The organism is Edaphobacter aggregans DSM 19364 (genome assembly GCF_000745965.1).
Taxonomy (GTDB): Bacteria; Acidobacteriota; Terriglobia; order Terriglobales; family Acidobacteriaceae; genus Edaphobacter; species Edaphobacter aggregans.
Genome location: NZ_JQKI01000055.1, coordinates 1 through 40,422, shown reverse-complemented (window position 1 = coordinate 40,422; position 40,422 = coordinate 1). Strand labels below are relative to the sequence as shown.

General features: G+C 55.2%; 39 protein-coding genes and 1 pseudogene. 25 read left to right on the top strand and 15 right to left on the bottom strand.

Features of this window, described 5'->3' with window-relative positions; translation table 11 throughout:
* On the bottom strand, positions 1-183 hold a 183-nt coding region (locus Q363_RS19435), incomplete at its 3' end, for a helix-turn-helix domain-containing protein (RefSeq protein WP_035353641.1).
* A 1,013-nt stretch (positions 184-1,196) separates the two neighbouring features.
* On the opposite strand from Q363_RS19435, the pseudogene Q363_RS38575 reads away from it, so the two are divergent.
* From Q363_RS38575 to Q363_RS19425, 3 genes and pseudogenes are all read left to right on the top strand, one after another.
* A pseudogene (locus Q363_RS38575) lies at positions 1,197-1,697 on the top strand (tyrosine-type recombinase/integrase); the annotation flags it as partial.
* 254 nt (positions 1,698-1,951) lie between these two features.
* Positions 1,952-4,408 (top strand): TOTE conflict system archaeo-eukaryotic primase domain-containing protein, encoded by a 2,457-nt coding sequence (locus Q363_RS19430; RefSeq protein WP_035353639.1) that lies wholly within the window; start codon positions 1,952-1,954, stop codon positions 4,406-4,408.
* Between the two features lie 44 nt (positions 4,409-4,452).
* A complete protein-coding gene (locus Q363_RS19425) occupies positions 4,453-4,875 on the top strand; it encodes a calcium-binding protein (protein ID WP_211256257.1) in 423 nt (140 codons plus the stop codon).
* A 108-nt stretch (positions 4,876-4,983) separates the two neighbouring features.
* Here the strand turns inward: Q363_RS19425 and Q363_RS19420 are convergent, their stop codons facing one another.
* Both Q363_RS19420 and Q363_RS19415 read right to left on the bottom strand, forming a co-directional pair.
* Positions 4,984-6,630, bottom strand: coding sequence for a Fic family protein (locus Q363_RS19420; protein ID WP_211256256.1), 1,647 nt, complete (start codon positions 6,628-6,630; stop codon positions 4,984-4,986).
* A gap of 284 nt (positions 6,631-6,914) precedes the next feature.
* The gene (locus Q363_RS19415) at positions 6,915-7,334 is read right to left on the bottom strand and encodes a hypothetical protein (protein WP_157467189.1); all 420 of its coding nucleotides are present in this window, start codon (positions 7,332-7,334) and stop codon (positions 6,915-6,917) included.
* Positions 7,335-7,602: 268 nt separating this feature from the next.
* On the opposite strand from Q363_RS19415, the gene Q363_RS36365 reads away from it, so the two are divergent.
* Positions 7,603-8,250 (top strand): hypothetical protein, encoded by a 648-nt coding sequence (locus Q363_RS36365; protein WP_051979015.1) that lies wholly within the window; start codon positions 7,603-7,605, stop codon positions 8,248-8,250.
* Positions 8,251-8,422: 172 nt separating this feature from the next.
* Here Q363_RS36365 and Q363_RS19405 read toward each other — a convergent pair whose 3' ends face one another.
* From Q363_RS19405 to Q363_RS40790, 10 genes are all read right to left on the bottom strand, one after another.
* Entirely contained in the window at positions 8,423-8,782 is a 360-nt protein-coding gene (locus Q363_RS19405) for a hypothetical protein (protein WP_035353634.1), read from the bottom strand.
* 344 nt (positions 8,783-9,126) lie between these two features.
* Positions 9,127-9,681 carry a ubiquitin-conjugating enzyme E2 gene (locus tag Q363_RS19400; RefSeq protein ID WP_035353631.1) on the bottom strand — a complete coding sequence of 185 codons (555 nt, stop codon included), beginning with the start codon at positions 9,679-9,681 and terminating at the stop codon, positions 9,127-9,129.
* An 11-nt stretch (positions 9,682-9,692) separates the two neighbouring features.
* Positions 9,693-10,340 carry a DUF4339 domain-containing protein gene (locus tag Q363_RS19395; protein WP_035353628.1) on the bottom strand — a complete coding sequence of 216 codons (648 nt, stop codon included), beginning with the start codon at positions 10,338-10,340 and terminating at the stop codon, positions 9,693-9,695.
* Between the two features lie 26 nt (positions 10,341-10,366).
* Positions 10,367-10,963 (bottom strand): NINE protein, encoded by a 597-nt coding sequence (locus Q363_RS38570; RefSeq protein WP_051979014.1) that lies wholly within the window; start codon positions 10,961-10,963, stop codon positions 10,367-10,369.
* A complete protein-coding gene (locus Q363_RS19385; RefSeq protein WP_035353625.1) occupies positions 10,960-12,012 on the bottom strand; it encodes an FHA domain-containing protein in 1,053 nt (350 codons plus the stop codon). The genes Q363_RS38570 and Q363_RS19385 overlap by 4 nt, the downstream gene beginning before the upstream one ends.
* The gene (locus Q363_RS19380) at positions 12,009-12,917 is read right to left on the bottom strand and encodes a Mov34/MPN/PAD-1 family protein (protein ID WP_035353622.1); all 909 of its coding nucleotides are present in this window, start codon (positions 12,915-12,917) and stop codon (positions 12,009-12,011) included. Before Q363_RS19380 ends, Q363_RS19385 begins: the two co-directional genes overlap by 4 nt.
* Positions 12,914-14,143, bottom strand: coding sequence for a HesA/MoeB/ThiF family protein (locus Q363_RS19375; RefSeq protein ID WP_051979013.1), 1,230 nt, complete (start codon positions 14,141-14,143; stop codon positions 12,914-12,916). The genes Q363_RS19380 and Q363_RS19375 overlap by 4 nt, the downstream gene beginning before the upstream one ends.
* A 5-nt stretch (positions 14,144-14,148) precedes the next feature.
* A complete protein-coding gene (locus tag Q363_RS19370; RefSeq protein ID WP_035353619.1) occupies positions 14,149-14,418 on the bottom strand; it encodes an EsaB/YukD family protein in 270 nt (89 codons plus the stop codon).
* A 19-nt stretch (positions 14,419-14,437) separates the two neighbouring features.
* Entirely contained in the window at positions 14,438-15,415 is a 978-nt protein-coding gene (locus Q363_RS19365) for a S1C family serine protease (protein ID WP_169747045.1), read from the bottom strand.
* A 525-nt stretch (positions 15,416-15,940) separates the two neighbouring features.
* Complete coding sequence (locus Q363_RS40790; protein ID WP_157467186.1) at positions 15,941-16,210, bottom strand: hypothetical protein; 270 nt, start codon at positions 16,208-16,210, stop codon at positions 15,941-15,943.
* A 101-nt stretch (positions 16,211-16,311) separates the two neighbouring features.
* On the opposite strand from Q363_RS40790, the gene Q363_RS19360 reads away from it, so the two are divergent.
* From Q363_RS19360 to Q363_RS40785, 11 genes are all read left to right on the top strand, one after another.
* Positions 16,312-16,956 (top strand): DUF6962 family protein, encoded by a 645-nt coding sequence (locus Q363_RS19360; protein ID WP_035353614.1) that lies wholly within the window; start codon positions 16,312-16,314, stop codon positions 16,954-16,956.
* An 86-nt stretch (positions 16,957-17,042) separates the two neighbouring features.
* Positions 17,043-18,431 (top strand): FAD-binding oxidoreductase, encoded by a 1,389-nt coding sequence (locus tag Q363_RS19355; RefSeq protein WP_157467183.1) that lies wholly within the window; start codon positions 17,043-17,045, stop codon positions 18,429-18,431.
* A 518-nt stretch (positions 18,432-18,949) separates the two neighbouring features.
* A complete protein-coding gene (locus Q363_RS19350) occupies positions 18,950-20,698 on the top strand; it encodes a CocE/NonD family hydrolase (protein WP_169747044.1) in 1,749 nt (582 codons plus the stop codon).
* A gap of 311 nt (positions 20,699-21,009) precedes the next feature.
* Complete coding sequence (locus Q363_RS45895) at positions 21,010-21,258, top strand: helix-turn-helix domain-containing protein (RefSeq protein ID WP_084080548.1); 249 nt, start codon at positions 21,010-21,012, stop codon at positions 21,256-21,258.
* Complete coding sequence (xerC, locus tag Q363_RS19340; RefSeq protein ID WP_211256255.1) at positions 21,255-22,727, top strand: site-specific tyrosine recombinase XerC; 1,473 nt, start codon at positions 21,255-21,257, stop codon at positions 22,725-22,727. The genes Q363_RS45895 and xerC overlap by 4 nt, the downstream gene beginning before the upstream one ends.
* 62 nt (positions 22,728-22,789) lie before the next feature.
* On the top strand, positions 22,790-23,068 hold the full coding sequence (locus Q363_RS19335; protein ID WP_157467177.1) for a hypothetical protein: 279 nt from the start codon (positions 22,790-22,792) through the stop codon (positions 23,066-23,068).
* A complete protein-coding gene (locus Q363_RS36355) occupies positions 23,059-23,481 on the top strand; it encodes a PIN domain-containing protein (RefSeq protein ID WP_051979012.1) in 423 nt (140 codons plus the stop codon). The genes Q363_RS19335 and Q363_RS36355 overlap by 10 nt, the downstream gene beginning before the upstream one ends.
* A 663-nt stretch (positions 23,482-24,144) precedes the next feature.
* Positions 24,145-24,636 carry a tetratricopeptide repeat protein gene (locus Q363_RS19325; protein ID WP_035353604.1) on the top strand — a complete coding sequence of 164 codons (492 nt, stop codon included), beginning with the start codon at positions 24,145-24,147 and terminating at the stop codon, positions 24,634-24,636.
* Positions 24,637-25,411: 775 nt separating this feature from the next.
* A complete protein-coding gene (locus Q363_RS19320) occupies positions 25,412-25,741 on the top strand; it encodes a tyrosine-type recombinase/integrase (protein WP_035353603.1) in 330 nt (109 codons plus the stop codon).
* Between the two features lie 190 nt (positions 25,742-25,931).
* The gene (locus Q363_RS19315; RefSeq protein ID WP_035353600.1) at positions 25,932-26,642 is read left to right on the top strand and encodes a hypothetical protein; all 711 of its coding nucleotides are present in this window, start codon (positions 25,932-25,934) and stop codon (positions 26,640-26,642) included.
* Between the two features lie 823 nt (positions 26,643-27,465).
* Positions 27,466-27,690, top strand: a complete 225-nt coding sequence (locus Q363_RS40785; RefSeq protein ID WP_157467174.1) for a hypothetical protein — start codon at positions 27,466-27,468, stop codon at positions 27,688-27,690.
* Positions 27,691-28,234: 544 nt separating this feature from the next.
* On the opposite strand, the gene Q363_RS46500 is transcribed toward Q363_RS40785, so the two are convergent.
* Positions 28,235-28,510, bottom strand: a complete 276-nt coding sequence (locus Q363_RS46500) for a CGNR zinc finger domain-containing protein (RefSeq protein ID WP_425387716.1) — start codon at positions 28,508-28,510, stop codon at positions 28,235-28,237.
* Positions 28,511-28,998: 488 nt separating this feature from the next.
* On the opposite strand from Q363_RS46500, the gene Q363_RS36350 reads away from it, so the two are divergent.
* From Q363_RS36350 to tnpC, 10 genes are all read left to right on the top strand, one after another.
* Positions 28,999-29,877 (top strand): DUF6851 domain-containing protein, encoded by an 879-nt coding sequence (locus tag Q363_RS36350; protein WP_157467171.1) that lies wholly within the window; start codon positions 28,999-29,001, stop codon positions 29,875-29,877.
* Positions 29,856-30,458: a vanadium-dependent haloperoxidase gene (locus Q363_RS46495; RefSeq protein ID WP_051979010.1), complete on the top strand. Its 603-nt coding sequence runs from the start codon at positions 29,856-29,858 to the stop codon at positions 30,456-30,458. The genes Q363_RS36350 and Q363_RS46495 overlap by 22 nt, the downstream gene beginning before the upstream one ends.
* 277 nt (positions 30,459-30,735) lie before the next feature.
* Entirely contained in the window at positions 30,736-32,079 is a 1,344-nt protein-coding gene (locus Q363_RS38560) for an IPT/TIG domain-containing protein (RefSeq protein ID WP_169747043.1), read from the top strand.
* 56 nt (positions 32,080-32,135) lie between these two features.
* A complete protein-coding gene (locus tag Q363_RS19295; protein ID WP_051979009.1) occupies positions 32,136-36,314 on the top strand; it encodes an RHS repeat-associated core domain-containing protein in 4,179 nt (1,392 codons plus the stop codon).
* Positions 36,299-36,754, top strand: coding sequence for a hypothetical protein (locus Q363_RS19290; RefSeq protein ID WP_035353593.1), 456 nt, complete (start codon positions 36,299-36,301; stop codon positions 36,752-36,754). The genes Q363_RS19295 and Q363_RS19290 overlap by 16 nt, the downstream gene beginning before the upstream one ends.
* Before the next feature lie 494 nt (positions 36,755-37,248).
* On the top strand, positions 37,249-37,644 hold the full coding sequence (locus Q363_RS19280; RefSeq protein WP_157467168.1) for a hypothetical protein: 396 nt from the start codon (positions 37,249-37,251) through the stop codon (positions 37,642-37,644).
* A 176-nt stretch (positions 37,645-37,820) separates the two neighbouring features.
* Positions 37,821-38,255, top strand: a complete 435-nt coding sequence (gene tnpA / locus Q363_RS46490; protein WP_425387712.1) for an IS66 family insertion sequence element accessory protein TnpA — start codon at positions 37,821-37,823, stop codon at positions 38,253-38,255.
* Between the two features lies 1 nt (position 38,256).
* Positions 38,257-38,643: an IS66 family insertion sequence element accessory protein TnpB gene (gene tnpB / locus Q363_RS19270; RefSeq protein ID WP_035353587.1), complete on the top strand. Its 387-nt coding sequence runs from the start codon at positions 38,257-38,259 to the stop codon at positions 38,641-38,643.
* Between the two features lie 55 nt (positions 38,644-38,698).
* Positions 38,699-39,169 carry an IS66 family transposase gene (locus tag Q363_RS19265; protein ID WP_035353585.1) on the top strand — a complete coding sequence of 157 codons (471 nt, stop codon included), beginning with the start codon at positions 38,699-38,701 and terminating at the stop codon, positions 39,167-39,169.
* Positions 39,121-40,146 (top strand): IS66 family transposase, encoded by a 1,026-nt coding sequence (tnpC, locus tag Q363_RS19260; protein WP_035353581.1) that lies wholly within the window; start codon positions 39,121-39,123, stop codon positions 40,144-40,146. The genes Q363_RS19265 and tnpC overlap by 49 nt, the downstream gene beginning before the upstream one ends.
* Here the strand turns inward: tnpC and Q363_RS46485 are convergent.
* Positions 40,102-40,326, bottom strand: coding sequence for a MerR family transcriptional regulator (locus Q363_RS46485; RefSeq protein WP_425387715.1), 225 nt, complete (start codon positions 40,324-40,326; stop codon positions 40,102-40,104). The genes tnpC and Q363_RS46485 overlap by 45 nt on opposite strands.
* Positions 40,327-40,422 lie beyond the last annotated feature (96 nt).

The window sequence follows — 40,422 nt, the reverse complement described above, 5'->3', positions numbered from 1 at the left end:
AGCCTTGCCTGGACGGGCAGCATCGAACAACGCCCGCTCCAGCCCGCCATCAAGATACCGCTTGCCGATCTGCCATACCGCCTTGGCGGAAAGCCCCAGGTTGGCTCCCACCGCAGGCGTGGACTGTCCCTGATCCAATTGACGCAAGGCCAAGGCGCGCAATGTCGTGCGTACCGACTGCAACCCGCCTCCTAACAACTGATCGATCTGCTGTCGATCTCGCTGCTTGAGTTCAATCTGAAGTCGTATGCCTCTGCTCACTCCCCAGATATACAGCCAGCACCAGAACCCAACAAGCGCCTACATTGGTTACCTATACATGTGGCCACAGTACTAGTAGTCCTACACAGAGCAGACGAGACCACAATATCTTCGACGTTTCTGAGTTCTGTCGGAGGCTAGTACCTCGTTTCGTTCAAACATATCGAAACCAATCAACTACAGAGTGGGTACGCAAAGGAAATATCGTATGAACAGATTTCAACAAGGAAGTCTCTTCAAGTTGGAACGTAAAAGTAGTCCTGACGTTTGGGTTTTCAGGTGGTATGACAACCTCGCGGGGAAGCGAACATATAAAAAGCAAATCATCGGGACTGTAGCTAAACTGCGGAACCGCCGAGAAGCGGAGAAGGCCGTCATCGGCCTTCGTAGTTCTATTAATGCAGAGATCGGAACGCCCAAAAGCGTATGCGAATCTTGCGGCTCATTATCGACTGCATGAACTCACTCGGGAGCGAAAGGCATTTACCACAATCGAAAGCCATCGAACGTTATTCAAGCGCCATATCGAACCTCGCTGGGGACAGCTTCAACTCAGTGCAGTTCGAACAATACAGGTCGAGGAATGGCTGTACTCTCTTGCATTGGCTCCTAGTTCGAAAGCAAAACTGAAAAGCATCTTATCTTCGCTGTACAACCATGCCATTCGATATGAATGGCTCACCTTCAATCCGATCAGTCGGGTAAGGTCGTCGCAGAAGCGTCTCCGCGACAAAGATGTTCTCACGCCCGTAGAGTTCCAGAATTTAGTGCAACAACTGTCGCTCAGGAATTGCCGCGGCACGCGAGCAGCCGGACAACACTCGACATCTACACTCGCGCTGTGTCCCAACAGAAGCGGGATGCGAACTTGAAAGTTGTTGAGATGATGCTGCCGATGGAAATGAAGAAATTTCAGCACCCTTCAGCTTTCTGTACGCGACCGGGCGATGGTACTGCTTATCGGCAGTACTGGCCTCCGTCGATCAGAGATGATCGCTCTAACCTGGTCGGATCTGGATATCAGAACCATGGAGATCCATGTCCTGCGTTCCTGTGTGCGCAACCGGTTCGGGAAAACAAAGACAGAAGCTTCTTGCCGCCCTGTGCCTCTCCATCCGATCGTCCTTAACGCCCTCCTGAGCTGGAGGGCGGAGTCGCTTTACCCCACGGAAACGGATTTCCTTTTTCCTTCAATTCGTCTCAAAGGCAACAAACCTCTTAGCCCGGATAGCCTGTTGGAGAAAAGTATCCGGCCCGCTCTAATACGGGCAGGCATTGTGGGCAAACAAATCGGCTGGCACAGCTTCCGTCATTCACTTGCGACAAATCTGCGAGCACTGGGCATCGACATCAAGGCAAAATCTACTGTGAACCGCAGGTGTTCACTTTACCCATCGGCGGATTTTGAGTCTCTCAAGAATGCCGTAAGTTATTGATAAATCGCGAAATCTAGCGTAGCGATGGATTTCCACAAGTGACGGTCTGTCAATAATTTAGCTCACTTTTCCGTAATCAAGCCAAACTGATGTCTGTACCCGAACTTGTACCCGAAAATAGAGACAATTTCACGTTCCAAACGGTTGCGTGCCGAAGGACTGACGGCAGTGATAATGATGAAGAGCATTCTAACGCTCAGACGTCTCCTGGCAACGTGCGATCATTTTGGGTGTCAATACCCAAGGATATGTGGATGGATCGCAGCGCGAGCACAGTCGATCAAGAACTCTCGACTTCAGGTGTTTCTGAGGTGCAAGTCCGTCGGCTGTTAGAAGAGAACGCACGTTTGCGAAGCCTGTTGATCGCGCATAGCATACCAATTCCAGAGGCCGCACAACCAACTTTGCATCCTCCTCAAGCCTTGAATGCTGCGCCTGAGGTCAGGAAGCCTGGAGTAGCCACGGCGGAGCAGCGAATCGCTTTGTTTCGCAGCCTCTTCCGTGGCCGTGAAGATGTCTATGCCATTCGTTGGGAGAATAATGACGGGCGATCTGGATACATGCCCAAAGCGGATCGCGACTGGAAATCCTATCTGAGTGCGAAAGATGAAGACCGCAAGAAGGTCGATCGCCTGACGCGAACATATAGACCGCTCACTGATGATGTTATTCACGGGCATCTTGTCGGTGAACAGACGGTTGGGATCTATCCGCTCCTGCAGGATGAGACATGCTGGCTGCTAGCGGTTGATTTCGACAAGAAGGCCTGGCAGGAAGACACCGTTGCGTTTCTAGCCGCCTGCAGCGAACTGAGCGTGCCGGCGGCATTGGAACGCTCACGATCAGGGAAGGGTGGCCATGTTTGGATATTCTTTGAACGAGCAATCCCCGCTTCAACCGCGAGAAAACTTGGCTGCGTAATCCTCACTCGAACCATGGAATCTCGCCACCAGTTGGGGCTAGATTCGTATGATCGCTTGTTTCCCAACCAGGACACCATGCCCAAAGGTGGGTTTGGCAACCTGATAGCTCTTCCTCTGCAAAAGATTCCACGAGCAAACAAGAACAGCGTTTTTGTTGATGCAGAGTTCCGACCATATCCAGATCAATGGGAGTTTTTGGCGAGCGTCAAGAGAATGTCTGCCGACGCCGTCGAGGCTGTGGTTCTGGAAGCGCAAAAGCGCGGAGACCTCCTCGGTGTCAGAATCAACAATGCGGAAGATGAGGATGTTGATCCTTGGGCGTTGCCGCCGTCAAAGGCGAGGGCGGAACGTGAAATTCTTGGACCTTTCCCAGCGCAGGTGCAAATTGTCCGGTCGAATCTTGTATATATAGAGAAAAATGGGCTACCTTCCGCGATGTTGAATAGGCTGCTACGCCTGGCGGCTTTTCAGAATCCTGAATTCTACAAAGCCCAGGCTATGCGGCTTCCAACATTCAATAAGCCACGAGTCATCGCATGTGGCGAAGATATTGCCAAGCACGTCGCGTTGCCGCGCGGCTGTATTGCCGAGGTCAAGCAGCTATTTGAAGCACACCACATCAAACCACTGATCCGTGATGAGCGGTTCACTGGCCGTCCTATAGACGTGCAGTTCTCCGGACAGCTGCGCCCGGCGCAACTCGATGCTGCCGCCGCGATCGCCGAATACGAAGATGGGATTCTCTGCGCTCCTACTGCTTTTGGAAAGACCGCTTTGGCAGCTTGGATGATTGCACAACGGAAAGTGAACACTCTCGTGCTGATCCATCGCCAGCAATTGCTCGATCAATGGCAGGCACGATTAGCGATGTTCCTCAACCTCCCGGCAACATCAATAGGCCAAATTGGCGGCGGCAAGAATGATCCGAGTGGATGCGTAGACGTTGCCATCATCCAGAGCAGTCACGACAAAGCAGGGGTGAAAGACTTCGTCGCTGAGTACGGTCAGGTCATCGTCGATGAGTGCCACCATCTGTCCGCCTTCACCTTTGAGCAGGTGATGAAACAGGTCAAGGCGAAGTATGTTCTTGGCCTAACTGCAACTCCTGAGCGCAAGGACGGGCACCATCCTATCATCTATATGCAGTGCGGCCCGATACGATACAAGCTCAGCGCCCGTTCAATGACCGCTTCCTCACCATTCGAGCACGAGGTAATCCCACGCCTGACAGAGTTTTGTGTGCCCCCCGAACAGGCTGACACGACGATTCAGGAATTGTACGCTGGTCTTGTAGATGACAGAGCCCGTAATGAACTGATCGTCAGCGACCTGCTGCGCGCCGTACAAGATGGATGCTCACCGCTGCTGCTGACCGCTAGAACCGAGCACCTGAAGTATTTTGAGACGGCTCTCGCGAGTAAGGTTGAAAACGTATTTGTTCTGAAAGGCGGCATGGGAAAGAAACAACGGCGGTCGATTGCGGAAGCAATTGCAGCCGTACCAGAGGGCGATCCAAGAGTCATCCTGGCAACGGGAAGTTACATAGGAGAGGGCTTCGACGATGCTCGCCTTGATTCCCTGTTTCTGGCAATGCCTATTTCGTGGAAGGGTACGTTGCAGCAGTACGTTGGACGCCTTCATCGGCTTCACGATGCGAAGCGTGTTGTCCGGGTTTACGACTATGTCGATTCCAATGTCCTGATGCTGGCAAGGATGTATGCGCGTCGACTAAAGGGTTACAATGCCATCGGCTACCGGATTTGTAATACTCCCTATCAAGTACATTGAACATGATCCTCGGTGATCAGGTCTAATCTGCATGGATGATCCAAATGTGGATGCTGTTGAAGAAGGTAGAGGGATATGGCGCAGGAGAAGAGCAAGCTTGGAAGCCCAATACGGGGATTCGGAAGCTAAAGCAAGAATCGAAAGCCAATTTTCCGTCGCTCAGCAAAGCTAAGTTGGAAGCTCTGGTTGAGGCAGCCGTGGTCGATGCTTACGGTGACGAGGAACAGACCGTTGGCTTCTTCACCATGATTGAAGAGCATCTTGCGCTGCCTTTCTCAGTATGGATCCTGGGCGTTGAGGCAGTTGTGGAAAAGGTGGACCTGACGCGCGATTGTCGAATTGTTGCGGTCTGCAAGCGAGACGGAGTCAAGCAGAGGATTGAAATCCTCGATCTGCCGCTGCCCAAGCCAATACCGGCAGGCGCGGAATGGATTGCGGCATACAGCCACTGGCGCAGAGGTTTCTAAGTTAGCGAATACCAGTATTACGACTTCAAAGCAATTGATTGTGCGCTGGCTAAGACTGAGATGGCCGCCCCTCGTGCTATCTCCACGTGCGCCGTAATTACCACGACGCTAGCTTTTGAAGCCTTCGAAGGCTTCGCGGACGATGGCCTCGATGGAGGCCACTTCATCGTCGGTCAGCTTCTCAAATTCGCCTTCGCGCCGCTTGCGGCCTAGCTTGCCTTCGTTCACGCGGATGAACCTAATGAGATTTTCCGCCATTCTGTCCGGCATCTCGACCGTGTTCATGATGCGGCGCATCGCCTCGTCATTGCGGCGCAGGAAGTCGATTTCCTGAGGCAGGTCCTTATCGATGGCGCGCGCAACGCAGGCGTAGAGAAACTCCGCCGCCTCGGTGCAGTCGAAATATCGGTACAGGTCGGCCGTATCGTTAAGGACCTCGACGTTTCTCTCGGGCGTCGGCCGCCATTCGATGAAGTTCATCAGGGGACCCGAATGCGCGCGCAGCGTGTCGCGGTAAGTGTCGATCCGGTCGAGCATGACCGGGGAGACCGGGAATACCATGCCGGGCGGTGCGAATTTTCTCTTCGCCAGAACGTGATGGATCAGGCAGCGGTGGAGACGCCCGTTGCCGTCCTGGAACGGATGGATGTAGACGAAACCGAACGCCGTCGCCGCCGCCTGGAGCACGGAGTCGAGCGCTCCTTCGCGCATGCGCTCGTTCGCGGCGATCAGCCCCTGCATCAGGGGCTGCAGGTCCTGCGGGCGGGCGCCGATGAACTCCGGCAGCGGATCGCCCTCGTGATCCCGCTCGCCCAGAAAAACGCCGTCCGGCCGCAGACCGACCCGCGTGAAGCGCGTGTCCTCGATCAGTACAGTATGCAGGCGCAGGATTTCGTCAATCGTCAGCGGGTTCTTTCCGGCCTGCAGCACCGCGCGGCTCCACCGCTCCAGCCGGCCGCGCGGCGGTTTTTCGCCTTCGATCTCGAAACTGGCGCGGCTGTCCGCCAGCAAAAGGAAACTGGCCGCGCGCGTGACCACGTTCGCACCGGTACGTCCAATGACCTCGTTCGCCTTGGTTCCGAGCGAGCGAGCGCCGAACTCTATGAGCGCCTGCGTCCTGCGAATGACAGGGCAGAAGGCCGGCGTGCCGAGCAGGTTATCGCGTACCTTGTGACGACGGGAGAGCCGCGGCGCAGCTGTGAAATAAAGGCGGTCGTCCAACAGATCGGTGAAACTCGCCTCCTCTGCATCGGGAATGTCCAGCGTCCGACCGGTGAGGAATTCATAGAGGAACCAGGCGCGCCGGTTGGGTGCGCCGGTCGGGGCACTGCGCACGAATGCGGTGACGGTATCATGCGGTGCGGCTTCGAAGAGCCGTTTCAGGACGAGCAGGTCGAGGTCTTCATGGCGCAGCGCGAATCCCAACTGGTCGCCGAAGGACTCGCCGGGCCAGTACCGCTTGTCGAAGACGTTCCAGCCCCTCTCCTCCCGGCGGCTCGCCTTGACGTGCTGTCCGGATACGGCGCTCGGGCGGCGGACGGGGGCCTGAACGCCGAATGTCTGGACGAGGGCCGCCCAGCCCACCAGCCTTGTGCCAGTTGGCACCGTCTTCTCCTGGAAGGTTCTTGCGTGATCATCATTGCGGGGATGATTCTCAGCGGCCACGGTCGAAAACCCCTCTTTTTGGTCGAAAATAACCGATAATTGCGCTTGTTGGTCGAGAACCAATATACATGCCTTCAGGTCGAAAACCAATTTTTTCGGTCGAAAATAGGCTAGATTTTACAATCAATGTCGAAACTAACCATTTATTGATGATGTCAGGCTTGGCTTCTTGCCGGATTCTTTGGCAACCAGATTGCTGAGTTGAACGACAGTTTCCGTATGCGGTTCGACATTGCGAGCGCACCCAGAAGACTTTTCTGGAAGAAATTTTTCAACAACTTACAAGACCCCGGTGGCTCCCTAAGTCCTTGTAAGCTGGTACCCCGTCAAGAACCGACGTATCGCAAAACGTATGCGTTTTGGCGGATGATTTTTCAGGTCGGCAAGAAGCCGCGCCTTGCTCGGAGTTCCAAACGCAGCTCCTCGCGAAGAGATTTGCTTTTCCTCAGCCGCTTGAAAAACTCCTCCAGGACGCTCACCATAATCGCATTCACGCTCACACCCTCCTCTTCTGCCCAGGCTCGGATCACGGATCGTGCCTCTGCTCCAACATGCAAAAGCTGAGGTTTGGATAGCGTAAGTCCGGCCTTGCGAGTCTGCGTGATCACTACATCCTTCCGCTCGACATTGCGTAGTGCGAATAGGACCACCCTCGAAAGATCGCCGGCCACCCGCGCCTCTTCCGTAACCGCCTCCCTGAGGTCAATCGGGAGGCGCAGAGTCATCCCCGCCCGGTCTTCCGTCCACCGCTGTCCTTCGCGGTTCACATTTCTTGCTGTTTTCTTTGTTGCCAACGAATCTCTCTTCTCGGTATCAGTTCATCGATGCGGTTGAAGAATAGCGATCCCCAATTCGAAATCACGCCGTCTCCATCTTGTCCGATCCTATTGAAATGAAACTTTCAACAGAAGAGTCGATTCTACGGTAAAGGAACACAGCTTCGCCCGCTACCCTGTGCTATCAGAACGCTGTCGTGCCTCCCTCCCCGGGACGTTTCATCCGTGCCGCGCCGCTCGAAGAATCAGTTCTGGACTGTGGATTCTCTCGAGAATAGAGAAGCGCATGCTTCTCATGGCCGGCCAACACCCGGAGCACGACGTAATCTCGAAACAACACGCCTTCTCTATGAGCAGTTTCTCGAACCCACTCACCGTCCCTGAGGACAGGCCGCTCGATCCCGCGATACTTCACATCCTTACCGTGGTGGACGGGGTGGCTGCAAAACAAGGGTGTCCATACATCGTCGTGGGTGTGACGGCGCGCGATCTACTGCTCTACCATGTGTTCGGGATTCCCGCGATGCGCGCCACTCAGGACGTTGACTTTGCTATCGCAGTGGAGAACTGGGAGCAATTTCAGAAACTCCGTACTGCGCTACTAGCCACCGATCACTTCGAGCCCAGCCGAATTGAGCACCGACTTTTTCTGAAGACGCTGAAGGGAACGACCAAAATCCCTATCGACCTTATCCCGTTTGGAGGAGTCGCCGAAGGCGACACGATTGCGTGGCCGCCGGATAGAGACACGGTGATGACGGTCGCCGGATTTGAGGACGCTCTAGCGAACTTTCGACACTTTCCATGGACCAACTGCTCGCCTGTTCACTACACCCCGCGCATCATCTCTCTTTCCATTAGCCTAAGTTGTGGGAATGCTACTTGGCCGCTTCGAAACCCTATGCAGGCTTTTTGCCAAAAACGTGCATTTTGAATGTGACGCACAATGAGTTTTTAAAGTACATATGTGCGTCAGAACAAGTAGTTCATTACAGGGCATATAGAGATAGCAAAACCTCAAAGTGCGTCTGCGCTTTATGTTCCACTACTGCATTTTTGTAGAAAGACGGCTGCTTTTCGCAGCCTACCTCCGTGGGTCTGCGACCCTAAAGCGCAGCCTTCGGCTGCAACAAAAGCACGAACAAACACGAACAAGGCAGACTATCCGCGACCAATGCGCCTCCGATCCGTGATTCGGCTTTATTCGTGGCAATTCGTCCTTTGTCGTGGTTCTTCACCTTTACTCTCACGGAATCGTCCTTGTGCGCTTGCAATCTTGTCTGCGGGGCTGGCATTCCTGCTACTGCAATGTGCATTTCACAATATGAACGACCCCCGAACTGGTCGCGCTGGTTGAAGCGCTGACGCTTCGCAGCAGCGTATTTCAACTCAAAGCTAGGCTTCTCAAGGCAGTGCGTTCCGAGTTGCAAGCTGCAAAAAGACAGCGGATTGACCTGGCGCGTCATCTAGGGAACGCTCCGAGATGAAGGGTATCCCGGCGGATACCAGCAGTTTTGTAAGGCGGCGAACCGAGTCATCGAAGGCGCCCGTTCGCCTACCGCAGGTAATGGCGAGAACCTCCCCCCTCCTGCCGTGGAAAGAGAGGTTCGTCAACAGACGGTCCGCGCGAGCGGTCTGAGCAGCGAGAACACAGAGAAAAAGGAGAAACCGGCATGGCAAGTACGGAGAGAAGAGGAAATGGCGAGGCTGGATCGCGAAGCGGAAATGAATCGCCAGAGAGACTCGCGATTGCAACCGACGAAGGTCTTCAAGCCGAGCGTCTTTGTGAGTCGCGGACCGCGTTGGTAGTCTACGAGACTTGGATCCTTTCGTTCCAAGGGTCTTGCTCAATTTGAGCTGCGGTTGATGCCGAAGGGGCTGCAGCGGTTCGCTGGCTTTCAAGAGGTGGGGCAACGACACGATCGTCTATCGGTAGGATGTTCAGGTGTTCGGCGGCCCACTTGGCTGCGAGACCGTTAAGGGGACTCCGAGTGTTGTACTCCTGATAAGCGATCATGCGTCCGATGCGGACGACAAGATCGTCCAGGCCTTCGGAGGCCGCCCAGAAGTCTCCAATACAGACGCTGGTCTCATCGAAGTTTGGATGGAAGACAGGCGTGAGCATCCGACACTGGGGGGCGCGTCGAGGATACTCGAGTGAGAGGTGAACCTCGAGCAAGTGGGTGTCGCGCTCGAGAATCTCACCGGCCTGGTTCACATAGATTCCCTTGATCTGGTAGCGGAACTGATACACCTCCGGCGGCAGGCCGGCTGTACCGGTGATGTGGATGACTGACGAACCAGCGAATCGCCGCGTGAGGGTTTCATAGTCCAGCTTCAAACGGCGTGTGCGAGGCGATGCCATGAACGAGGCTCCTAGGGAGTCATTTGATAGATGCGGTCGGCGTGTTTGCGGCGGATGATGTCGTTGACATGGTACTGAAAATAGATGGCACCGAAGAAGAAGGTCATGACGCCGCTGAGGCTGAGCCCGACGGGGTCAGGCCCGTTGTAGTGCTTCTCCATGGAACTGCGGAAGCTGAAGCGGCCGACGAGGATAGCGACATAGTAGAGAAGCTGGAGCAGCGAGGTATACCCAGTGGCCTGATGACGGTATGAGGCGACAAAACTGCTGACGAAGATGCCGGCAAGGAGACCTGCCGCGCAGATGAAGTAGAAGAGCGCCTTGCTCTGCGGTGCGACTCGCTTGAGCCATGCTGCCAACACGATCTCCCAAACGATAGTGAAGATGCCGCAGCTGAGGACGGTGAAGGCAAGCACGAGGCCCCAGTGAAGGTTGGGAGGGTCCGGATAGACGTTGATCTCTCCCGCAGGAATGCCCTGCGCCGGCGGCGCAGGAACAGCGATGGTGCCGATGATCTGGGCTACCGGGACCGGGTCGTCGATCCCTTCGCTGGTCGCCAGGTCGGTGAGTGACACCTCACCCGAGGCGGCATAACGTTGAAGGTCGGCAAGGGTATACGGCCCATACTGCTGTCCGTCCCGAGAGATGAAGTAGTTCATGAGGTGCTCCTGTAATTGTCCAGAGACTATATAAACGCGACGCCGTCGTTATCGTGCTTTACGGTGAGGATTTCGACGATTGCCCAAATCCAACTGATGATTCCGCCGAAGAAGCAGCTAAGCAAAGTAAGGAGAAGCTGCATGACGGCCCGCTTGACGTACCCTGCGTAAAAGTTGTGGCCACCGAAGGCTCCCAGAAAAACGCCGAGCATAATATAGGTCAGGCGGCTGCGTCGCGGGGTATAAGCAGGGATGACCGCAGGCGGCGGCGGATTGTATCCGGCAAAACCGAGCGAGCGCGGCGGAGTGATATAGCGGGTAGTGTCATCGCGGAAGAGCAGGGGTGGCGGTGGCACGGATGTGGAGGCCCCTGACCGGGGTGGTGGAGGGGGCGTTGGGAGCGAAGGCGAGGCCGCCGCGGAGTGCAACGCCGATGCCGTTAGGTCGGACGCGGATATGCTGATCCTTGGCTCATCGACAGGCCCATTCGAGCAGCCGAAGACAGTGCATCCGGCATTTTCGGCATAGCAGTCGGTGTGGTGCGGGGTCGAGCAGGCCTCGCAGGTAGTCAGCTCGTCCTCCGGCTCAAATGGCGAGCGGCAGTAGGGGCAGGCAGATGTCATGAGCGCAGTCTTTCCTGGTAGCGGAAGGCATAGCGTCCGACCTGAAGGATCGAGCCGCTCTCGAGCACGCGCGAGGAATGAATGCGCTGTCCTGCGAGGTAAACCGTACCCTGCGCGATCAGGTGCATTCGGTCGCCCTTCTGCAAGAGCGTGGCATGCTGGGGCAGGATCTCCGCATCCTTGAAGAGGTAGATGTCGCACGTCTGTATGCTGCCCATGCTGGTCTGCGGCTTGTAGAGGATAAACTGCTTTCCTGCCAATGGCCCGGCGGTTACATAGAGCCACCGGTCCTTGAGAGCGCTTTCGACGAGTCCCATGGAGATACCGGTAGCCATGCCTAGCAGCCCAAAGCCGACCGCTCTGCTCGCGGCTCCGCCATGCGTGGCGAAGGCGATGGGATCAAAGATAAGGCCACCGAGTGCAGCGCCGATCGCTCCGCCGAGAGCTCCATAGCCGGTTTTTTTTCCGGAGCGGCCGATGATGCCGTAGACGACGCCACCCGCCACTCCGAAGACCGCCCAAGCGAGAGCCCTTGCGATCCAGACCGCGGGGTTGTGGAAGGTCTGCACTCCCGCCTGCGCACAGACACCAAGTCCGATGTTGTAGATGATGTTGGCGATGAAGTCGAAGACGAAGCTGAGGGCGACTCCGAGAGGAAGCGCGATGCCGATACGGATAGCCGCCTTGCGGAAGGAGCGCTCCACGATGCTTTCGGCGACGGCAAAGCCCACACACATGAGGGTGACGATCAGCGGAATGAGCCAGGTATTGCCCCAGCGGGAACCCGGTCCGTCAACAAAGGCGGGTTCTGCGATGCTCCAGCCGAGCATGGCTCCGACGAAGCCGGCCAGTCCGAGGTAGACCCATGCCTTGAGGAAGAAGTTGGCTTTTTCCTGTGCGAGTGTCTGCGGCTCGGCAGGTTCGTAGATACTGCCGTAACTCTTGCCCGAGGTCTGCGTGGCAGGTGTGGGCGCGACGATCTGCGGGGTGGCAACCGACTGAAGGTCATCAAGAGAGATTCGCAGGACGTCTTTGGTCTCTTCGCTCACTGGTGTCTCTCTGGAGTGGATGGATTTGCAGGCGGTGCAGCCTGAGGTTTAGCGGGGGATCCGGGCGAGTTTCCTGCGGGAGGCGTCGCCGGGGATGACAGCTGCGGCGGTCGCGATACGGCCGGCAAAGGAACGCGACCATCGAGATAGGGAAGCAAGGCGTGGCCGTCGCGCACGATCACTTCTCCAGTTGCAGGATCAATCATCACAGCCAGGACCTGGGGATACAGAAAGTAGGCGATCGCAAAGCCGATAAGCAGGACAGTTAGATGGGTCAGTAGAATCATGGCCGATCGCAGTAAGACGGGCGTGGGTCTGGACTTGCGAGCCGGAGCTGCGTCGAAGAGTTCCTCTTCGGGTTCTGACGAATCCAGTGAAGACTCGATCCGCTTGGGAGTCCGCTCGACACCATCGTCGTTTCTGTCCACGATGGAGAGGGACGGGAGGCGATGCACCTCGCCGGAGACCCACCCAAAGCAGCCTTCCTCGTCGGTTTGAGGGTCATAGACCCACGCCACCTGGCCGGGAGAAGAGAAGAAGTTCTGCTGGATGAACAGGTCATGTTCTGAGAGAAAGACACCAAAGCCAGGATGCGAGTGATACCAGCCGACGATGCGTTCGTCGGGATAGTGCTTATCCTTGATGCGGTAGATCTCCTCCCAGGCATCCTGCGTGAAGGTAACGTGGGTGCCTGCCTGGGCTGCATTCAAGGCCTCGATGGAAGCGCGAATGTCGATGGTCCTGTTGGCGTCGTCGCCTATCAGGACGCCGCAGACCTCGGTCTTCGGGTGCGACCTGGCGTGTTGGCGGATGCGGCGCGTAACTTCGCTGTCGATCCTGACGGAGGTTTCCGGTCCGGAGACGGCAGTTTCGGGCTTTTGAGGTATGGGGCGAGGTTCGCTCATCGGCCCTCCTTCGTGTCTGCTTCCAGAGGGCCGAGAAGAGCGGCGGCATCTCCTGCGATGCAATAACTGATCTCGGACGTCGCGGAGCGAACCGTGAAGATGTCGAAGAGGGGAAGGCCGAGCGTGTCGAGCGTGCGATCAGCAAGCGCGGATTCACCTTTGTAGCTGGTGAGAGTCTGAACGATGCGAACCTGGGGCTCGGGGCCAGCGCAGTCCGGGCAGAGACCTCGGGTTCGATCGATGGCACCGACCGGGACGAAGACGTCTTCCGTTGCGCCGCAGCGCGGGCAGACAAGCCGGTGGATGATATCGCGGCTGAACTCGACGACGACCTCTTGCGTGTCAAGGTCTGTTCTGCCGAGCTGCATCAACTGCTCCAGGGTCAGTTCACTGGAGCGTTGAGGCAGGCGAACGATCGAGTCCAGAGTGTAGTGGCTCATGCAATCGGGATTCTCGGTGTACTCGACGACATAGGACGTATGGTGCAGACCTTCGAAGACATACCCTTTGCTGGCCAGGGTAGGAAGACTGTGTAAGACCTTGACCGCTTCCTGTACCTGAATGCCACCGATGATGGAGGAGATAGTCGGCGTGGTAGGCACGCGGCCCTGAGGATTGGCTTCGTGGAGGAGCAGATTGCACGACATCCTGCGGTTGAGGATCGCCCAGTCAGTTTCTCCCAGAGTGCATTCGTAGCAGGGGGGCTGGCCGGATGGGAAGACCCGGGCGACGCCGTTGATGCCCTCGATGGCGCCATCGATCCAAGGGCGATTTACCTTCCAGGCGGCGCGGTTGATCCATAGACGGGTCTCACGATTGTCCAGGCCGGCGAGGATGATGTCGGCCCATTCGAAGAGACCGAGGCCGCAGTGTTGCATGACATTGGCGACGATTGGATGCACGGTGGCTTCGGGCAAGAGATCCATGTAGCCGCGGGCGATGGACACGGCCTTGGAGCTGCCGACGTCGGAGGCGCGAAAAAGTACCGAGCGGGAGAGATTGGAAGTCTCGATGTGGTCCATGTCGACGACAACGACCTGGGCGAACCCGACCAGAGCGAGATTCTTCAGGATCTCGTTGCCCAGTGCGCCCGCGCCGATAACCACGATCCTGGCCGCGCTGATCTTCTGCTGGTCCCACCAGGGGATGAGGCGCAGGCGACTGAAGCGATCCTCTTCCGGATGCACTGCGAGCGTAGCTTCCACGGTGATTGGGTGGTCTGCCATGGCCGTTAGCCTGCGGTGATTTCGGGTTGAAGACGTAGGATGTCGCCCTCGCGAACAGCGGCATCGGCGAGGGTTTGACCGTCCTGAATCTGGCGTCCGCTGTTCTTGTGATGGAACTTGTAACTGAGTGGGGCGCCGTCAGGGCCGTTGGTGGGAAGCTGCAATTTCTGCACCAGCACGGTGACAATCTTGCTGCAGGGAGCGTCGTCCGGGAGCTCGGCGGGCACCCGTTTGTTCTCCGTTGAGTCATACACTGTCACGCTGATATAAGCCATCGATCCATTCCTCTCCGTTCTACTCTTTCCCGGTCTTCGTTCCGAGTTTTCCGGTCATTGGTGAAACGCTTTGCGTCTTTTGGAGATCGTCGACGTACGCCTCCAGCCTCTGGCGACCGGATCCATAGAAGGACCAGCGAGCCGCATCACGCAACAGCTGCGCGCGGACTGCGAAGCCGAGGTTCTCGGCGTTGGCATCTCGTGTGTGGTCGAACTTGGAACTGACGATGCCTATGAGCTGGCCATGCGAATCATAGACTGGTCCGCCACTATTGCCGGGGCTGATCGCTGCCGAAATCTGGATAGCTTCCTCTCGCAGCCCTGAGACGATACCGGTGCTGAGGCTATACTTCAGTCCCTCCGGGTGACCGATGACAAAGACATCCTCGCCATCTGTGGCTTCGGCAATGGGCTGCACGAACCTCGCGCTGCCGGAGTGCCTCGGAACCCAGAGAAGCGCAAGGTCCTGCGGCGCAGCTATGGCGACGACCTCGGCGTTCGACCAGACGCCGGCTGCGGTGGCAATCATGACATGAGGTGGGGGACTGCCATTGCGTAGCGGTCCGTGGTTTGCGACGTGATTTGCGGTTGCGAAAAGATAGCCGCTCTGGGCGGCTTCGAGCAGTACGCCTGCCCCAAAGGACTGCGAGGCGATCTCCTGCCCATTCCACAACCTCACCGCTGGTGAGACGACGATGACCAGTGGCTTTAATCGGCTCGAGACATCGGCACTCGAAAGAGCGTCTGCCGACGCAAGAAGAGGAAAATCCGTCTGCTCATCGAGGCTGGGGAGACCATTGTTAACGATGGCTGGAATGGGGACGAAGGAGACGACAAGGACAGTCGCGACGGTCGCCAGCACGCCGCTTACGACTAACAGCGTGGAAAGATAGGAGACGAGGGCATACCGGACACGGGGAGGCTGAGTTCGGAAGGCTATCTTCAGGACAATTGCGACGATGCAAAGCAGTGGCAACACGGGGACCAGTGATGCCATTGCGATCCTGGCCCACAAGGCGATTGGCGGAGGCAGTTGTTTGAAGATCGGCTGTGGCGCGTTCTCTTCGGGAAGAATATGTTCGATTTCTTCAGCACTGACAACAACTTTCTCTAACGCCATAACGTGTGGAGGCCTTTTACTGTCTTTCTGCGTGTGCTGTTTATAGCGGATTGTTTATGAGATAACAACAACAAAGAACCCCTCTTAACCCTAATTTTGTCGTTCTAAAGGAGCTTGTGTATCCAAGTTCACTGGGTGCGGGCGGGAGGTCATCCCTGATGGGTTCGTCGCGCTATTTTTTGCGTGACCGACCCCATTGCCGGGTCCACCCAACTATCGTGCTCTCCTTTGAGCCTGAATCCCAACATGCCTAATGCACCTTCGCCGGTTATTCCCAAAAAGAGCAACGTGAAGGAGCCGCAGGCATTGGATTGCCTTTTCTGACCCCTTCTAAAATTCTCTTCGATTACCGCACGACTGCGCGGTAATTGCGCGTTCTTGTTTGTCAGTGGTAGGAAACGATCATGCAACGACATCGGCGCAAACGGATTCATTCCATCCGCGCTTAGATCTGTTCGCCCGCGCTCCTAAATCGGCGAAAGCAATTCTTGCCGTATTAACTGCGACAACTGGTGAGTTCCCTGCGAATCGGTTGCGAGCTCGAGGACTATAAGAGACGGAAGAAAGATACGCCATCGCATCGGGTTCGATGGCGAAATGGAACTTCTCAGCCACCTTTACTGCAGTGCCAAGGATTCGCGACGACAGCTCTTGAGGGTTGAAAAAATCCATAGATTTTGCCCGTCTCTTACGTATTAATTGGCCTTCGCTGGATGAAAAGATTGCATTCGTCGAGGGGTAGATCAGAACTCTTTTACGGCTATCCTCGCAATATGACTCAAGTGGATGTCAGTCTTACGGACTATGGCTTGGCAGCCGAGTGCCTGTGCTTCGCATATCTGATTGCCCGGTTCCGCACAAGGACCTCTTCTCTCCCGGTAGTGTTTATCGTATTTTTCTTCTCGATTGCGATAGCGGCAGCCGCAGGTGGCACAGTGCACGGATTTTTCCTGGACGAAAGTTCGCTTGGATATAGAATTCTGTGGCCCTTCACTCTGATCGTCATGGGGATTACCGCTCTATCCGGAGTTCACATAGGTACGGCTCTGCACTTCTCACGTTCGACAGCCGTCTACATCAACCGTATTGCGTTGGCGGTTTTCGCAATTTATCTCGCTATCGTCCTATTCATTAGAACGGACTTCTTGATCGCCATTCTCGATTATCTTCCGGCTTTAGTCTTCGTTGGAGGAGCGTTCCTGCTTTCTCACCGCAGACAGAAGAAACCGGCGTTTCTGATAGGATTTTTGGGCGTCTGCACCATGCTTTTTGCAGCCGCAGCTCAGCAGGCGAAGCTTGGGATTGATCCCCGATACTTCGATCACAATGCGCTCTACCATGTTCTCCAAGCCATCGCACTATTCATGGTCTTCCTCGCAGCAAGAGAAACTAGCAAAGCAGGGGAATTTATCAATTGATCAACCGACGTGAGCTTCTTGCCGGATCCGCAGCGTTATATCTCAGCTCGCATCTGTCTTTCGCAGCCGGGGACGATTCCCAGGTAGTGAATGATATCCACTCGCAACTCAATCGCACGCGCGTCGACCGCATCCTCCGGCCCAAGAGCGTTAAAGAGCTCCAGGCGGCGGTGCTTACAGCGAAAAGTGCAAAGAAGCCATTGTCGATAGCTGGTGGACGTCATGCCATGGGAGGCCAGCAATTTGGCACCGACATGATTCTGGTCGACATGACGGGGCTCAATCAGATCGTCAGCTTTGATCCACAGCGTGGCCTGGCAGAGGTACAGGCGGGAGCATTTTGGCCTGAGTTCACAACCGCTTACCTTCAGCGTCAGCAAGGTGCCTTGCGCCAGTGGGGGTTTGCCCAGAAGCAGACTGGCGCAGACAACATCAGCATTGGGGGAACGCTGGCGGCAAACGCTCACGGACGCGGCCTTTCCATGCAGCCGTTCGTCAGCAACATCGAGTCATTCACACTGGTCGATGCCGATGGCAACCTCGTTCTATGCAGTCGCGAACAGAATCCGGACCTTTTCCGGCTTGCGATCGGCGGATACGGCCTCTTTGGAGTCGTCTCCTCAGTGACCCTGCGTCTCGTTCCGAGGCAGAAGATCGAGCGAATCGTAGAGGTGCGGGAGGTGGACGGCTTGATGGATGCATTCGCAGAGCGCATCCGCAGTGGGTTCATGTACGGAGACTTTCAGTTTGCTATCGATCCGGCCTCGGACGACTTCTTACATAAGGGAGTCTTCTCTTGTTATCGCCCCATCGATCCAGCAACCCCGATGCCCACAGAAGAGAAAAGCCTCTCTGATGAGAGCTGGAGGACCCTGCTCTATCTCGCACACGACGACAAGACGCAGGCGTTCCGCCGTTACGCGGACTATTATCTCTCCACAAACGGCCAGCGCTACTGGTCGGATACCCATCAGATGAGCATCTATCCCGAAAACTACCATCGAGAGATTGATCAGAAGCAACACGCCAAGAATCCAGCCACCGAAATCATCACGGAGATCAACGTACCGCGTGAGGCTCTGGCTTCGTTCCTCGCCGAGGTTCGTGACGACTTTCGCAAGAACAATGTTGAACTGATCTACGGCACGATCCGGCTCATTGAGAAGGAGAACGAAAGCTTTCTGCCTTGGGCGAAACAGTCGTATGCCTGCACGATTTTCAACCTCCACACAGTCCACACGCCGGAGGGAATCGAACACTCCGCAGAAGCGTTTCGCAGACTTATTGATATGGCGGTGAAGCGTAACGGTACTTACTACCTGACCTACCATCGCTACGCCCGACGCGAACAGGTGCTGGCCTGTTATCCCAACTTCGCTGAGTTTCTTAAGCTTAAGAAGAAGTACGATCCATCCGGGCGCTTTCAAAGCGACTGGTACCGCAACTATCAAACGATGTTTGGAGAAACGGTGTGATCGAAACTCCACTCGTCGATCATTCTAAAACTCGCGAAGTTCTGCAACGACGCTACTTCTGGGTGCTTGCGACGCTTCTGTTTCTCTTCTGCCTCCGCGTTCTCGGTCAGATTTTGGTGGCATTCTTTAACGTCTCTTTCCTGCCTCCGATGGAGGAGTGGTTTTCAGGCCTTCTGCCGTATCCGGAGTTGCTCACCGCTCAGATACTCATCATTGCGCTATACGGGAAAATCTGCCACGACCTCTCGCGTGGACATGGTTTTTTCTCTACCCCGCGCAGACCGTTGGGCACAGGTCTCCTGATCTTCGGATCTCTCTATCTCGGCGTGATGGTCATTCGTTACATCATTCGCATGGGCCTGTACCCCCATGAGCGATGGGTGGGAGGATGTATCCCCATCTTCTTTCATTGGGTACTGTCCTCCTTCATCCTTGCGCTGGGAAGCTATCACTGGCGAATGACTCCGCGACCAAGGAAGCCAGGCCTGGGCAAGCGGCTCCTTCAGGGAGCCGCTGCGGTGGCGGCCCTGCTCTGCATCTCCGTGTGGGCAACCTACCAGATGGGTCCTTCGCTTCTGGCGCATCAACTTGGGCTTCGCCGATCTCAGTTCGCCGTCCGCGCACAAAAGGGAGCTACGCTGCTCACCTCCGATGGTGTTTCTCTTTTTGCTGATATCTATCATCCTCAGCACACTGCCCATACCCCGACCATCCTGGCACGCATTCCCCTCACCAAGGACTTCAAGAACTCCCTTTTTGCCAGCATGATTGGCAAGATGTGGGCAGAGCGTGGCTATACGGCCATCATCCAAGGAACGCGTGGCAGATTCGGTTCCGGAGGGGCCTTCTATCCCTTGCGAGGGGATCGGCAAGACGGGATCGAAACCTTGCAATGGATCGCCAAACAGCCTTGGTTCGACGGTCACATCCTGACTTGGGGAGGCTCAGCCTTCGGTCACACACAATGGGCGATTGCCGATCAAGCGGCTCCAGGACCTTCCGCGCTTATGGTTTACTTCGCCAGCACCAACTTTCACGATATGTTCTATCCCGGCGGCGCATTCTCGCTTGATAGCGCGCTGAGTTGGGCGGTCCGCAGCCACGGCACAAAGGATCACGCCGACTGGCCTTCAGCCGATGAGGTAAAACAAGCGGCCAACGGATTCCCGCTGCTCGAAGCAGATCGGCGAGCTACAGGTTCAGAGGTGGCCTTCTTCAAGGATTGGGTTGAGCATCCGGATCGAGACGCCTTTTGGGAGGATATCGATGGTCAAAACCGAGTGCAGTCGCTCAAAGCGCCCGTCCTGCTCATAGCTGGCTGGTACGATCCGTTTTTGCCGACGCAACTGAATGACTTTATGCACCTCCGGCAATCATGGGAGCCCGGCGTGGCTGGCCGCAGCCGCTTGATTATTGGACCATGGACCCACGCCAGTGAGGTCACCTTCCCTGACGGAACGAAGGCGGAAAACTTCAGGAGGCAGAGCCTGGCGGTCAGTCTCCCGTGGTTTGATGAGAACTCAGGGCTGGCGATCTCGCCGCCAGTGGCCAATTCTTCAGTCAGGCTCTTTGTGATGGGCAAGAACGAATGGCGAGCCGAGCAGGAATGGCCCTTGGCCAGGACACAATACACTCCATATTTCTTAAGCAGCGTGAGGTCCGCGAACAGCATTACTGGAGACGGAACACTGAATGCCCTTGCGCCAACCGCCAAAGAACCGGCTGATTCCTATACGTACGATCCTCTGTGCCCAGTGCCCACGTCTGGCGGAGCCATGATTGGCCCAGCCGCTGGCATCGCACGTCAAAATGACATCGAGGGCCGAGGTGATGTGCTTGTTTACACGACCCCATCCCTGAATCAGGATGTGGAGGTGACCGGGCCCATTTCGCTGATCCTGTATGTCTCGACAACCGCGCCCAATACAGACTTCACCGCCAAGCTGGTGGACGTTCAACAGGACGGCTCCGCCTTCAATATCTCTGAAGGGATCCTCCGGCGCTCCTATCAAGAAGTACAAGGCCCGTCAGCCACCGAAAAAGTACATGAAATTCATCTCGATCTTTGGCCAACCAGCATGGTGTTCTTCAAGGGACATCGCATACGACTGGAGGTCTCAAGTAGCAATTTCCCGCGCTTCGATCGGAATCCAAATACCGGGAACAAGATCGCATCGGAAGTAAACGTCATTTCTGCCAAGCAGACGGTAAGGCATGGTCTGGAGTACCCATCGCGCCTCATTCTGCCGATCATCCCGGCACCGTAAACAAAGCTTCCAGCCTTCACAGGCAGTCGCTTACCGTGCAAGGCGATGGCTGGCGCTCACAATCTTAAGGCGCTCGTATTGCCTTTTACCATTTTCAATGGCACACTCTTATTGAAATGTACTCGTCACTACAAAACAGCCCTGCTGAACTAAACAAGCTCGTCGCACGGTTCCAGGAGCGAAAGGACCTGCTTCCGCTCAAGGCCCGAGCACTCAAGAGGCTTGCGGCTGAGTTGAAGGCCATTTCCGAAGTCGGTCTGCCCTGGAAATACCGTGCTATTTGCATTGCACAGGTCCGGATGAGGTGAGAGATGGAGCTCTTGAACGTTCCCACGACGCATGAACCGTTTGTAGCCCCTGAACGTGCAGCCGCGTTTCTGGCCTTGTCACGAAAGACTGTGCTCAAACTGGCCCGAAGAGGTGACCTGCCGGCGCATCCCGTAGGTCACGGAGTGCGCCAGATATGGCGATTTCGCCTCTCGGAGCTCTCCCGATGGTTGGAGCGTGAAGCGGTAAAATTGGACCAGCCATCGGGTCGGAATGAGAGGAATGTCTCTTGAATCGACCACGGTATCAACACGGCTTTTTCAGCCGTCATCAGCGCAAGAAGGGGCCGGAGGTCTGGGTTTACCGGTGGCGGGATATTGACGCCAAAGGCAAACCCAAGATGCGAGCCCTTGTAATTGGTTCAGTGAAGCAGTACCCAACAGAAACGGCAGCATGGAAGGTTGTTTCGACCCTGCGCCTCGACGTTAACCACCACACCTCACGTCCAGAAGGCCTGCCAGAAACGTTCGAGCAATTAGTAGAGCATTACCGGTTGATCGAATTGGATCTGGAAAGGGAATCCGAGCGGAAGGTCCCGCAAACGAAGCAGACCTACGCTGTCTATTTGAAGGCGAGAATTGTTCCGCGTTGGGGCAGTTATCGTGGGGGTGAAGTGATGGCGCTCAGCAACTCGCGCAAGAAGAAGACGAGCCGTCGGCGTCCTGTGCCGCAGACCCCAATGGAAGCCTTGCTCAACGAGCACCTGGAGTCACTGCTCGTGAAGCAATACTCGGAACAGACGGTCGAGACGCGGCGGACGCAGCTTACGTTCTTCGTGCAGTGGCTTCGGGAGCGCGGCATCGAGGAGCCGGTGGACGTGACCCGGCCCGTGCTCGAACGCTATCAGCGGCATCTCTTCCACTACCGCAAATCGAATGGCGAACCGATGAGCTTCCGCACGCAGCACGCGCGGCTCGTGCCCTTGCGCGTCTGGTTCCGTTGGATGACGCGGCAGAATCACATCCTCCACAACCCGGCCTCCGAGCTGGAGCTTCCCCGGCGGGGTCATCATCTGCCCAAGCATGTTCTGAATCTCCACGAGATCGAGCAGGTGCTGCTCCAGCCCGACATCTCCGATCCCATCGGCCTGCGCGACCGGGCGATGCTGGAGACCATGTACTCGACCGGAATCCGGCGCATGGAGGTTGCCGGACTGAAGCTCTTCGACCTCGATCTTGAGGGTGGGACTCTGCTCGTCCGCCAGGGCAAGGGCCGGAAAGATCGCATCGTGCCGATCGGAGAACGGGCCGTCGCATGGGTGACGAAGTATCTCAACGAAGCTCGTCCGCAGCTCGTCTCCGAGCCGGACGACTGCACCGTGTTCCTCACCAATGCGGGCGAGGAGATCAGCCTGCACCACGTCAGCACCCTGGTCCGCGACTATGTGAACATGGCGCAGATCGGAAAGACCGGCTCTTCGCATCTGTTGCGGCACACAATGGCCACGCTGATGCTGGAGGGCGGGGCAGACATCCGCTTCATCCAGCAGATGCTCGGCCATGCCAGTCTCGCCGCCACGGAGCTGTACACGCACGTCTCGATCCGTATGTTGAAACAAGTCCATGCCGCAACCCATCCGGCGGCCCGTCTGGAAAAGAAGAAGCCCTCGTCCCAGACCGAGAGCGACGATGCGGCCAGGGAGGAACTGCTGGCTACACTCGACGCCGAAGCCGAGTCCGAAGACGATGACGAAAAGCCATAAATACTTCTTCTTTTAGCTGCTGTTTTAGCTGCTAAAGAAAAAACCGAGCAGAGGGTATCATCATGAGTATGGCAACGATCCACATCTCGGCAACCGAAGCGGCCCGCGACTTCGCGGGGCTGCTGGCCCGCGTCCGCGCTGGCGCGGAGGTCGTCATCGAGGACGGCCCGCTGACCGTAGCCGTGCTGCACACGCCTGCGCCGCCGCGCCGTTCCATCGAGGAGTGCATCGCCCTGTTGCCGGAGGACTCCCCGGCGACTATCGACGAGGACTTCGCCCGCGATGTCGAAGAGGCTGTGGCTGCCCATCGTGAGCCTCTTAATCCTCCAGCATGGGACTGATACTCGACTCCAGCGTGCTCATCGCGGCAGAGCGCAAGGGCCGCAATGCGCGGCAGGCTCTCGGCGAAATCGCCCAGCGTGCAGCCGGTGAAGATGTGGCCCTCTCGGTCGTGACGCTGATCGAGCTGGCGCACGGCGCGGCCCGCGCCGACTCGCCGGAAAGAAAGGCCATGCGTCGGCAGTTCCTCAACGAGCTGACGGCGGCTGTGCCAGTGCATCCGGTGACGGTTGCACTGGCTCTGCGGGCCGGACAGATCGACGGCGAGAACACGGCGAAGGGTGTTCGTCTTGCTCTTGTCGACCTGTTGATCGGCGTTACGGCACTGGAGCTTGGATACCGTGTTGCGACCGGAAATCTGCGTCACTTCCAGATGGTCCCGGGGCTGGAAACTCGTCTCCTTCTGAGCGTGTGAAATGCTCTTCTTTTAGTAGGTGTTTTAGCTGCTAAATCAGACTCGAAATCCCTCCCATAATGTGCTCGGTTCTGCGGCCTGAAGACCGTACAATCGTGTGCAGATGCAGCTCGACTCTAGCCCGCACATCCCACACGGCCTTATAGCTGCGACGCTGCTGCTAAACGAAAAACCGCGTCATGGCCTTCGCACTTCCTGGAGCACACTGCATCCGGGCTTCACCGCTACTCAATCCACGACGGCTCTTAGAGATAACTGGAGCGTTGCGTCGGGAACGCGGTGGATGTCACTGTCATGCGAGTTCGGCGCTTGCGGGACAGGCATCGATTCATTTACGCAGGGCAATAGTAGTAAAGCTACAGTCGCATTGGGAACGGCAGCTACGATCTGTGTGATTGCAGAGCCATGTGGACTCGTAGTCGATCTTCCCGCACTCATTCTGGGAGCGGGTGTGATAGCAATAGCCTCCCAGATGAAAACTGGCAACGATGAGCTTGCAGCGTGTAACAAGGAGTGGATTCAGGCACGGGCTTATTGCTCGAACCTGATGAGCGATCCGAGACGTAATGGCCCCGCGCGAAACGTTTGGGGAGGGGACTTCAATAAGTGTGTACGAGGACAGGTCTCACAACGGTGCGGCGGAAACCGCGTTAACTGAGAGAGATGCCGATGACCCCTGAATTAGAGAATGCAATTGCATCAGCGCAAGCCATGGCTAGGGCCGACAACACGGCCGGAGCTATGGCTGTCGCCGAGTCCCTACTGGCCGAGCACCCTGATGAAATGGAAGTCTGGCTCCTTCGGGGCTACCTTCACGAGCTAAACGCAGATTACAGCGAGGCCAAGAGTGCCCTTAGCCGTGCAATCGAACTTAACGGGTCCGAGCCTCACTTGTTTTATAACCGAGGGCGGTTTTCCTATCACTTAGGCGAGCTAAGAGAGGCAGTTCAAGACTTCAGCAAAGCTCTCGAGCTCTGTGACTTCTACAACAACGATTACTACCGGCAAGAGTTATATTTCTGGCGTGCAGAGACACTCGTGAAGCTCGGGAGGAAGCAGGAAGCACTAAATGACTTGAGCCAAGTCGACGCAGACTTCAGTTCCTGGACGGATCATCTTCAAACTAAACAAGAGCTGCTCGCTGCTTGTAAGTGACCTCCATCTCTTGCTCAACCCTCTCTGCGATCTGTCCGGCCTGTGTATCAGCATCGATGAATCCTCGTCTCCCTCAGGATCGTTGAAAACTGCCATGCTTCGCATGGGGAATAGGTCTACACGAAGGAACCGGAAAGGGGAGAGACGAGCTATAGTTACGTCTATAACTCGACTGGCTTGCAGGTAACTCGCACTCGCCCATCGGCCAACCCTGCCCCAACAAACCCGTATACCCATACGGTGACCCAATACGACAAAGTTGGGCGAGTAGTGAGTGTTGGCTACGATGACGGAACGCCAAATAGACGGTACGACTACGACACTGTCAGTTCGCAAATGCAGTGGACGGTTACACCGACCAATCTAAAGGGACATCTGGCAGATATGGCGTCGGGCGCGGGTTCGACACTTACAAGAGGACTCTTCAGTTACGATGCGATGGGCAGGATCACTCAGATGTGGCAATGCGCTCCATCTATCTGTGGTACGCCGTCCCAGGAAAGTCGACCTTCGATAGGGTACGCATACGATTTTGCAGGCAATCTCACACTGAAATCAGACGGAGCAACCGGAGCCATTCAATATGGTCGCTCCCCAGCAGGCGAAGTCTCGTCCATCACAAACCTGTCGTATACCTCTGGAGGAAACCCGGCTAACCTCGTTTCTGATGTGGTTAATGGACCGAATGGGCCATTAGGCTACACGCTTGGAAACGGTTTGTGGGCTACGATCACTTACGACTCTATGGGCCGCCAATCCGGCAAATGGATATGTAGTGGAACTCCGATTCATCCGGGACAGGCTTTCTGCGACCCCTACACGGAAGCGGGGTAAGCAACCGTACAGTCCAGACTCTCTGCTGAAACGGTGCATCCGTCCCGCGGCTGAACGGGCGAAGATCACCAAACATATCGGATGGCACACCTTCCGGCGCACCTTTTCGACCTTGCTGAAGGCCAACGGCGAGGACATCAAGGTAGTGCAGGAACTGCTGCGGCACGCAACGGTGAAGATGACGCTTGAGGTCTACACGCAGGCGGTCACACCAGCGAAGCGGAACGCACAGTCAAAGGTGGCTGGGATGCTGAAGGCGGGGGCGAAATGAAGGGGCTTTCTCTTATTGGACCCTAAATGGACCCTCGAGAATTTCCGCAAACCCGTAAGTTGTTGAAATGATTGGTGGACCTGATCGGGATCGAACCGATGACCTCTTCCATGCCATTTCGGCAACGTAACGCAACTCATTGAAACCAGATGGTACAGACCACACTCTACGCCTCTGATTACACGGAAAAATGCCCTTATTGGACCTTTGCTGGACCTTTTTGATCGATCCACAAAAGCAAAAAAGCAGGTCTACGATCACGCAGGGAGTGCAGTCACGAGTCTTCCAAACCGACTCACTAGGCAGGACAATCTACACTAAGGAGCCGGAAACGGGCGAAACGTCGTACAGCTATGCCTATAATTCCACTGGGCTGGTCGTCACTCGAACCAAACCACGCGCAAATCAGATCGATACAAGCTTCAAAACCCACACGACATATCAGTATGACGCCGTGAATCGCTTGATTTCGATCAGCTACGATGACGGAACATTGGCGCGATCCTTTAGCTACGACACCAGTGCGAATTGGAACAACTATACCCAAAGCAACCTCAAGGGCAGACTTTCCTTTGCCTTCCGGAATACTTCAACCAGCTTCACGGAAACGGTCTTTAGTTATGACGCAATGGGCAGGGTAACGAGCATGGCCGAATGCATACCTTCGGAATGCGGCAACGGCAGCCTGGATAAACACCTGGCGTATGCTTATGACTGGGTGGGCAATCTCAAGCGCGCGAGCGACGCCGGTAGCGCAACGGTCAGCTATAACTATAGTCTAGCGGGGGAGGTGCAGTCGATTACGAGCTCTTTGAGCAGTGCGACCAATCCCTCTACAATCATCTCCGGCGTGCAGAACACACAGAACGGCCCGACAACTTATCAGATGGGTTGGGGTTAGGACGATGTCCGGTTCGAGTTCAGGGGAGTAAGGTGCGGTTTGCCGACAATTCAGAAGTAAATGACGACAAGAGCGTTTGTGATTTATAAATCACTAGCCTTCGTGGGCGCGTTGATATTCTGGCTCAACTGAACAGCGCGCCGTTACAGTGTTCATTTGCCGTCACGTCTTCGATATCGTTGGTCGGAGCGAGCCGCTGTTAATCAAGGGAGCGACCGGCTCGATTGAGAACTTCAACAAGTACCTTACTCGGCAATCCAGGTGTCGCTTCGTCAGTTGGAAAATCGCCGATCTCGCTCATTGAGATTGATCTTCTCGTGATGAAAGTGGAAAGTTACGCTAGTAACATGAGCAACCGAATTGCGGCAAGAATGAAGCGTGGTGCTTCATTCGTATCGGGATAAACTGATACTTACTAATGCAATACGCGAATATCATTTCTTTAATTGACGCTCATGTGGAGCGCCTCTTCGAGGTTCGGCGCATCTTGACCGAACTTAACCTACCCCTCTCCCGACGGAAGGTGGTGACTCCAACTCCTAACCGAACGGCTCAATCAAAGTCTGCCAAGAGAGGCAATGTACACCGGAAAACATCTAAATCCAAAGTTCGAAAGCCGTACGCGGAAAGAATGTCAGTAGCACCTACAGAGGATCGCAGTGCATCTCCGACCGCGGTTTCCGCCCTCCAGCGTGACGCAAAAGCACCAAACGAACCCACAAGTCAAGCAATCGAAAAGAGCGTTTCGTCAGGGGCCATACCGGTAGCTCGTTCTCGTACGACTCAACCATCCCGGGAGAAGCCCGTGATACAGAAACCTCCTGTGAAGTCAGGTACATTGGCCTTAGGCGGCAACATTCCGACCGGCCCGATTGTTGTGCCGGCAGAGCAGATTCGTTACGAACAGTCTTTGAAACAACGTGAATCAGCTATGAAGGCGAGAGGCTCCTTTCAGACTCCCAGCGATGTTCCCCTCACAGCTGAATTACTCGCGCAGCGTTGGATGCGCAAGGGCGTAAATGCCGCTGTCACCAAGCCTGTGCTATAAGACTTACCCAAAGCGGAGCGGTAGGTGTTTAGGTTCGGCCCTCCAACTACCTAGTTCCTCCCCGAGAAACGGGCAATCTGGAAATTGAGCGGTCAATTGTTGACAGGCGGCCTTACCGCTCACGGATGGATACGAAAGAATGGCCCACTCGATCGTTGGGACACGAATGGGCCACTGGAGTGGATGGTCAACTTATGGTGTCACCGATGTCAACTTATGGGGGTCACTGATGTCACTTTATGGGTACAGAGTGTCAGCTTATGGTGCGACGCGCACGCAACAAGAAGCAGCGGCGGCGTTGTGCGATGCACCATACGGCGACTTTCCCTTATATTGCTCTCAAGGAGTTGCCAACTCACAGTTGCTCATAAGCCGACACTCGATGTACCTAAAAGATGAACTTATCCGCTCGGTTTAGCGCCATAAGGTGACGTTTCCTTCGGAGAAGTCCCTGTGAGCAAAAGTAGGCGATAGGTATCGCCAGAGTCGGCGAGCGCTCCTGGGCTGGTCAACTCATTCGTACTTAACGACCTTTTGGCGCCGTTTACACTTGTTCGGCTGGCGTTACCGGCATCTCCGGTTCGCTGAGATCTTCCGCGTCATCCTCGTCGAGCTGGGCGAATCGTGGGACCGGTACCTTTGCGCGCTTTCCGCAACCTGTCGACGTGCACCATCTTCTGCGGTGGCCTTTAGTACGGTCAAGGAAGTCAGAGGCAGCCGGAAGCTCGACATCAACTTTCAAAAGGGGACGCTCGCCAATTCGAGTCCCAACGGCTCCGGCAAAAGCGGCCTGATCGGCACGATGGATTGTTCTCCTCATAAGGCTAGGTGTGCAATACGCTTTCTTCATCTTCTTCGAACAAATGTATTGACAGCCGAGGCGATTGTCTGCACTATGAATGAACTTTTTGGAATAGCATAATTCTGTAGCACAGTCAGCGATGATTGCGCGGGCAGATTGCACCATTGCACCTTGAGCATCTTGTTCGTTTGTGCGCTGAGGTCTATTCAATGCTGAGCCGTACGCGAATAACCCCTCTGGTTTCGAGCATCTTTCTGCTACCACTAACTCTCTTGGAGCGTTCTGACGCTGCGCGGAAGGTTCTCGTTGCGGTTGTGCAGAGTCCTCGCTGTATTGATGCGGTAGATGCCGCTCTCTGGCTTATCGTTCTCGGACTGACTCCGATCAGACGTTTCCCTCGTTTGCGGCTGATCACATTAGCTTGCATGCCGCTGTTCGCGATGAGAGGGAACCAGAGGAGCGGAACTTCACAAACGAGACTCACGGCACTGACAGGGCTAGGGCTCATGCTGATGACAGCAAGCGCCTCTGCTCAACAACCTAACGTGGTAATCCAATGGAATCAAGCCGCTCTGCAAGGGGTTCGTGATTCGAGCTTGGGTCCCCCGATGGTTGCAAGGGCTCTGTTCATCTTAAACAACTGTATATACGATGCGTGGGCTGCCTATGACAGCACCGCCATTGGAACGGTCAATGGCGGGTCTTTACGGCGACCTTCCGAAGAGCGTACCGACGCAAATAAGAAAGAGGCGATTAGTTTTGCTGCTTACCGAGCAGCCATCGACTTATTCCCTTGGGATAAGCTGTCTGTCTTTGATCCGTTGATGACAGCGCTAGGCTACGACACAGGTTATGTCTCGACTAATCCATCCTTCCCAGATGGCATCGGAAATATAGCATGCAATTCGATTCTGATGAGGAGACACAACGACGGTTCTAATCAACTTGGCACTTTGACCGCTTCCGGAGTTCCATATGCCGACTATACCGAGTTCATGCCTCTGAATGCGGCAACGACTGTGCCTCTCGGATCTAATTACGACTATCAGAGTCTAGAGCCGAATTTCTGGCAACCTCTCACATACTTCAATGGGAAAGCCCTGACAACCCAAGTATTCGTGGGTTCCCAGTGGCAGAATGTTACCGCCTTTGCCTTGAGTTCTTCGAGCGAGTATCGCACATATGCCGCGCAGTTTGGGCCTGCACAGTATGGGTCCAAGGCTTATGAGAAGCAGGCGCAGGAGCTCATTACTATCAGCGCACACCTGAATGATAGAGAAAAGATGATTGCCGAGTACTGGGCGAATGGACCTCACACGAATTGCCGCCAGGGCACTGGAATCTGTTCGGTCAATATGTATCCATGCGAGACCACCACTCCGTAGACGACGACGCGAAGCTGTTTTTCGTGTTATCGGCTGCGTTGCACGACGCCGCTATCGCAAGTTGGGACGCAAAGCGTGCGTGGGATTCTGTCAGGCCGATTACGGCAATACCCGAGCTTTTTCATGGTCAACAAATCCAGTCGTGGGGCGGCCCCGCACGCGGAACCGTTTCGATGGATGGGGGGGAATGGATACCATATCAGTCCGCGACCTTTCCAACCCCACCGTTTCCTAGCTATGTCTCGGGGCATAGCACGTTCAGCGCAGCGGGCGCAACGGTGCTAAGCGCCTGGACCGGAAGCGACAAATTCGGCGCGTCTGTCACCTTCGAAGCTGGTAGCTCAGTAATTGAGTCCGGCATGACACCCGCTTCGACGCTGGTACTGTCCTGGGATACATTCTCTGACGCTGCGAACGAAGCAGGAATGTCTCGTCGTTATGGAGGCATTCACTTCAAAGCGGACGACTTAACCGGCCGTGATATTGGCAGGAAGATTGGGATGCAGGCGTGGCGAAAGTCATTGACATACTTCAATGGCACCGCAGGCACTAGAGATAACGAGAGTAGCGAGAGTAGATAGATGCGCCAGAATATCGGGCCAGCGTCGACGGGATTCGAGCATCCAACGATTTCTAAAAAAGATAAAGGAGCACGCAGCGATGTCAGTGGAAACCGGAGTCCATACGCGATTGCCGTTATGCATACTTTTGCCTGCTCCAAAATCAGATGTAATGCTGCGCTACAGGCTTGGATGGATTCCCCGTCCCTCGCGAATGGGACGACGGACGTTCCGTAGGGAACGACAGCGGGAGCTACAGGTCGTTCGTGTTGACCGACTTCTTTGGATCATTGCGTCTGTGGTTCTGCTGGTCGGATCGACAACTCTTATCGCTCAACAGATTACCTATACCTATGATGAAGCGGGCAGGTTGATAGGGGTAGTAGATGCTTCCGGAAACGCAGCGTCCTACAAATACGACGCGACCGGAAATATTTTGTCTATTCAACGTTACAGCGCCTCCCAAGTGGGCATCTTCGATTTCACCCCCAATAATGGATCCGAAGGGACAGCTGTGACGTTGAACGGCACCGGCTTCAGTACTGTATCGAGCCAAAATGTAGTGAAGTTCAACGGGGTTCCAGCAACTGTGTCGTCGTCAACGGCAACTCAGATCCTGGCGAATGTTCCGTCGGGGGCAACTACGGGATCAATCACGGTAGCCGCGCCGATGGGTACGGCTACGAGCAGCGATCAGTTTGTCGTTAGCGGCGCAACTGGTACGCCGTTTATCTCTAGCTTTTCTCCCGTGATCGCTGGAGGTGGTTCCACCGTTACCATTACCGGGGGGAATTTCTCTTCAGCAGCCAGCAACAACGACGCCAAAGTCAATCTCGGGCTGATACCAATTAGCTCTGCGACTACATCTACACTGACGGCCACAATCCCACAAAATGCCACATCAGGGCGGGTTAGTGTCTCTACTGCGACAGGAACAACGGTGAGCAGCGGCGATCTTTTCATCCAACCATCGGGCCAGGTTGTCGCATCGGGATCTACGGGCAGGACGAACGTCGGATCGTCTGCGAGTCTTCCGGTACCGGGCGGAGGATACACCGGCCTTATGATATTCGATGCGACCGCTCCACGGCGTGTGAGTGTCGTACTGAGCGCGTCGGCAAACTCCGGAAGCTGCTCCTTCGGCGCTTTTGGTGGAGCAGTGGCGACTTTATGGGATCCCTTGGGCAATGCAATCGGTCAGGCTGGCTGCTTCGATGGAACGACCAGTCGCCTGATGGGCGGCACAGACCTTCTGATGAGCGGGACCTATACGGTACGAATTCAATCGGAAACTGTAGCTGTTAACGCTACGGTCACGGTGAATGATCTTGTCGATTTTACGGCGTCACTTAATGTGAATGGACCGGCAGTCCCCGTCATCCTTTCCTTGCCGGGCCAAAACGGTTTGTTGTCCTTCAGCGGAACAGCGAATCAGCAAGTCACAATCAGCGTTAACAGCAATTCAATGTGCGATGAATGGACCCTCATCAACCCAGACGGTAGCGCAACCGCTTTACCTCTTCAATGTGGCGCGAACTTTTCGGTCGCACAGACGTTACCGGCAACGGGTACTTACAAGCTGAAAATCAGTTCTGTCTTCTCGCAGACCGGGAGCATGAACGTGAGTGTGACGAGCCCTTAATCGACTCGACCAACGTATAGATACGAGTTACAGAGATTTGGTTAAAGGAGCTACGCATGTCCAAGCAGCTTGCAGTTTGTGGAATTCTGGCCCTGTCGTCCCTCGGAATGCAATTCAATTCGACGGTTGCATTCGCGTCCGGAATTGAATTTGCTCAGAATAGTGCGAAGGTGAATGATGCGCTTTCCCTTCCTCCGTTGCAAGCTCCGGCGGGCATGACCGCCCTATCTGGACAAGTAGTTGACCTAAAAGGCCGCCCGGTCTCAGATGTCAAAGTCGAGATTGACAATATCATCTCAGTTTCGGACGATACCGGGAGGTTTCTTCTGCAGGGCGTGCCGACTGGGCCACAAATGGTAATGATAGATGGTAGACCCGCCAGTCAACCGGGCCGCACGTACGGCCAATTCATGTTTCGATGGATTATCCCTGCCCGGAGTGGGACTGCTGTACTACCTTTCACAATCTGGATGCCCGAACTAGACACCGAGCACGCAATCCAGATTCCCGTGCCTACGACTCAGGAGATCGTCGCGACCACACCTCGTATACCAGGTCTTGAGGTCCACATTCCGGCTGGGATTCGAATACGAGACTTGGAAGGCAAGGAAGTTCATTCGATCTCTATCACACCAATTCCACCTGATCGCCCACCATTTCCTCTGCCAGCCGGTGTTACGTTCCCTACCTACTTCACGATCCAACCAGATGGTGCGACGATTGAGGGAACAGGTCAGTCCTTAGTTCACGGCCTTAAGCTTGTGTTTCCAAATCCTGACAATCTTCGAGCAGGTCAACCCGTCGATTACTGGAGCATGGATCCGAAAACAGGCGGCTGGATGATTTACGGCACGGGCATCGTCAGCGCGGACCAACAGCGAATCACGCCTTCGGCCAATACGGAACTTTACATGCTCTCCTGCAGCCCGGCGGGCAATCCGCCTGGAACTCCACCTCCTACTTATCCCACCCCGGGCAATGGAACTTATGACGGAGAACCCGTCGATCTGAGCACCGGGATGTTCGTTAGCCGAAGCTTGGATTTCTTCTTGCCAGATGTGATTCCTATTAGCTTTTCCAGAGTTTATCGACCGGGCGACACAGCGACACCGTCTCGGTCCTTTGGTCTAAGCACCACTCATTCGTACAATATGTTCTTGTACACCAATACTGATGGATCGGTCGACCTAATTCTAGACGACGGCGAACGTATCCACTATACAAATGACGGCGCCGGAGGTACACATACAGGGACTCCCACTCCCTTTTACGGCTCAACACTTCGCTCTTCGGACGGGGGGAGGTTCGGCAGCTTTGCAGGTAGTGGTGCCGTAGTCACTTTGAAGGATGGAACGCAATTTTACTTCGAATTGGATGGTGCTAGCAATCAAGCTCAGAGCGACCCATCTCCGACATACCATGAATTCCTTACGGCGATAAAGGACAAATTCAATAACATATTGACGATTGAACGGTCGTGGCAAAATGATCAGCATATCGTCCAGATTACTTCGCCGAACGGTAGATCATTGCAATTCACATATGATCCGAGTCACAGAATCACGAAGGTAGTCGATAACATTGGAAGAGCCGTTTCATATACCTATGACTCTTCAAGCCGGCTCGCAACTGTGACCGATGCAAACGGCGGAATAACGACATACGGATATAGCAGAAGCACTACAGATGAATTGCTCACAATCAAGAATCCCCGGGGTATCACCGCACTCACGAATGTGTACGACTCGAATGAACGCGTAACGAAACAGACACTAGGTGATGGGGGGACGTACCAATTTAGCTACAGCCTCGATAGCAATGGCAAGGTAACACAAACCACCGTGACCAACCCACTTGGGTCAGTTCGTCGTGTGAACTTTGATGGCAATGGGTACACTCTCTCGGACACCACAGCAGTTGGGAAGCCCGAACAGCAAGTCCTCACCTATACTCGACAGGCGGTCGGAGAGTTCATATCGCAGGTTACCGATACGCTCAGCAGACAAACTACATTTAGCTACGATTCGATGGGAAACCTGATGAGTGTTACTAAATTAGCAGGAACTCAGAACCCAATCCAGACAAGCTTTACATATGAACCGAGATTCAATCAGCTTACGAGCATTATCGATCCGTTAAACCACACTACCGCCTTTGGATGGGACAGCGCGGGAGCCTTAACAACTATTACAGACGCAAATCAGAACCAGACGACGTTTACGTACAATTCCGTTGGGCAACGCCTCACATCCGCCGATCCCTTAAACAACACGACACAGTATTCCTATAAGGGTGGCGATCTGATTAAAGTTCAGGATCCTTTAGGGAATACAACATCGCGATTCGTTGATGGGGTTGGGCGAACGATTTCGCTTAGTGACCCGCTCGGAAATAGCATCAACTACACGTATGACAATTTGGATCAGGTAAAGAGCGTTACGGATCCGCTGGGGGCGACAACCTCTTTCACGTACGACGGGAACAGCAATCTCCTCACAGTTACCGATGCGCGCAATGGGACCACCAGCTATACCTACGATAATGACGATCGGCTCTTAACGCGTAAAGACGCCCTTGCCCATTCCGAAAGCTACGTATATGACGCAGGTGGAAACCTGACTCAACATACGGACCGCAAAGGGCAAGTTACAGTATTCAGCTACGACAGTCTAAATCGGCGGAAATTTGCTGGATTTGGGAAAACATTGCAAGGGAAAACAACGACTTATCAGAGCACAATAAATTACACCTACGACGGAGGGAACAGACTGATAACAACTGTGGACTCTATGGCCGGGACGGTGTCCAACAGCTTTGATACGCTGGACCAGCTGAATAATCAAACGACACCGCTAGGGGCTGTCTCCTATACGTACGACAATGCAGGACGCAGAAGTTTGATGACTGTAGCAGGACAGCCGCAAGTGTCCTATTCGTTCGATGCTGCAAATCGCATAACTCAGATTGCTCAGGGTACGGCAACAGTGAGCTTCTCTTACGACACCGCAAATCGTCGCACGTTGCTGACCCTTCCGAACGGCATAGCCGCTACGTACTCCTATGATGGCGCTTCGCGTTTGACAGGAATATCCTATGCGCTCGGGAGCTCTAATCTCGGATCCATAAACTATGGATACGATGCAGCGGGCCACCGAACGACCGCTTCAGGTAGTCTAGCAGCGACATCAATTCCTGCTACAGTGAATTCTGCAACATACAATGCTGCAAATCAACTGACCAATTGGAATGGAGTGTCAATTAGCTATGATGCAAACGGCAACTTGGTCAGCGACGGTATCCACAGCTATTCATGGAACGCTCGGGACCAACTCAAGTCGATTGATGCGGGAGGTGCAGCAACGTTTAATTACGATGGGTTTGGCAGACGCACAACTAAAACCCTTACTGCCATCTCGACTACGAACTTCTTGTATGACGGAGCCACCCCTGTGCAGGAGATCTCTGCCGGAGGACTCCCAACTGCGAATCTCTTCACAGGCGAAATGGATGAATATTTCACCCGGACCGATTCAACCGGATCGATGAGTTATCTGAGCGATTCATTGGGTAGCACATTAGCGCTTGCTGACGCAACGGGCGTCATTCGCACGCAATACACCTACGAGCCGTTTGGTGCAACAACGCAAATTGGCGCTTCTACGACCAACAGCTTTGCCTTCACTGGTCGGGAGGATGACACCGCCGGACTTTACTTCTATCGTGCCAGGTATTACAGTCCAACTTTCGGAAGGTTCATTTCCGAGGACCCTCTAGGCTTTGGAGGGGCCGATGTCAATCTCTATGCATACGTTGGCAGTGACCCAATTGATTTCGTTGATCCGCTTGGCCTGAGACCTTTATCGGATTGCGAGAAACGGAAACTAGCTCCATACATACCAAAGGTAGACCTGGACAACGCAGACGTACACCCCGGCAAAGTGCCTTGGTATTTCCACTTTGTGAGTGAGGACTACGAAGGTATAACAAGGGGCAATGATGTGTACTTTCGCCCGGGTGTCTATGATCCATCGACGGTCGAAGGCATAGCAAAATTGGGTCACGAACTTGTCCACGTGGGGCAATATAGGAATGGAATGACATGGCCGGCATACGCGTGGGCCTCGAGACGCGGATACGACCCCAACAACCGGTATGAGAAACCAGCTTATGACAAACAAGACGAAATCGAGAACACCATGAGAAAGGAGAAATGCGGCGGATGTCCAAAGCCATGAGTATACTCCCTATGCTGTTGTTAGCCTGCTTCGTTGGGCTTGGATGCCGGGACCATCATATCGAAAAGGACTTCTTTGGCAAGCCCCCCGCGGACCGAGTGGAGCGCCTACGCCAATATTCTCTGGATGATCAGTACAAAATATTTAGATATGGGAACGATGTTAAGGAACCACCAACCATGGAATTGGCTGTCCCAATTGCAGAACGAGGAGCGTCAGCCGTGCCCTTCCTAGTGGGACATCTTAGAGCCGCGACAGATGACATCGCAGTCAGAGACATCCTCTTGATTTTTGAAAGGATGGACGCTATTGGAAGCTACAACGTCAAGGCTGATACTGCTCTCATGGGACTCCTCGGCTCTAAGATTTCGGGGATGAAAGACAAGGACTGGCAGGCCTCCTGCCTGAAGAGACTGCAGCGCATAAATGGCACGAAATAGCGGCAGCGGCAGAGGTCCCGTGTTTCTGTCGCGATAAATACCGCAGCGTCGTCACGGCAAGGTTCATCTCCGAAGACTTGTACGTTGCACGACCGTATCAGAGAAGGGATGCAAGAACTGCAAAGGCAATCCCCTCCAGGGTCTCGGCGTTGCAAAAACATGTTGTTCGGCGAAGCGTCGATAAGTAGTTCCGCGGCAAATCCATATATGCCCTGGGAAGGCTACGCTAGCGTGAATGCTGGGATGATGTTTGAACACGGCGGGGACGGACCATGGGGACAACTGGTTCGGTCCTGTCTCCTCTGCATGTATCGACACGGTGCCACTGCCAACCAGGCGCATTGGTCCTGCTATTCCAATGCGACGAGTCGCACGTCGAGAACCAAGGCAGCCGAGGGATTCGCGAGAGCTGTTGCGGGGGCGGCCGCGATCGAAGCCGGTCAAGTAGTGACCGCAGTTGATAGCAAGGGTTCTGACATCCGGGCGACCGGGCCATGGCTCCAGCTATTCGGGGTGGTCAAGTGAACTCAACGGTGATGAAATTCCTTAACGTATCGATTGCTAGTCTGATTGTCGGTGCAGGGCTGGGTTTCGTGGCTGCCTGGTGCATGACAGCTCGCCTGGACCGACAATATCAGATGACAATCACTGAGGGCGCATCGGCTCTCGGGGCAGCAGTCGGAATGCTGCTTGGATGGGTGGCGTATTACGGCATCTTTAAGCAAAAGGTTAGGTACGAAACCTTTTGTGCTGTAGTAGCGCTTACCACTGTGACGACGGCTGTCACTGCCTACGTGCTACACATCTTAACGGACACGGGCGGATGGCTTTCGGTCTTCGTTGCTATCGCGGTCTTCCTCGCCGCCAGTTTCACGCTGCGGCATTCCTGATAGTTCTTTCGTTTAGTTGCCAACCCAGCCGCCCGATTCTGGGCGGCTCTTGTCGTTATGACCCGCTCCTGCTCCTCTGTAACTCTGTAACCGCAATCGGCCGGAGCATATATGGTCGATGCAAGCCGGCGGGCTAAGCCAGGCGGCACGTATGGAGCCTTACGAATCTGAAGCACATGCTCGACAGTATCCGTCAGAGCAACCGCATCTGTAGAACGGGTTTCGGTGTGATGGACTGTTGTCATGAGCGGAGAGGCTGTATCGGTAGTTCATCGTCGGGGTCGCGCGGAGATTGCGCGGTTGGCAAGTTTGTACTGTACCGAGCAAGCGGTTTGGGGCGTAGCGAGTTCTGCCGCCGCCATGGCCTGGCATTGAGCACGTTGAACCGTCACCTGAAGAAACAGCAGCAGCAGGAGCATCGAGGTGACGGTGGTGTTGGCCGGGGGCCTCTGGTCGAGGTGGAACTGGCTGCAGCCGTGAGTCCGGTATGCACTGGGGATCAGCCTGGCGCTTTGACGGTGTTGTTGTCCAACGGTCGCAAGGTGGAAGTCGGCGATGGCTTCGACGACGAGACGTTGCGACGGTTGGTCGCTGTTCTGGAGCGGCTGTAGCGTGTTCGGCCTGGGAGCTGCGACGCGGGTCTATCTTGCACCGGGCGCAACAGACATGCGCAAAGGATTCGATGGCCTCTACGGTCTGGTGCGCGACCAGTTGTTGTGCGATCCGTCGAGCGGTCATGTGTTCTTGTTTTCAAATGCACAGAGGAATCGTCTCAAGATCATTTTCTTTGACGGAACAGGGCTATGGGTCTGCGCGAAGCGAATTGAAAAGGGGCGCGTACACTGGCCTGCTGTCGATCACGAGCAGCGCAAGGTGGTGTTGAGCCACGAGGAATTGACGATGCTTCTGGGTGGTATCGATCTTGACCAGACACGCGAGCGCAAGTGGTATCGCAAGCCCCTCGCGAAGGAATCATCGGAGTCACGAATGAGCGCATGAATACAGTGCAAATCGCTTGTCTACCCACAGGCTTGTCTGCTATTCAATAAGCCTCGTGAGTGCGAATCTCCATCCTTCCGCAGCGTCCACTCCGACCGATGGCGCATCTTCCCGCGCCGACCTTCTTGAACAACTGAAAGCACATCTGGAGCCGTCGCTGTTTGCCGCGGTGAGCGGCAAGTTCAACTCGTATGAGTACGAGCTGCAACATGCGCAGCTGAAGGTGCAGGTTCTTGAAGAGCGGCTGCGCCAGCAGCGAATCGCCAAGTACGGCCCCGGCAGCGAGAAGCTGAGCAATCTTCAGCTGGAGTTGTTGGATCTCGAACCCGGGGTCAGCAACGTTGAAGTGGCTGCCGAGAGCGAACGCGAGACGCTGCCCTCTTCTTCGGAGGAGGAGAAGAAGAAGAAGAGGCATCAGCATCCCGGCCGCCAGACGCTGCCCGCCGATCTACCCGCGTGGAGAAGATCGTTGCCTGCATGCCGGAGCAGTGCAAGTGCGGCGGCTGCGGCGCCGAGACGAAGGTGATCGGCTACGAAGTCAGCGAAGTTCTCGACGTGAAGCCAGCCGAGTATTTCGTTCAAGTCACCAAGCGTGAAAAGCGCGCCTGCAAGAAGTGCGAGGAGCAAGGCGTGGCCACCGCGCCCGTAGCCGCGCGGATTATCGACAAGAGCCTGGCGTCGGACCGCATCATCATCAACACGATCGTCGGCAAATACGGAGATCACAATCCGCTCTATCGTCAGAGCGTGATCCTGTTGCGCGACGCGGGCATCGACATCGGCCGCGCCACAATGTGCGGCTGGGTGATGACGGTCGGAGAAATGCTGGCGCCAGTGGTGGGCGCGATGCGGAGCCAGTTGCTGGCAGGCAGCTACATCCAGGCCGATGAAACACCGATCGATGTGCAGGCACATGATCGTCGCGGCAAGAATCATCAATCCTACTTGTGGCAGTACGGCTCACCGGGAGGCTCGGTGGTCTTCGATTTTCGCATGGGCCGCGATCGCGAAGGTCCAGCGCATTTCCTTGTCAACTTCGAGGGGATTCTCCAGACAGACGGCTATGCGGCCTATGATCGCGGCATAGGCGGCCCAAAGATGGTGCATGCGGCCTGTTGGAGCCATGCGAGACGGTACTTTGTCGACGCAATCAAGCTCAACAAGCAGGATGCGGGGTCGGTGCGCATCGTCGAGTTGATGGACAAGTTGTTTGCTATCGACGCCCGAGCTCGCGACGAAACGATGGATCACGCAGCCCGCCATGCTCTGCGCCAGCAGGAGGCTCCGCGCCTGCTCGACAAAATCCACACCCAGATTCTGACCATGAGCGGGAGTGTGTTGCCGAAGAGCGCGGCAGGCAAAGCCTGCAACTATGCTCTCAGGCTATGGAAGCGGCTGAACATCTTCCTGGAATATCCGGAACTGGAACTCAGCAAAGCGATGGTTTCATACTGCACCTCATTGTGGGGTTTGAGTTGGGCTGGCGTTTCGAGCGTATGTTGATTGACGGAGGTTGGCTCTCAACATCTCAATGTTTTCGGGCGGTCCGTAGAGGCAGCGGCTCTGGTTGCCATGGTATCTGCGAGACAGCAGGCCTTCTTTACGCCAACACTTGATCGTACTTTGTGAGACCCCGAGGCGCCGCCGTAGCTGCTCAGTGGTCCCGAAGCCTTGTTCCTGCAATCGCTGCCGGCGGCTCTTGAGCTTATAGGTGTCGCGTAGCCAGACGACTCTATCGAGGGTGTAGGGAACTTGCCGGTAAGTGCGGTGCCCGCGTTC

Coding starts and splice junctions, on each gene's coding strand:
- Q363_RS19430 (WP_035353639.1), top strand. CDS start 1,952: ATGGATCGCAGCGCGAGCACAGTCGATCAAGAACTCTCGACTTCAGGT.
- Q363_RS19425 (WP_211256257.1), top strand. CDS start 4,453: ATGTGGATGCTGTTGAAGAAGGTAGAGGGATATGGCGCAGGAGAAGAG.
- Q363_RS36365 (WP_051979015.1), top strand. CDS start 7,603: ATGCTTCTCATGGCCGGCCAACACCCGGAGCACGACGTAATCTCGAAA.
- Q363_RS19405 (WP_035353634.1), bottom strand. CDS start 8,782: ATGACGCGCCAGGTCAATCCGCTGTCTTTTTGCAGCTTGCAACTCGGA.
- Q363_RS19400 (WP_035353631.1), bottom strand. CDS start 9,681: ATGGCATCGCCTCGCACACGCCGTTTGAAGCTGGACTATGAAACCCTC.
- Q363_RS19395 (WP_035353628.1), bottom strand. CDS start 10,340: ATGAACTACTTCATCTCTCGGGACGGACAGCAGTATGGGCCGTATACC.
- Q363_RS38570 (WP_051979014.1), bottom strand. CDS start 10,963: ATGACATCTGCCTGCCCCTACTGCCGCTCGCCATTTGAGCCGGAGGAC.
- Q363_RS19380 (WP_035353622.1), bottom strand. CDS start 12,917: ATGAGCGAACCTCGCCCCATACCTCAAAAGCCCGAAACTGCCGTCTCC.
- Q363_RS19375 (WP_051979013.1), bottom strand. CDS start 14,143: ATGGCAGACCACCCAATCACCGTGGAAGCTACGCTCGCAGTGCATCCG.
- Q363_RS19370 (WP_035353619.1), bottom strand. CDS start 14,418: ATGGCTTATATCAGCGTGACAGTGTATGACTCAACGGAGAACAAACGG.
- Q363_RS19365 (WP_169747045.1), bottom strand. CDS start 15,415: ATGGCATCACTGGTCCCCGTGTTGCCACTGCTTTGCATCGTCGCAATT.
- Q363_RS40790 (WP_157467186.1), bottom strand. CDS start 16,210: ATGGATTTTTTCAACCCTCAAGAGCTGTCGTCGCGAATCCTTGGCACT.
- Q363_RS19360 (WP_035353614.1), top strand. CDS start 16,312: ATGACTCAAGTGGATGTCAGTCTTACGGACTATGGCTTGGCAGCCGAG.
- Q363_RS45895 (WP_084080548.1), top strand. CDS start 21,010: ATGGAGCTCTTGAACGTTCCCACGACGCATGAACCGTTTGTAGCCCCT.
- Q363_RS19335 (WP_157467177.1), top strand. CDS start 22,790: ATGAGTATGGCAACGATCCACATCTCGGCAACCGAAGCGGCCCGCGAC.
- Q363_RS36355 (WP_051979012.1), top strand. CDS start 23,059: ATGGGACTGATACTCGACTCCAGCGTGCTCATCGCGGCAGAGCGCAAG.
- Q363_RS19325 (WP_035353604.1), top strand. CDS start 24,145: ATGCCGATGACCCCTGAATTAGAGAATGCAATTGCATCAGCGCAAGCC.
- Q363_RS19315 (WP_035353600.1), top strand. CDS start 25,932: ATGCCCTTATTGGACCTTTGCTGGACCTTTTTGATCGATCCACAAAAG.
- Q363_RS46500 (WP_425387716.1), bottom strand. CDS start 28,510: ATGAGGAGAACAATCCATCGTGCCGATCAGGCCGCTTTTGCCGGAGCC.
- Q363_RS36350 (WP_157467171.1), top strand. CDS start 28,999: ATGCTGATGACAGCAAGCGCCTCTGCTCAACAACCTAACGTGGTAATC.
- Q363_RS46495 (WP_051979010.1), top strand. CDS start 29,856: ATGCGAGACCACCACTCCGTAGACGACGACGCGAAGCTGTTTTTCGTG.
- Q363_RS19295 (WP_051979009.1), top strand. CDS start 32,136: ATGTCCAAGCAGCTTGCAGTTTGTGGAATTCTGGCCCTGTCGTCCCTC.
- Q363_RS19290 (WP_035353593.1), top strand. CDS start 36,299: ATGTCCAAAGCCATGAGTATACTCCCTATGCTGTTGTTAGCCTGCTTC.
- Q363_RS19280 (WP_157467168.1), top strand. CDS start 37,249: ATGGCTCCAGCTATTCGGGGTGGTCAAGTGAACTCAACGGTGATGAAA.
- tnpA (WP_425387712.1), top strand. CDS start 37,821: ATGCTCGACAGTATCCGTCAGAGCAACCGCATCTGTAGAACGGGTTTC.
- tnpC (WP_035353581.1), top strand. CDS start 39,121: ATGCCGGAGCAGTGCAAGTGCGGCGGCTGCGGCGCCGAGACGAAGGTG.